Origin of the sequence: Pseudoalteromonas sp. SG45-2 (assembly GCF_014164115.1) — a bacterium.
GTDB lineage: Bacteria > Pseudomonadota > Gammaproteobacteria > Enterobacterales > Alteromonadaceae > Pseudoalteromonas > Pseudoalteromonas distincta.
The window spans coordinates 173,015-227,758 of record NZ_JACJEO010000003.1 but is presented as its reverse complement, the minus strand read 5'-3'; the positions used below and the strand labels follow the sequence as shown (position 1 = coordinate 227,758).

At 38.2% G+C, this 54,744-nt stretch carries 46 protein-coding genes and 2 tRNA genes (1 of these 48 running past the window's edge); 28 read left to right on the top strand and 20 right to left on the bottom strand.

The features are described from left to right. Positions 1 to 359 precede the first annotated feature (359 nt). Entirely contained in the window at positions 360 to 1,550 is a 1,191-nt protein-coding gene (locus H5116_RS03315; protein WP_182715556.1) for a PQQ-dependent sugar dehydrogenase, read from the bottom strand. Between H5116_RS03315 and H5116_RS03310 the strand changes: the two genes are divergently transcribed. Continuing rightward, complete coding sequence (locus H5116_RS03310; protein ID WP_182715555.1) at positions 1,535 to 1,987, top strand: hypothetical protein; 453 nt, start codon at positions 1,535 to 1,537, stop codon at positions 1,985 to 1,987. The two genes, H5116_RS03315 and H5116_RS03310, sit on opposite strands and share 16 nt — an antisense overlap. Positions 1,988 to 2,090: 103 nt before the next feature. Here H5116_RS03310 and H5116_RS03305 read toward each other — a convergent pair whose 3' ends face one another. From H5116_RS03305 to H5116_RS03290, 4 genes are all read right to left on the bottom strand, one after another. Further along, a complete protein-coding gene (locus H5116_RS03305; protein ID WP_182715554.1) occupies positions 2,091 to 3,290 on the bottom strand; it encodes an Nramp family divalent metal transporter in 1,200 nt (399 codons plus the stop codon). Between the two features lie 612 nt (positions 3,291 to 3,902). Beyond that, positions 3,903 to 5,165 carry a valine--pyruvate transaminase gene (locus tag H5116_RS03300; RefSeq protein WP_182715553.1) on the bottom strand — a complete coding sequence of 421 codons (1,263 nt, stop codon included), beginning with the start codon at positions 5,163 to 5,165 and terminating at the stop codon, positions 3,903 to 3,905. Between the two features lie 135 nt (positions 5,166 to 5,300). After that, positions 5,301 to 5,960 (bottom strand): glutathione S-transferase, encoded by a 660-nt coding sequence (locus H5116_RS03295; protein WP_182715552.1) that lies wholly within the window; start codon positions 5,958 to 5,960, stop codon positions 5,301 to 5,303. Between the two features lie 10 nt (positions 5,961 to 5,970). Further along, positions 5,971 to 8,262: a peptidase U32 family protein gene (locus tag H5116_RS03290; RefSeq protein ID WP_182715551.1), complete on the bottom strand. Its 2,292-nt coding sequence runs from the start codon at positions 8,260 to 8,262 to the stop codon at positions 5,971 to 5,973. Between the two features lie 506 nt (positions 8,263 to 8,768). On the opposite strand from H5116_RS03290, the gene H5116_RS03285 reads away from it, so the two are divergent. The 3 genes from H5116_RS03285 to H5116_RS03275 all read left to right on the top strand — a co-directional run bounded on the left by H5116_RS03285 (position 8,769) and on the right by H5116_RS03275 (position 13,046). Beyond that, entirely contained in the window at positions 8,769 to 9,872 is a 1,104-nt protein-coding gene (locus H5116_RS03285) for an endonuclease/exonuclease/phosphatase family protein (RefSeq protein WP_182715560.1), read from the top strand. Between the two features lie 177 nt (positions 9,873 to 10,049). Further along, on the top strand, positions 10,050 to 12,437 hold the full coding sequence (locus H5116_RS03280; RefSeq protein WP_182715550.1) for a diguanylate cyclase: 2,388 nt from the start codon (positions 10,050 to 10,052) through the stop codon (positions 12,435 to 12,437). A 189-nt stretch (positions 12,438 to 12,626) separates the two neighbouring features. Then, the gene (locus H5116_RS03275; RefSeq protein ID WP_002963227.1) at positions 12,627 to 13,046 is read left to right on the top strand and encodes an MAPEG family protein; all 420 of its coding nucleotides are present in this window, start codon (positions 12,627 to 12,629) and stop codon (positions 13,044 to 13,046) included. A 127-nt stretch (positions 13,047 to 13,173) separates the two neighbouring features. Here H5116_RS03275 and H5116_RS03270 read toward each other — a convergent pair whose 3' ends face one another. Beyond that, positions 13,174 to 15,021 (bottom strand): ABC transporter ATP-binding protein, encoded by a 1,848-nt coding sequence (locus H5116_RS03270; RefSeq protein ID WP_154903025.1) that lies wholly within the window; start codon positions 15,019 to 15,021, stop codon positions 13,174 to 13,176. Between the two features lie 97 nt (positions 15,022 to 15,118). Then, a complete protein-coding gene (locus H5116_RS03265; RefSeq protein WP_024594956.1) occupies positions 15,119 to 15,955 on the bottom strand; it encodes a hypothetical protein in 837 nt (278 codons plus the stop codon). A gap of 428 nt (positions 15,956 to 16,383) precedes the next feature. Here H5116_RS03265 and H5116_RS03260 point away from each other — a divergent pair, with 428 nt between their 5' ends. Continuing rightward, positions 16,384 to 16,851 carry a GFA family protein gene (locus H5116_RS03260; protein ID WP_259398769.1) on the top strand — a complete coding sequence of 156 codons (468 nt, stop codon included), beginning with the start codon at positions 16,384 to 16,386 and terminating at the stop codon, positions 16,849 to 16,851. 6 nt (positions 16,852 to 16,857) lie between these two features. Here the strand turns inward: H5116_RS03260 and H5116_RS03255 are convergent, their stop codons facing one another. Continuing rightward, the gene (locus H5116_RS03255) at positions 16,858 to 17,655 is read right to left on the bottom strand and encodes a hypothetical protein (RefSeq protein WP_182696478.1); all 798 of its coding nucleotides are present in this window, start codon (positions 17,653 to 17,655) and stop codon (positions 16,858 to 16,860) included. Between the two features lie 149 nt (positions 17,656 to 17,804). Here H5116_RS03255 and H5116_RS03250 point away from each other — a divergent pair, with 149 nt between their 5' ends. From H5116_RS03250 to H5116_RS03240, 3 genes are all read left to right on the top strand, one after another. Continuing rightward, a complete protein-coding gene (locus H5116_RS03250; RefSeq protein ID WP_002962719.1) occupies positions 17,805 to 18,218 on the top strand; it encodes a hypothetical protein in 414 nt (137 codons plus the stop codon). A 174-nt stretch (positions 18,219 to 18,392) separates the two neighbouring features. Then, the gene (locus tag H5116_RS03245) at positions 18,393 to 19,796 is read left to right on the top strand and encodes a M28 family peptidase (protein ID WP_002962717.1); all 1,404 of its coding nucleotides are present in this window, start codon (positions 18,393 to 18,395) and stop codon (positions 19,794 to 19,796) included. A 117-nt stretch (positions 19,797 to 19,913) separates the two neighbouring features. Beyond that, positions 19,914 to 20,360 (top strand): DUF4826 family protein, encoded by a 447-nt coding sequence (locus tag H5116_RS03240; RefSeq protein WP_024594685.1) that lies wholly within the window; start codon positions 19,914 to 19,916, stop codon positions 20,358 to 20,360. A 61-nt stretch (positions 20,361 to 20,421) separates the two neighbouring features. Here the strand turns inward: H5116_RS03240 and H5116_RS03235 are convergent, their stop codons facing one another. From H5116_RS03235 to mnmA, 5 genes are all read right to left on the bottom strand, one after another. Continuing rightward, entirely contained in the window at positions 20,422 to 20,880 is a 459-nt protein-coding gene (locus H5116_RS03235) for a GNAT family N-acetyltransferase (RefSeq protein ID WP_024594684.1), read from the bottom strand. A gap of 154 nt (positions 20,881 to 21,034) precedes the next feature. Further along, entirely contained in the window at positions 21,035 to 22,192 is a 1,158-nt protein-coding gene (locus H5116_RS03230; protein ID WP_182715549.1) for a cupin domain-containing protein, read from the bottom strand. A gap of 88 nt (positions 22,193 to 22,280) precedes the next feature. Beyond that, entirely contained in the window at positions 22,281 to 23,651 is a 1,371-nt protein-coding gene (gene purB, locus H5116_RS03225; protein ID WP_149602566.1) for an adenylosuccinate lyase, read from the bottom strand. Positions 23,652 to 23,682: 31 nt separating this feature from the next. Beyond that, entirely contained in the window at positions 23,683 to 24,285 is a 603-nt protein-coding gene (hflD, locus tag H5116_RS03220; RefSeq protein WP_182715548.1) for a high frequency lysogenization protein HflD, read from the bottom strand. Continuing rightward, positions 24,285 to 25,385 carry a tRNA 2-thiouridine(34) synthase MnmA gene (gene mnmA, locus H5116_RS03215; protein ID WP_182715547.1) on the bottom strand — a complete coding sequence of 367 codons (1,101 nt, stop codon included), beginning with the start codon at positions 25,383 to 25,385 and terminating at the stop codon, positions 24,285 to 24,287. The genes hflD and mnmA overlap by 1 nt, the downstream gene beginning before the upstream one ends. Before the next feature lie 361 nt (positions 25,386 to 25,746). Between mnmA and H5116_RS03210 the strand changes: the two genes are divergently transcribed. Beyond that, entirely contained in the window at positions 25,747 to 27,018 is a 1,272-nt protein-coding gene (locus H5116_RS03210; protein ID WP_182692963.1) for a sensor domain-containing diguanylate cyclase, read from the top strand. 1 nt (position 27,019) lies between these two features. On the opposite strand, the gene H5116_RS03205 is transcribed toward H5116_RS03210, so the two are convergent. The 7 genes from H5116_RS03205 to H5116_RS03175 are packed head-to-tail and all read right to left on the bottom strand — an operon-like array spanning position 27,020 to position 30,153. Continuing rightward, positions 27,020 to 27,457, bottom strand: coding sequence for an NUDIX hydrolase (locus H5116_RS03205; RefSeq protein ID WP_182715546.1), 438 nt, complete (start codon positions 27,455 to 27,457; stop codon positions 27,020 to 27,022). Continuing rightward, positions 27,450 to 28,136, bottom strand: coding sequence for a pseudouridine synthase (locus H5116_RS03200; RefSeq protein ID WP_182715545.1), 687 nt, complete (start codon positions 28,134 to 28,136; stop codon positions 27,450 to 27,452). Before H5116_RS03200 ends, H5116_RS03205 begins: the two co-directional genes overlap by 8 nt. Further along, the gene (locus tag H5116_RS03195; RefSeq protein WP_182715544.1) at positions 28,136 to 28,465 is read right to left on the bottom strand and encodes a TusE/DsrC/DsvC family sulfur relay protein; all 330 of its coding nucleotides are present in this window, start codon (positions 28,463 to 28,465) and stop codon (positions 28,136 to 28,138) included. Before H5116_RS03195 ends, H5116_RS03200 begins: the two co-directional genes overlap by 1 nt. 3 nt (positions 28,466 to 28,468) lie before the next feature. Next, complete coding sequence (locus H5116_RS03190; protein ID WP_182715543.1) at positions 28,469 to 28,735, bottom strand: DsrH/TusB family sulfur metabolism protein; 267 nt, start codon at positions 28,733 to 28,735, stop codon at positions 28,469 to 28,471. Further along, positions 28,732 to 29,088: a sulfurtransferase complex subunit TusC gene (tusC, locus tag H5116_RS03185; RefSeq protein WP_182692961.1), complete on the bottom strand. Its 357-nt coding sequence runs from the start codon at positions 29,086 to 29,088 to the stop codon at positions 28,732 to 28,734. The genes H5116_RS03190 and tusC overlap by 4 nt, the downstream gene beginning before the upstream one ends. Next, on the bottom strand, positions 29,085 to 29,432 hold the full coding sequence (tusD, locus tag H5116_RS03180) for a sulfurtransferase complex subunit TusD (protein ID WP_182692960.1): 348 nt from the start codon (positions 29,430 to 29,432) through the stop codon (positions 29,085 to 29,087). Before tusD ends, tusC begins: the two co-directional genes overlap by 4 nt. A 55-nt stretch (positions 29,433 to 29,487) precedes the next feature. Continuing rightward, positions 29,488 to 30,153: a Bax inhibitor-1/YccA family protein gene (locus H5116_RS03175; RefSeq protein WP_008133668.1), complete on the bottom strand. Its 666-nt coding sequence runs from the start codon at positions 30,151 to 30,153 to the stop codon at positions 29,488 to 29,490. Between the two features lie 251 nt (positions 30,154 to 30,404). Between H5116_RS03175 and H5116_RS03170 the strand changes: the two genes are divergently transcribed. The 19 genes from H5116_RS03170 to pyrD all read left to right on the top strand — a co-directional run. Beyond that, a tRNA-Ser gene (locus H5116_RS03170) sits at positions 30,405 to 30,495 on the top strand. 83 nt (positions 30,496 to 30,578) lie between these two features. Beyond that, positions 30,579 to 30,669, top strand: a tRNA-Ser gene (locus H5116_RS03165). A gap of 378 nt (positions 30,670 to 31,047) precedes the next feature. After that, positions 31,048 to 31,944, top strand: coding sequence for a LytTR family DNA-binding domain-containing protein (locus tag H5116_RS03160; protein WP_259395140.1), 897 nt, complete (start codon positions 31,048 to 31,050; stop codon positions 31,942 to 31,944). A gap of 118 nt (positions 31,945 to 32,062) precedes the next feature. After that, entirely contained in the window at positions 32,063 to 32,875 is an 813-nt protein-coding gene (locus tag H5116_RS03155; protein WP_182715542.1) for a CPBP family intramembrane glutamic endopeptidase, read from the top strand. Between the two features lie 13 nt (positions 32,876 to 32,888). After that, entirely contained in the window at positions 32,889 to 33,134 is a 246-nt protein-coding gene (locus H5116_RS03150) for a hypothetical protein (protein ID WP_182715541.1), read from the top strand. A gap of 173 nt (positions 33,135 to 33,307) precedes the next feature. Further along, positions 33,308 to 33,688: a hypothetical protein gene (locus tag H5116_RS03145; protein ID WP_002961912.1), complete on the top strand. Its 381-nt coding sequence runs from the start codon at positions 33,308 to 33,310 to the stop codon at positions 33,686 to 33,688. A 128-nt stretch (positions 33,689 to 33,816) separates the two neighbouring features. Beyond that, positions 33,817 to 34,275 carry a GAF domain-containing protein gene (locus tag H5116_RS03140; protein ID WP_002961911.1) on the top strand — a complete coding sequence of 153 codons (459 nt, stop codon included), beginning with the start codon at positions 33,817 to 33,819 and terminating at the stop codon, positions 34,273 to 34,275. Then, complete coding sequence (locus H5116_RS03135; protein WP_002961910.1) at positions 34,275 to 34,553, top strand: hypothetical protein; 279 nt, start codon at positions 34,275 to 34,277, stop codon at positions 34,551 to 34,553. The genes H5116_RS03140 and H5116_RS03135 overlap by 1 nt, the downstream gene beginning before the upstream one ends. Positions 34,554 to 34,568: 15 nt before the next feature. Next, positions 34,569 to 35,219 (top strand): RNA chaperone ProQ, encoded by a 651-nt coding sequence (gene proQ, locus H5116_RS03130; RefSeq protein ID WP_002961909.1) that lies wholly within the window; start codon positions 34,569 to 34,571, stop codon positions 35,217 to 35,219. 26 nt (positions 35,220 to 35,245) lie between these two features. Continuing rightward, a complete protein-coding gene (prc, locus tag H5116_RS03125) occupies positions 35,246 to 37,270 on the top strand; it encodes a carboxy terminal-processing peptidase (protein WP_182715540.1) in 2,025 nt (674 codons plus the stop codon). 181 nt (positions 37,271 to 37,451) lie between these two features. After that, the gene (nhaC, locus tag H5116_RS03120) at positions 37,452 to 38,915 is read left to right on the top strand and encodes a Na+/H+ antiporter NhaC (protein WP_182715539.1); all 1,464 of its coding nucleotides are present in this window, start codon (positions 37,452 to 37,454) and stop codon (positions 38,913 to 38,915) included. Positions 38,916 to 38,962: 47 nt separating this feature from the next. Further along, a complete protein-coding gene (pepN, locus tag H5116_RS03115) occupies positions 38,963 to 41,557 on the top strand; it encodes an aminopeptidase N (RefSeq protein ID WP_182715538.1) in 2,595 nt (864 codons plus the stop codon). Next, on the top strand, positions 41,558 to 41,779 hold the full coding sequence (locus H5116_RS03110) for a DUF2835 family protein (RefSeq protein ID WP_010552655.1): 222 nt from the start codon (positions 41,558 to 41,560) through the stop codon (positions 41,777 to 41,779). A 252-nt stretch (positions 41,780 to 42,031) separates the two neighbouring features. Continuing rightward, positions 42,032 to 44,131 (top strand): DUF1302 domain-containing protein, encoded by a 2,100-nt coding sequence (locus H5116_RS03105; RefSeq protein ID WP_154903039.1) that lies wholly within the window; start codon positions 42,032 to 42,034, stop codon positions 44,129 to 44,131. A gap of 13 nt (positions 44,132 to 44,144) precedes the next feature. Beyond that, entirely contained in the window at positions 44,145 to 45,509 is a 1,365-nt protein-coding gene (locus H5116_RS03100) for a DUF1329 domain-containing protein (protein ID WP_182695648.1), read from the top strand. Between the two features lie 126 nt (positions 45,510 to 45,635). Further along, a complete protein-coding gene (locus H5116_RS03095) occupies positions 45,636 to 46,631 on the top strand; it encodes a YCF48-related protein (protein ID WP_182715537.1) in 996 nt (331 codons plus the stop codon). Further along, positions 46,631 to 48,952, top strand: coding sequence for an RND family transporter (locus H5116_RS03090; protein WP_182711197.1), 2,322 nt, complete (start codon positions 46,631 to 46,633; stop codon positions 48,950 to 48,952). The genes H5116_RS03095 and H5116_RS03090 overlap by 1 nt, the downstream gene beginning before the upstream one ends. A 208-nt stretch (positions 48,953 to 49,160) precedes the next feature. After that, positions 49,161 to 54,002, top strand: coding sequence for an NAD-glutamate dehydrogenase (locus H5116_RS03085; RefSeq protein WP_182715536.1), 4,842 nt, complete (start codon positions 49,161 to 49,163; stop codon positions 54,000 to 54,002). A gap of 120 nt (positions 54,003 to 54,122) precedes the next feature. Beyond that, positions 54,123 to 54,744, top strand: partial view of a quinone-dependent dihydroorotate dehydrogenase gene (gene pyrD / locus H5116_RS03080; RefSeq protein WP_165743190.1) — the 5' portion only. The gene runs 389 nt beyond the window's last position; 622 of the gene's 1,011 nt are visible here — the first part of the coding sequence; it begins with the start codon at positions 54,123 to 54,125; its stop codon lies off the right edge, out of view.

Genomic DNA, 54,744 nt, shown 5'->3' with positions numbered 1-54,744 from the left:
CAAACGATTTTAGGATCCCGCATGACACTATCTCGCACCATTGAATTTATGATCACTACCAGCTTTCGTTGGACTTCCTAGCTTTCACTAGACGTTTTAAAATTTGAATTGGCATGCCAGTTGTATGAAAGTACACAGTTTTTATCACTAAACCGAGACCATGTACAGGCTGCTGGTGGTGGCAATACAATATATGGATTATTAGGCTCTCCATTTTTTAGAAAATACCAAGCTATATTAAATTTTGGTACTCATACACTCACAATTAGTGAGCCATTGTCTGATTGTGAGTGATTAAAGCGGTTCCCTAAAGCCGCTATTATCCTCTAAAAGCGAAGCGCCTTAACTCTCTTTGTGAACTAATTTGGCTTCACTAACATCAGCTCTGCATTTTTTCCATCCATTAATACCGCGACGTTACCCTTATCAGTTATAAACACATCTCTTAACCTGCCTGCGGCATTAGGAAATACGTGAGACTGTGTAAATTCACCACTTAGCAGATTAACGCTGTAGAGCTTTTTATCAACAAGGGTAGTGATAAGCACATGTTGCTGTAACGAAGGAAAAGCTGCATGTTTAGAGCCGTAATACGCCATGCCTGATGGCGCTATTGATGGAGTCCAATTAACACTTGGTTTTTGCATGCCTTTATATTCGGTAAAGGGTGAAATACGCGCTTGCGAGTAATCTTTGCCATAGGTGATTACCGGCCAGCCGTAATTAGTGCTAGCGGTTAAGTAGTTTAGCTCGTCACCGCCTGCAGGGCCGTGCTCGTGGCTAACAATTTGCTGCGTATCGTAATCATAAACTAAGCCTTGAGGGTTACGATGACCAAGTGAGTAGACAGCATGTGCATTTAGGTTTTTATGATAAATAAATGGGTTATCTGTTGGAATGGTGCCATCTAGGTTTATACGTAATATTTTACCAAGTTGGCTGGTGATAACTTGTGCTTGCTCTCTAAAGTCATACCCATCGCCCGTTGAAACTAATAATGTATTGTCGGGTAAGACAAGGGCGCGTCCTGCGTAATGTTGCGGTGTGTTTTTATCAGTCGCTACTTTATAAATAACGTTGGGCTTTGAAAAGTCAGTGCCATTAAACGTGGCTTTGGCAACAACCAGCCTGTTTGCGCTTGCATCACCTTGGGCATAAGTAAAAATAACTTCTTTTGAGTCGTTATAATCTGGTGATAAAACAATGTCGAGTAAACCACCTTGGCCCGCAACGTATAAGCCCTCAAGGTTTAATTTTACTCTTGATTGCACGTTGTTCTTAACTATAACTACATGACCATCACGCTCTGTAATTAACCATGTGCCGTTTGGTAGTTCAACCATGCTCCACGGAGACTGTAATTGCGTAGCCAGTGTTTGTGTACTGTATTGCTCCTTTGGTAGCGCAGCGCTTGCATTAACAGAAAACGCACAAAGCGAAAGCAGAGTAAAAAAAGAGATACATTGTTTACCGGGCAAGCCTTTGCTAGCATGGCCAGTATAAGAAAAAAGCTTTATTTTAAGTTGAGATAACCATGTCGTTTTTAACACGTGTATTGCCTTCATTTTTAGTTTCTTGGTTACTTACATTCACACTAGCTAGCTTGTTTCATAGCCAATACGTTGTCAATCAATTAGTTAATGTAGGTGTAGTGGTGCTCTTGAGTGATCGGGCTAGTTTAACGCTTGATGATTGGTTAGGCCTATTACCTACCTACGGCGCTATTATTGCCCTAGCACTTGCCATCGCTTTTTTTGTTACCGCAAAGCTTAATAAAAAGGTTCAAAAATACACTACTCAGTTATTTGTTATTGCTGGCATTGTGGCATTTGCTATTGTGTTAATTGCCATTGAATCAATTATGAATATTCATATTATAGCGGGCGCAAGAGGCTGGGGTTTTTATGCTCAACTGCTTGCAGGCGCGGTAGGTGGTTTTACATTTTCGCAATTATTTAAAGTAACTAAAAACCAAAAAGCGTGTTAGATGTGTGAATATAAGTACGGTTTATACGTTATATAGTGATTAATAAATAAAGCCCGCTGTTTATTATAAACAGCGGGCTTTAAATATGGCCTTTAGAAATTAATTAAAAAATTAAACTAATCAGTTTGTAGCTACTTAACCCAAAAATTAGGATTAAAACGGGTAGGGTTACCAGGTTTAACAGCAAAGAATTTGTGTAGTTTCCCATAACCCCTTTTTGATTAACCAGCCATACAAGGTAGGTGCTAACAATAGGGAGTAATAACCCGTTAGCCGCTTGTGCGAATATAATCACCGCTACTGGGTCTAAACCTAATGAGGCCACCGCAGTACCAAACAATAAAATAATAATAGCAACGCCTTTAAAGCGTAAGTTACCCATATCGTTTGACCAACCTAACATGCCACATACGGCGTAAGCACCGGCAAGTGGCGCTGTAATAGCGCTTGTTAAACCTGCTGCAAACAAGCCAATAGCAAAAAAGTAATGAGCGGCGTCGCCAAGTAATGGCTCTAGTTGCACGGCCATGTTAGCCGCACTAATTTGCCCCGCATCGGTACCATAAAATGCAACGGAAGCAGTAGATAAAATAGCTAACGTGATGACACCGCCTAAAGTGATTGATAGGCCTGTATCAACATTTGTTTCTTTAATCATTTTTTGCATATCGCTGCTACTGTCGTGTCTGGCAGCGAGTACGCCGGAGTGTAAAAATAAGTTGTACGGCACAATGGTCGTACCGACTAATGCCAATATAGTTGTAATAGAACCTTCAGGCATACTAGGGATAAAACCAGCAAATACATCAGCGAGCGAAGGGGCAGCCATTACAAGTGTTGAGATAAACACTAAACTCATTAAAATAACGAGTAAAATTAGCGCGTTTTCAACCACTTTATGTTTGCCGCTATACAGTAAAGCAGCACTTAACAAAGCAATAAGTGGTGTCCATAGTTGGGAGTTAATTTGAGGGAATATTTCAATTAACCCCATGCTAGCGCCACTTAAGTTACCCGCTTCATAAGCTGCACTGCCTACGCCAATGGCGCTAATAACTAAAAATATAGCTAAAGATTTAAATAAAGGCGTTTGAATATTAGCTCTAAGAGCTTGTGCTAAATCTTGCCCGGTAGTAACGCCAAGGCGCGCCGCCATGGATTGTAATAATATAGTGGCAATTACTGAAAACAGTAACGTCCATATAAGTGCAAAACCAAAGTTTGCACCTGCCACGCTGGCGGTAGTAATGGTCCCTGGTCCAATGAAGGCAGCGGTGACGAGTAGTCCTGGTCCTAATCGCATAATTGACCTTAATAGTGCTATTGCATGTTGCTATTTAAAGTTACATCTAACGCTTAAAACCGATATTTATACGCGATGCCTGTTGTGTTATTGCTGCCACTTAGAGTAAGTGCCCTGCAGCGATGTCGCCTCTTGGCTGGTTCTTTTTTACCAGTATATGTTATACCATTCCGCAATAATACTTAATCAATTTGAGGGATTAAATCTGACGCTAACTGCGTTAAAAATTTCTGATATACGACTGCATGGATGCAGGAGGTAGAGCAATGCAGGAGCAATTGCCGAGAACAACTAAATAACGAAATTTTTGCCTGGTTATCGACACGATTTTCTCACCTCAGAATAGATCACTCAATTAAGCGAATTGCTATTAAAAAAGGTCGCGTAGGATACCAACTTGTATATAAATTTAAAGGGGATACAATGCGTTTGCATAAACTTTAAACGAATAAGTGGTGCGAGTAGAGGTTACACGCGAAGTCTCAAAATTTAGTTAATGTTTACCGCATAAAAAAGCACAATATTTTATGCAGTAAATTACAAGAGAATGTATAAGCGACGCAAGTTAAATGACGAATGCCGATATTGCTATTAATAACAATATCAATGCATTTACTTTATTAGTGCTTTGATTGCTTCTAAGCCTTTTTTTAGTGTACTTGCATCGGTAGCATAGTTAATACGGATACACTCGTGCTTGTGCGCCCAATCATCGTCAATGCCGATAAAAAAGTTATGACCTGGGATCACATACACGTCTTGCTCTTTAAGTTGTTGATACAACACCTCGCTTGTTATTTTTGCATCTTTAAACCACAGCCACATAAAAAATGCACCTTCAACTTTGTGCAAATAAACAGGCAGTTCGGCAAATACTTCGTCAAACAACTCAATTGCTATGTGTGCTTTATTACGATAAAAAGGCAGTACAACATTACGGCACAGTGGCAGTAGTTCGTCGTCGTTAATTAAGCGTGTCACTAAGCTTGGGCCAATACTGTTTGGCGATAAAACCATGCTGCCGTTTACGCGGCCAATTGCTTTAATAATCTCATTATTGGCAACCACAATACCGCTGCGTAAACCCGGTAGGCCCAGTTTTGAAAGTGACATACATAAAATAATATTTGAGTTCCACGTTAGGTTTGCATCGGTGTAAATACAACCTGGGAACGGATCGCCATATGCGTTATCAATAATGAGTGGAATACCATATTGCTTAGCAAGCAAATCAAGGTGTTTTACTTCATCGTCAGTAATTACATTACCTGTTGGGTTAGTAGGGCGTGATACGCACAGCGCGCTTATACTGCGGTCGTTTGCTAGTGTTTTTTCAACTGCTTTAAAATCAATGACGTATTTAAACTGTTTTGATGTGCTGCCTGTATTCAAAATTTCGATATCAGGCTTTATGGCAACAAACATATCAGCCGATAAACCTTGATCGGCATAACCTATATACTCTGGCGCGAGGGGGAATAAAATCTTTTTATGGCTGCCATCCGGCATTTCGCCTGCCAACATATTAAACAGCACAAAAAAGTTAGCTTGACTGCCATTACCGAGTGCTACGTTATCGGCACTAATATCCCATGCGTACTCTTTACTTAGCTGGCCAGCTAATGCTGCTCTAAACTCGTCGTTACCGGTTGGGCCATCGTAAAGCCCAAATACTTGCGATACTTTATTGCTGGCAACAAGTTTTTGTAATTCACTTAAAAAAACCTCATTTACTTGTGGTACTAATGCGGGGTTACCGCCACCCAGCATAACAATATTAGGATTGTTACTGTTTTTAGCCCCGCCTAAGTCTTCCATTAATTGGGTAATGCCGTTGGGTTGTGTAAATTTAGTGCCAAAGTTTGAGTAGTTCATAATGCATAGCGTTTGTTAATAATGGGGAGGCAGTATAGCGTAAATATAGGGCTTAAATCCGATGATGAGAATAATTCAATGCTAAGATTTACAGCTAGTTATAGTAATGTAATTCCTTATAAAACAAAGGCTAAGTTAAGGCTTTTTAACGCCGTACAAAAACTCTTCGCCGCAGTCCATATACAAATCAAATTTGGCCATGACTTTGGTGAACATAGGGGCGTGTAAAAACTCGTTTAACCATGCGCGTACATGCGTGTATTCACTTTGTAAGTACCAGTGTTTATCTACACGGGCAAACTGTCTAATAAATGGCAGCAGGGCATAATCGGCTAGACTTTTTTCATTGCCCATTAAGTATTTATGCGTGGTTAGTTTTGCTTCGAATTGCTTAATAAACTCTTCGCAGGCTTTTTGGTAGTAAATTTGTGCCATGTCTTTTGTGCGAGCGTAAAACTTGTACTTTTCGAGCACTGGTTTAAATTGTGTGTCGTTTAACTTAATTAATTCAAGCATGCGCTCAAGTGCTAATGGGTTTTGAGTATGCAGTAAATTATGCGGGTCATTTTGCTCTAATGCCCATAGCATAATATCAAGGCTTTCATCTATTACTTGGCCATTAGGTAATAATAAAACTGGCACCGTGCCTTTTGGTGATATTTGTAAAAGATGCGGCGGTTTATTTTTAGTTTTTATAGCGCGTAGTAACACGTGTTGCTCTGCCATTAAAATACCCATTCGTGCACGCATTGCGTATGGGCAGTGTTGTAATGAATATAATAATGGCAATGTCATGTTAGTTACCTTAGCTGTTTAGGCCTTCAACATACTGCTGGCGGGTTTGTACTTTAACCAAGCTATTTAAGTGTTCAACCGCTTGTGTTTTCCCGTTAATTAAATCTTGAAAATGCGCAAGTAACACAGCTTTATCCAGCTTTTCTTTATCGCCTGAACCAATGTCGGTTAAATCAATCATAAACTCGTCAAATTTGTCGGCAAAGTCACTCACAATATTCATGTTTAAAAATTGCTCATGGTTGTAAATACTTGGGTAGCCGCCTTTTTGTTTATCAATAGCAAAACTAATACCTTTAACATTGGTAACGGTGGTTTCTTTTTTACAGCTCAGCATACAGCTTGCGTCAATGCGTGGTTTTTTACATCCTACTGTTTGCTGGAAAAAACATTGTCGGCTAGTCATCATTAGTATTGGATGATAAATGCTGTACATCATTTTAAAATTGTTAGGGCGTTTAATATTACGCATTTGTGGTTTGTTTATTTCGTTTGAAATAAACGCGCCTTTTGCGTTTAAATCTTCTTGTAGTGTTAGTAACGCATAAGAGTTTGTGGTGTTTAACAACGGGCCTGCAATCCAGTCAATACCCATTTGTACTGCTTTAAATGCAACGCCTGTGTTGTTACTAATAATAAGCTTAGGTTTTACAACCTCGAGTAAACGTACCGCTTCTTCAAAATCTTTACCAATTAACACCGCCGGAAACCACGGAATTAACTGTGGGTGCTCTAAAAATACATTAATGTATTTATCGTTATCGGTTCTAAAGCTCTCTGGTAATTTAAAGTAAACATCGCCACCTGTTAAATCACATAGATGAACATCTTTTATGTCCGATATTAAAATAGAGAGTGTTGTTTTGTTATCGGCTTTAGGGTGGTTTACTAGTTTTGGCAGTTCAACAGGGGCGAGTACGTCTTTTCCTTCGTTTAATAAAAACGCGACTTGCTTCTTAATACGGGCAAGCTCTTTAAAGGGAATGCTTAAGTTGTTGCCTAAGTTTGAGTAATCCATATTTTTAATTTCAAAATTGGCATTGCTAAAGGTTTTAAAGCGTTTATCAATAGCTGCAATATCAACAACCGATTTATCGGCGGTTTGCATAGGCATTTGCGATTGAACTTCAAAGCGTAGAGGTTGAAGGGCGCTTTGCTCTGCTAGGGTGTTGTCGTGTTTATCGTTTATTGTCAGTGTTACTGTAAATGGCTGGTTTAATTGGCCGCTAAACTCAAAGCGTAGTTCTCGTTTTGAAATATCTAAAAACTCAATCTTCTTTTTAACTAACGTATCAATGTCATTTTTTTCTGCGGCGAGTTCTTGTTGTGCATCGTAAATTTGCACAACCGAAATCGCGTTACTCTTTTCGTTAGCGTGATCAAAGCTATGGTCGCGCGGGTTGTCGGTAAACATGTTTTTTGTCATGTCACCTTGCAAAAACTTATTAGTAAAATTACGGTTAAATACTTTGTATAAGCTTGAATCATCTTCAATTAAATTACCTGTTTGTACAAAGGTATCTATTTGTTTGCGCCAGCTATCAATAACGGTATGTACGTAGTTAGCACCTTTAATGCGGCCTTCTACTTTTAACGAGTCAACACCAGCGGCTACCAACTCCGGTAAATCAAAATAGGCTGAATTATCTTTTAAGTTTAACGGATGTTTGTTACCCATGGCGGTTGGCTCGTATTCATCACGACATGCTTGTGAGCAACGACCACGGTTACCTGAGTTACCCACACTTACTGAGCTTGAATAACATTGCCCCGAAAACGCAATACACAATGCACCATGTACAAACACCTCGGTTAATACATCGCATTTGTGCGCTACGTCGGTCAATATTTTAATTTCAGTTAAGTTAAGCTCGCGCGATAAATTTACACGTGTAGCGCCAATGCGCGCTAAAAACTCAACCTGTGATTCGTTATGGGTGGTTAACTGAGTTGATGCGTGAATATGCAAAGTAGGAAAGTGCTTTTTAACTATATTGAACAACCCTAAATCTTGCACAATAATGCCATCGAGCGTGGTATTTACGAGTTGGTTAAGTAGCTTAAATAGCGCGCCCATTTCGTGCTCTAATATAACTACATTTAGCGTTAAAAATATTTCACAGCCGTATTCATGGGCTAGGCGAAGTGCGCCGTTAAGCTCATCAAACGAAAGATTAGACGCTCGGTTACGTGCATTAAAGGTATCTAACCCACAATAAACCGCATTAGCACCGGCTACAATGGCGGCTTTTACCGCGTTAACATCACCGCCTGGGGCTAATAGTTCAATCTTTCTACTCATTACAATGTCGCTTCGCTCATATTTAATTGCCGCGAATTTTATATGGTTAAGCACGTTAATGCTATTTATTGAGGGATATAATAAAGACTAATACCAATTCGCTTAATTAAGTGATCTATTTTGAGGCTGGAAAAACGTGTTGATAGCTAGGCAAAAAATTCGCTATTTAGTTGTTCTCGGCAATTGCTCCTGCATTGCTCTACCTTCTGCATCCATGCAGTCGTAAATTAGAATTTTTTAACACAGGTAGCGACACGTTTAGCCCCGCAAAATGATTAAGTATTATTGCGGATTGGTATAAAGTAAAAGAGTGTATAAAATTACAATTAAGCTGGCTGATTTATTACGTAAACATGTAATAAAATGATAGTTTATAAGCCAGCAACACTTTCAACTTTACTTAGGCGAACCCCATCAGCAATCAAGATCTTAAACAGTTAGATACAGATTTAAAAAGTGATGAATCTGGAATTATTAACACCCAACTAAAAATAGCCACATTTAACCTGTTTAACTATCTTGAGCCGCCCAATGCATACTATGAGTTTGAGAAAATTTATACTGTGCAGCAGTGGGCTAAAAAGCAGCGTTGGATTGTTGATTACTTAACAGAACATGCCCCTGATGTGATTGGTTTTCAGGAAGTGTTTAGCATTGACTCATTAAAAGAGCTAGTAGGCGAGCAAGGTTATAATTACTTTGCTGTAGTTGATACGCCAGAGGTGATTGATGACTTTATTTATAAACGCCCTGTAGTGGCAATCGCCTCTAAATACCCCATAGTTGAAGTAGCAGCGGTTGAGCACGATAGTGAGCTTGCAAATGCGCTTGGCCTTAATAGTGAGTTTACTTTTAGTCGTAAAGTACTAAGAGCAACTATAACGCTGCCGCATATAGGCAATACTGATTGTTACGTGGTGCATTTTAAATCTAAGCGCCCAATGATTAATGTCGATGAGCATAATAAAGAGCTTACACCCGAGCAAAACATAATTGAAATTTTAAAAGCGAATGTAGCGGGTGGGTGGGGCTCAACTATTCAGCGTGGCAGTGAAGCTACATTACTAATGATACAAATGATTGCCCGTCGCGAAGCTACGCAACAACCCATGCTATTAATGGGGGACTTTAATAATGAACTAGCGGATGGCGTATTAAGCCATTTACTGACAAGTACGCTACGCTTTGCGCCTGCATTTGATGCTAAAACCTACCTCGCTAAATATTGTTTAAATGATTCATGGGATTTGTTTGTTAAGTCGCAGCTAAGCGAAGATGAACTGTCTAATGGTGAGGCAATGACTAGCGATGAAATAAGCGATAGTGAAAGCAATAGCATTTTTGATTTAGCTGATGAAAACGAAGCAAAAAATGTTAATGCAACTAAGCTTATGCCCTTAAGAGCACCAACACATTATTATGGCGCGAGCAGCTCCGTGCTTGATTATATTTTATTATCTTGTGAGTTTGATGCCAGCTACCTTGGCAGTTTTTTTGAGGTGATTGAGTATAATACTTATGATCGTCACTTAATTAACCCCGAATTTGAGCGTGATGATTTAAGTACCGATCATGGTATTGTGTTAGTTACACTAAAACTAAGAAGCTAGGCTTGCTCTATGCATAATTATGCTAAAGTTATAAATTAAAAGTATTCATATAGCAGCAATACTTGATGTATTGCGCCGGTTTGTATATTTTATCATCAGCCTTTTGAATTGTATTAATAATAAATTACTAAAATGGTAAATATGGAATTTTATACCTACTTGAATCATAAGCGAAATATGGATTTACCTTCGCAAATACATAGTTTCATTGTAAAGCGAATTTATAATTTTACATTTTTAGTGAAAGCTTTGCTTTTTGCTTTGTTTGTTAGCTTAAACAGCGCTTACGCACAAGAAACCACCTCATACAGTTTAACTAATGAATCTAATGCAGGGCTGCTTAAAAGAGCTGAATTACTTATAGATACTGACGTTATAACAAGTATTGAACTAAGTAAGTCGTTGTTGTCACAAGCGCAAAGTGCTGATGACATGTTACTCAGCGCAAAGCTACATAACTTGCTAGGTAGGGCGAATAAAAAAAATAACAATATTAATGCATCGCTCGAGCACTTTTTACAATCCTCTGTTTACTACAGCAAATTAAATGATTCACGAAACCAAATAAAGGCGTCTATTAATTATATAAATATATTATTAGAAGAAAAACGTTATGACGAACTTACTACCCGCATTGAAACTTTATTACCAACAACCCTTGTGTATGGCGATGACTTTTTTATAGCGCAAGTGCTCCTTACTAAGGGGGATTCGTTTTATGAACAAAAAAAGTACGATAACGCGAACGCGCAATACACATCTGCTTTAAAATACCTTGTTGACGAAGACGAATTAATACAAAGACAGTTAGGTGAAACGTATAAAAAATTAGCTCAGTCATATAAACGCCTCAAAAATAGAGAGCAAACGGCTCACTTTTATACAAAAACTTTAGAAATATACACAAGTTTAGGTGATTTAAAGCTAATGGCGCGTACTTTAAATACACTAGCAGAAGCACACCGTTATTTAGATAACTTAGTTTTAGCCCTTGATTACTCCACTCGCGCATTAGAAATATATAAAGACATTGATGATCCTGTTGGCTTTGCTAAAGCATTACTAGGGGCGGGTATTATTTATCGTCATATTAATCTTTATGAAAAATCACTTGAACATATAAATGAGGCATATTTATATTATAAGAAAGTAAATAACATGCTTGGGATTGCTAAAACATCAAATCAAATGGGACTGGTGTATACACGATTAAGGCAGTTTGATCAGGCCGAATTTTTCTATCAAATAACTATCGATTTGCCAAAAGGTATGGTCGAGGAAAAAACGCTCGCTTCAGCTTTAAGAGAAATGGCTGTTATTAACCTCGAATCTGGCGATTTAGTATCAGCGATGCAATATGCTAAAAAAGCTTATATCACTTATAAAAACAAAAACCTTACATCGTACATTTCTACAACAGCACGTATTATTGGTAATATTTATCGTGCCGAAGGAAATAACAACAAGGCTATAGAGTATTACAAAGAGTCATTGTCGTTTGCCAGAGAAACAGGTGGTAAACTTTATGAGGTAAAATCGCTTACTGCGCTTGCGGGCATTTTAATTGGTATTGATACAAATGAGGCGATTTCTTTACTGAAAAGGTCACTCGCTTTATCAACCGAAATAGATGATAAATTACATATGCTATATGCCTATCGTGAAATTCGAATAGCAGAAAAATTGCGTGGTCGTATAGAAGAGTCACTTCGTTATGCAGAAGAAGAAATAGCCCTAACCGATATTATTCAAAATGAAAGAAGTGAAGATAAGTTGGCGCTTGAAAAAGCACATTTGCATTCGTACAAAATGGAAATAGAGCTTGAGACGTTAAGAGAAAAAGAAAAACGCCATCAGCTTGAGCTTGAAAAGAAAAATAATCAAATTGAAATCGCCGCCCAAGCTAGAGTTATATCAGAGCTAGAGCTTTCAAAGAATAAATACGCCAGTATTGCGCTAGCATTTTTATTAGCCGCTTGTTTAGCTATTGTATTACTGGTTTATAGAAGTTTTATTGCCTCTAAAAAACGTAATGAAGAGTTAGACTATTTGGCAGCAAGAGACCCTTTAACCAATTGTTATAACCGTCGTATTTTATTTGAGGTTATGAATCGCGACTTTTTGGATTTACCTCAGATTGGAGAGTACTGTATTTTAATGGTCGATATTGATCATTTTAAAAGCGTTAACGACACCTATGGGCATAGCATTGGCGACACAGTACTTTGTGGCGTAGCCGAACTTTTACAAGCTAATATACGTAAAAGTGATAGCGTGGCCCGTTTTGGTGGCGAAGAATTTTGTATTATTTTGCCCAACACAACTCAAGAGCAAGCAATACGTATAGCTGAGGCTATTCGTATTAAAGTTGAAAAAGCGACATTTGATGATATTCCTGTTACGTGTAGCTTTGGGGTTACGTCTATTAAATTTAAAGCCAGAACACCTTCTGAGTTGATTGAACAGGCTGATTTAGCTCTTTATGAGGCTAAGTCCTTGGGGCGTAATCAGGTAGCGTTATGGGATGCTTCGCTTGAAGAGTTTAAACTTTATAGATCGGAGTAAATCCAGCAGTATACAGTTTAGTTTTGATGTTATTTTTTAAAATTATAACAAGTAAATTTTATACAATGCTGTGTGTTACTTACATATGTAATTAGGCTTATTAGATTAACCCTTTTAATATCAGTGTATTAACTTAGGCTTTAAAATTGCAATCAATACTAAGTTAAAAACAAAACAAGGGATTTAATAATGACTGAAGTTGCACTTTCGGCCTATTTGGCATTTTACCTCTATTTAATTATGTTGCTTGTACAGTGGGCTGTGGCTACGTTTAGCAAAGCTAAAGAACCAAATGCTGTACCAGGTAAAATTGACGAGGATTTATCGCACGACAGCTTTATATTTAGAGCACATCGTACGTTTCATAATACGCTTGAAAACAGTGCATTATTTATAGGTACGGTGTTATTTGCGTTTGTAATTAATTATCAAAGCCCGATTTTTGCAATGTGTATTTGGGTGTATTTAATTGCGCGTTTAATTCACATGGCGCTGTACTACGCTATAGCAACGGAGAAAAACCCAAGCCCACGTAGTTACTTTTTTTTAATCGGCGTACTTGCTAATGTGGTTATGCTGATAATGATAGGGTTAAGGCTAATCTCTTAATTTATAAAAAAGTTATAAAATTTATTTATAACGATAAAAAAAGCGAAGAGCCTTTAAGGCATCTTCGCTTTTTTGTTTAAAGTAGAAGCAGAATAAAACTACCTCTACCGTAATGTAATATTAATGGCTAATCGACGCCTATAAACCCGCCTGTTTGGTGTGTCCATAGGGCTGCGTATATTCCACCCTTAGCGATTAATTGTTCATGAGTGCCTTGCTCAACTACGCCGCCGTCATCAAGTACAATTAATCTATCCATTTGTGCAATGGTTGATAGCCTGTGCGCTATGGCAATAACTGTTTTACCTGTCATTAAATCATCAAGACTTGCCTGAATTGCGGCTTCTACTTCTGAGTCGAGTGCGCTGGTGGCTTCGTCGAGTATAAGTATGGGGGCATTTTTAAGTAGTACACGTGCAATAGCAATACGTTGGCGTTGACCGCCTGAAAGTGTAACCCCGCGTTCGCCCACTTGTGCATCAAAGCCTTTATTGCCTTTGCTGTCGACCAAGTCGTTTATAAACTCAAGCGCCTTAGCTTGTTTGGTCGCGTTGATCATCTCATCGTGGGTTGCATCGGGGCGACCGTACAAAATATTGTCTTTTACTGAGCGATGAAGCAAGGAGGTATCTTGCGTTACCATTGCTATGTAGCGGCGTAGGCTTTCTTGGCTAACGTCTGTGATGTTTTGCCCATCAATTTTTATTGTTCCAGAGTCGGTATCGTAAAAGCGCAGTAATAAGTTAACAAGTGTTGATTTACCCGCGCCAGAGCGACCGACTAAACCAATTTTTTCGCCAGGTTTAATATTTAAGTTTAAACCGTTCATTACAGGGCTGCGATTAGTCTCTTTTGCAGCTTTGCCGTAGTTAAAGTGTACGTTGTTAAACTCAATAGCACCTTGGCTTACGTTAAGCGTATCAGCATTTGGTTTATCGGCAACTTCGATAGGGTTCGACAGTGTTTTCATACCATCGGCTACGGTGCCAATGTTTTCGAACAAGCTGCTTATTTCCCACATGATCCACTGCGCCATACCGTTTAATCTAAGCGCTAAGCTAACAGCAACAGCAATAGCTCCGGCGCTAATTACGCTAAGCGACCATAAATAAAGTGATACAGCGGCAACCGAAAATACTAATAGGTAATTTAAGCTTTGAATAACAAAGTTTAAACTGGTTACTAAGCGCATTTGCTTGTACACAGGCTGTAAAAATACATCCATGCTTTGTTTTGCGTATTGCTCTTCACGCTGGGTATACGAAAACAATTTAATAGTTGAAATGTTAGTGTAACTATCAACAATACGACCAGTCATTTCTGAGCGCGCATCGGCTTGTGAGCTGGCAATTTTTTTAAGGCGCGGTACAAAGTAAAGTTGCACGCAAATGTATAAAACCAACCAAACTAATAAAGGGATCATTAAGCGCCAATCAGCTTCGGCAACTAAAAATACCATTGAGCCAAAATAAACCACGATATACATTAATACATCGAGTAGTTTGGTCACTGTTTCGCGAACGGCTAAAGAAGTTTGCAGTACTTTAGTGGCTATTCTTCCTGCAAATTCATTTTGATAAAAGCTAACACTTTGGCGCAGTAAATAACGATGTGCTAACCAACGAATTGACATAGGATAATTGCCAAGCAATGCTTGGTGCAAAATAGCAGAATGAAAAAAGACAACAATGGGCAATACTAATAACAGCATGACAGCCATTTTAATAAGTTCAGACTTTTGCTCTATAAACAAAGTTTCGGGCGTGTAGGCGGTTAACCAATCAACAAGTTGGCCCATGTAGCTAAATAAAGAAACCTCTAAAATAGCGAGCATGGCGGCACTGATTGACATAAGCAGCAACGACAGTTCCATTCCTTTGGTGTAGTGGCGACAAAAAGCAAATAAAGTAGAAGGCGGCTGAGTGGGTTGGTCCTCAGGAAATGCTTTTGTCATTTTTTCAAATAATCGATACATTTTAAAAACTTAAATGGCAAATAATGACGAGTATCATACCATTTAAGTATTTTTAAATGCAGGTTTGTAGGGCACTAATTATGAGTATTATTCTTATTTATTGCGTTGGGTTACTTAGGTTTATTCCTTCGCTCATGTATAAATCGTCATATCTGAGACCACCATTTCCGTAAGGCTTTTTAATTGGGCCTGTATTACAGTTTGCTAAAAAGTATATAAGAGGTTGTTCGCGCTTCATTCTAAATTGTGCATTTTTATATACCAGCGTTTGACTGTTAAACTCACCACCTTTTACGTAAACATCATATTGCTGACCTTGCTCTGAGGCTGCTGCGTTATTAACAACGTACCATACGTCGTACCAAGTATTTGTTTGCAGAGGTTTAGCTGACTGTTTTGTAGTGTAGTTTTGAATGTTGCTATATCCGCTGTCGGTTTTAACCATTAAAGCGCCATCGTTTACAAACCCGTTTGATTCTGTTTTATCGGTTACGCGAAGTGTTGGCTCAAACGCATCGTACGCATGTTTATTTATTAGCGCTGGAGAAAGGTTACTCAATCCAAAAGCATGGTTATTAGGAAACGCAGCCACGTTTATACGCATATAAAATGTGTAGGTGGCGCCAACTTCAACCGCTTGTGGAAGTTTTGTATAAGAAAGCGCTTTACGATTTCCAACAATGCCATCGCGTGCAGGCTTTTTTAGTAAATAATGATTTATTGATGAGTTTGTTTGTTCTGGTTGTATAACCGTGATTTGAGGGTTTTTGACCTGTGGCTTAGTTTCATTTTGGGTATCGACACTTTGCCAGTCGCTAAGAGAGTTTTCAAAATTATCAATAAGTAGCCAATCGCTCGATGTATTTTTTTGAATGGTTGAACACGACGCTAACGCGCTTAACAAACATAAAAGTGACATGTGTTTAAAATGCATAATTGGGTCTCAGTAAGTTTAGATGTTTTTGGTTAACCAATTATTGTTTTGGTTATAACTTTAAAGTAAAGGTTATGTAACCAATTTAATGTTTTTATGTCAATCACTAAAACAAAAGTTATGGTTTAATAGAGCTTGAGAAATATAATGTTGTTATTGTATTTATAAAATCAACTCAGCAAATTTTAACTGAGTTTAAAAATAATTTAATAGTTAGGATGTTATATGTATTCGGGTTCGTGTTTGTGTGGTGAAGTAAACGTTGAAGTGTCGGGCAGTATAACTAGGGCGTGTTGATCTTTATGGATTGAAATTTGTTCAATCTAGGGGCGATTTAATCGCGGCGCAAGGTTTGTAACCTAGTGGGCTAAGTAAAAACCGAGCAAAAAAGAGTCAATCGTCCCTAGAAAGAACCCAAAGGGCAGCGCATGTTTGGCATCTATGCTGCGTTATCGCCTATGTATGGGGAACAACCACATATCATAGGCTCTGCCTTGCCTAAATACCAAACACACTGCTGCAAATTCAACCACCAAAGAACAACACGCCCTACTATTATTCATTGTCATTGTTCACTGTGCAGAAAAAACAGCGGGACTGCATTTGCAACCAATGGCTTTGTAAATACAAGTGACTTTACAATAACAAAAGGTCAAGAACGACTCAGTGAATATAGTTTTAAAGCAGGGCGCACACGTTATTTTTGTAGATGTTGTGGCTCGCCTGTTTACAGTAGCAACAGTGATGACAAAAGCAGAATACGAATTCGTTTAGGAATATTTGATAGCGATATTACTGAGCAGGTTTTATCGCATAATTTTGTTACGTCTAAAGCTAACTGGGAGAAGTTAGAAACAAGCTTACCGTGCTATGAAAAACATGAACCTGGGCGGTAAAGCGTTTCATTCAATGTGGTAAATGCTGTTAATACTTTTATAAAGGTCTGGCGCAAAGTTTATAAACACCGGTGAGTTTTGTATTTCATCAACGTTTATATGCATTAATGTTTGCTGGCTTAGTATGATCACTATATTTTTGTATTCGTTAAACTCTATTATCGCTAAGCACTTAAAATGTTGCCTTAAAAGTACTAAAAGCATTTGCAGCTCTTGGCCAGTTTGTGGGTTTAAATTAATGATTACTTGCGTATTTTGCTCACTGCAGCGATTTATATTTTGCCAAAAGCTATCGCTGGTTAAAAAAGGCTGATGATATTCACCACTAAAAATATCGATAGTGATTACGTTAAAGTGATCAGGGCATTGGGTGATATATTGTTCGGCGCATTGTAAATAGCTGCTGTGCTTAATTGGTAACTTAAAGTGCTGTGCAGCAATTAAGGCAATGTTTGGGTTTATTTCTACCGTGTTAAATGTATTGATGGTGTTTATGTAAGGCGTACTACTTTGCAAGTGATACATAATTCGCTCAAACCCTGCAGTGCCTAAACCTAAATTTAATATATTTAGTGTATCTACCGGTTTAAGTAAAAATAACATCATACATTGGTTTACAGGTACTATTACTTGCTCTGGGTGCGTAAGGTTCATAACGCCTTGAATTGTTATGTCTTCATTGGTTTTTTGTGCAAGCGTTAACCACCGATATTCTTTATTTTGATACACGCATACGGGGCCGTACGCGCTTTGCTGCGACTCAATAAGGTTACTTTTAATTGTATCTTCTTTTAGTTGACGCATAACTTAAACTATTAATGTATACACAATTACAGTGTGCCACGAAAATCGCATTTTTTTATAGATTATTGTGTAACAAGGTTTGTAGTTTAACCTCTAAATATAATATTGTATTAGCAATTAATTACTTAGACGTTATTCAAGGATTGGAAATGGGATTGATTCTAGGGCCTGCTGTTTTAGCGTGGTTTGCGGTATTTATCTATTCTTTACGATTAGGGTATGTGCTTATTTATAAAAATATGAGCGTATTAACCACAGTGTCTACTTTTGCAATTAGTATTGTTGGTATGTTGGCTTTTATGACGTATGGATATAGGCAGTTTGTAAACAATACCTCAGTTTGGGCATTTGAGATCCCAAGTTACTTTTTATTTAGCAAAATAGCTTTTATAGGTGTATTGAGTGGTTTTTTACTTAACTACTATATTAAGCCTGAAAATAGTTCGGAGTTTTTGAGCTGTTTAGCATTTGTATTAATATTTATGTTTTCTGCTGGTGTGCTTGCAAGCTTAGGAGGACATGAGGCCTTTTTGAAAGAATTTGATATTAAAACCACTCATTAAAAGTATGCATAATAAATTTTGGCCCAGTACCTACTAAAGGTAGTGGGCTTTTTACTTTCCTAGTAACCTCTTGTAAATGCGCTTTAGCGTGCTCCTTTCTGCATCTACCTCAAATGTATTGCCATAAAATCTTAGTTAAGTAATGGTTACACTATAATAATTAGGAGCTAATAGATGCTTAAAACACCTTTGAAAATCACAACAACGTTACTTAAATTTACTGCAATTGCAGGCGCCTGCACACTTGCATTATCAGCACATGGGAAAACACAACTTCAATACACAGAACAGCAAAAATTACATGATATAGCAGCTCAAGTATCAGCCGAACGTATTGGTAGTGACATTCAAACGCTGGTGGATTTCGGTACTCGCCATACGCTTTCAGAAACTAAATCGGATACTCGAGGCATTGGTGCGGCTAGGCGCTGGATAAAAAATGAATTTGAAAAAATATCCGCGCAGTGTGGAGGTTGTTTGGAAATCATTGAAGTAAAGGACACTATATCGGGCGAAAAACGCATTCCTAATCCTGTTGAAGTGGTTAACATTGTGGCTATTCAACGAGGGTCAAGCGAACCTAATCGCATGGTGATTATGTCGGGTGATATAGATTCTCGTGTAAGTGATGTTATGGACTTTACGAGTGATTCACCTGGGGCAAATGATAACGCATCAGGTGTAGCGGGAGTGATTGAAGCTGCTCGTGTTTTAAGTAAATACAAATTTAATGGTTCGGTAGTTTACGCGGCGCTTTCGGGCGAAGAGCAGGGTTTGTTTGGTGGAAAAATATTAACGGCTTATGCGCAAAAGCATGACTGGCAAGTTCATGGCGTTTTAAACAACGATATGATTGGCAATATTACCGGTATTAATGGGGTAACTGATAATACAACTGCGCGTATATTTTCAGAAGGTACCCGTGTTGTAGAAACAAAAGAGCAAGCTAATACTCGCCGCTTTACGGGTGGTGAAGTTGATTCGGCGAGTCGAAATTTAGCGCGCTACATAGATACTATTGCTGACAGATACATTCCTAACCTAGATACAATGCTTGTATATCGATTAGATAGATTTGGCCGTGGTGGGCATCATCGTCCATTTAATGATGCAGGTTTTGCAGCAGTGCGTATTATGGAAACTAACGAGCACTACGATCGTCAGCATCAAGATTTACGCACTGAAAATGGCGTTGAGTATGGCGATACTATTGAAGGCGTTGATTTTGATTATACAGCTAAGTTAACTTCACTTAATGCGGTAACGATGGCATCTATGGCGTGGGCGCCCGCACCACCAAAAGAAGTTAAAATAAAGGGAGCTGTTACAGCTGATACGTCGTTTTCATGGCAACAAAGCAGTGATGAAAATATTGCTGGCTATAAAATTTATTGGCGTTACACGAGCGAGCCGCAATGGCAGTTTAGTAAATACGTTGGTAAGGTTTCACAGTACACACTTAAAAACGTAGTGATTGATAATTATTACTTTGGTGTAGCCTCTGTCAGTAAAGACGGTGTTGAGTCGCCAGTAGTATTTCCGGGTGATGTGGGTTCGTTTGATCACAATATAAAATAATAGTTTGGCTAAAAACACAGCAAACAGAGCGCTTTAAGGTGCAAATGACCGTTTTATACTTGCACCTTATTTACTAAGCCCTTAGAGTGTTAAAAAAGAAGTAAAAGGTTAATAAAAATGCAGCAACAAGAAAAAAAGCCGTTAACAGCAAAAGAACAAGTTATAACTGATGAGCAAAGAATGCAGTGGCAACGCGAATGTTTTCAAACAGCGCAAAAGCATTTAGCCGAAAAGGGCATTATGCCAAAATCAGTAGTTGATAAAGACAGTCGATTTTTAGCACCACTTTGTGCAATGTGGAAATTTAAAGCACAGAACGGTAAAACATATTGGGTAGTAACAGGGCGGTTACCTACAGATCATGCTGAAGTAAGTGCAGCTACAGATGCTCGTGATGCAATGCGTTACTTTTCTTTGCAGTGGCAATTAAAAGCGGATCAGATTATGAGTACAGGCGCGCGTGATAAAACACAGGTAGACTTTGCTAACTTACTTATCAATAGAGCACATGGCTTGTACGAAATGTATGATAATGAGCCGCTGTGGGCAAATGAGGCAAAGTAACGACGGTTTGGGTTAAGTAAAAAAGAGAGGGTGATAGCTTATTTATCGCCCTTTTCTTTATCTAATGGACAAGTGTGAAGGGAGTAGTATTAAACGCCGAAACAGGGCATTGCATACGTTGCCTAGGAATTCCCGCCTCCATAAATACATTCCCTTGCTGAATAAAGCCATTGCGCTTAAAACGCTCTACTTCATTTAAAATACAATTAATGCTTACTTCTTCAATACCTTGGTTTGACGCTAATTCTACAATAAAGTTGAGAAGCGATTTATATACTTTGCGATTACGGTGCTCAGGTAATACAGCTATTCTGCCGATTAAGCCATCTTTACATAATCTACCTGTTGCTATTGGGCAGTTTGCATCGTCTGTAACAAGTACATGTAATGCAATTTTATCTAGGCTATCAAATTCGATATGCTTGGGGATATGTAACTCGTAAACAAAAACCCGCTCTCGAATTTTTTGTAGCATATCTTTTTTTATATCCCATTCAACCTTATCAACCAGATAGCCCATTGCAAACTCCTATTGATACCAAATTAGAATGAGTAAGCAATCACAGCAAAATTATTTAAGCCAATATTAGATGAAAATTAAAAATTTTAACTGACCTGTATACATAATATCTTACGCTGTAAAATGCTCATCATTATTAATATAATTGGTATTATTACTCGTGGTCTATATTAAACCAGATCCCCTCATTAACAAGTGTAGTAAAAGTTTGAGTAAAAACTAAACTTGGCTTTGTTAAATTTAATGCTGAACTTTCAAACTCAGTATTATCGGTAAGTAGTTTAACCGCCGCTAAGTCGGTTAGCGGCATAGCGTAATTTTCGCCATTTACACTTAGTAAAACTTCTGTATCGAGTTGCTGATAAATAGCGCGTGTGCCACCTAAGCGTTCAAACACTGCTTCTTCATTACTTAAATCATCGCTTATTTGCTCTGACGTAAATGGAGGCTCTACTGGCGCTAAATCCATTTCATGTTTGGGCTGACTAAGCGTTGAGCCTAGCCATTGTTTAAATAAATCGTCATTTTCTAAAAGTGCCGCCATCAATGTTTTAACTTTATCAACTTCAAGGTTTGTAAGTTCACCCTTTGATTTTCTTAATGTGATGTTGTGATCGGTATAACGTTTTTGTCCGCTTTCGGTATCAATAATATGATCGGCAAAGCTCGACAATAAATCTTGTTGGTTTGGCGCTCTAAAACCAACTGAATAATTTAGTGCATTTTCTACAGCGTAACCTTCGTGAGGGCACCCTGGTGGAATATATAAAATATCGCCAGGCTCTAATATGCAATCGATTACGGCTTCAAATGCTTCTACTTGCAGTAATTTTTTGTTTTGAGCAAACTGCTTAAGTGTTGGATCGGGCAGGCCTACGCGCCAATGACGTTTACCTTCGCCTTGAATAATAAATACGTCATATTGGTCTAAATGTGGGCCAACACCACCATTAGGCGTTGAATAGCTAATCATTAAATCATCTATGCGCCAGTTTGGAATAAACCTAAATGGCTCTAGTAGTTGTGCAGCTTCAGGATGCCAATGATCAACAGCTTGCACTAATAAGGTGGCATTTTCGTCTGTTAACTTTTCAAAGTCTTCAAATGGACCTTGGTGCGTTTGCCAATCATTTTTATGATTGGTGATAATACGTGACTCTATGCTTTCTTCCATTGCGAGACCGGCAAGTTCATTAGCATCAAGTGGGTCTTGAAAATCAGCAAAACCTTGTTTGATTAAAAGCGGCTTTTTTTGCCAAAAATGGCTTAAAAACTCTTGCTCAGACAAATTATTTATTTTTAATTGATACATACATTATGCCTACTAGTTAGTGCAATGGGGTTAAAACAAAAAAAGCGAAAGGATGATCCTTTCGCTTTTTAAAAGAGCAATTTAGTTTTTAAACTAAATCATCAATAAACTCAACAGCACGACCAATGTAATTAGCAGGTGTTAGTTTTTTCATTTCTACTTTAGCGTGCTCTGGAAGGTCAAGACCATCGATAAAGTCAGCCATTATTTCTTGATTTACACGTTTGCCGCGTGTTAAATCTTTAAGTTTTTCGTATGGCTTTTCAATACCATATTTACGCATAACTGTTTGAATCGGCTCGGCTAGCAATTCCCAGTTTTGATCAAGCTCGTCAGCTAAACGTTGCTCGTTTACTTCAAGCTTGCTTACACCTTTAAGTGTTGATTGGTATGCAATGATCGCATAACCCATACCTACACCTAAGTTACGTAATACCGTTGAATCGGTAAGGTCACGCTGCCAGCGAGAAACTGGTAATTTTTGTGCAAGATGAGCAAAAATAGCGTTTGCTAAACCTAAGTTACCTTCTGAGTTTTCAAAATCAATTGGGTTAACTTTATGCGGCATTGTAGATGAGCCAATTTCGCCCGCAATTGTTTTTTGCTTAAAGTGATTAAGTGCGATGTAACCCCACATGTCACGGTCAAAATCGAGCAAAATAGTATTAAAACGTGCAATTGCGTCAAACAACTCTGCAATATAGTCATGCGGTTCAATTTGTGTAGTAAATGGGTTAAGTGTTAAACCTAAGCTTGATACAAATTTATCTGCGTGAGTATGCCAGTCGTAATCTGGGTATGCACTAAGGTGAGCGTTGTAGTTACCAACAGCACCGTTAACTTTACCTAGCATTTCTACTTGAGCAATTTGGTCTCGTTGACGCTTTAAACGCATGTATACGTTAGCAAACTCTTTACCCATCGTTGATGGTGTAGCTGGTTGCCCGTGCGTACGAGTCATCATTGGGATTGCTTTGTACTCAATCGCTTTTTCTTTAATTGCGCTTAAAAGCTCATCGCAATAAGGAAGCAAAACCTTGTTACGTGCTTCGCTAAGCATTAAACCATGAGATAGATTGTTAATATCTTCTGAAGTACAAGCGAAGTGAATAAATTCATTGATTGCATGAAGCTCACTGTTATCGGCTACTTTTTCTTTTAATAAGTATTCAACCGCTTTAACATCGTGGTTTGTAGTGCGTTCAATATCTTTAACGCGCTGTGCATCAGCTTCGCTGAAGTTATCTACAATGGCGTTTAGAAGTGCATTAGCTTCTTCGCTAAATGCAGGTACTTCTTTTATATCGCTTGCTGCAGCTAACGCTTGCAACCAACGCACTTCAACAATTACGCGGTATTTAATTAAGCCAAATTCGCTGAAAATACTGCGTAGTTCAGTGGTTTTGCTGCCGTAGCGACCATCCACTGGAGAGATAGCCGTTAACGCTGAAAGCTCCATAATAACTCCTAAATTTTAGTTTGAACGATAGTTAAATTTTTGTTTTAGCAATGGCGAGTATTTTTCTTTTTGCAAAGAAAAAGTGACGGCGTTTACCGCCCATTTGTCGCCATAATACTGCACTTCTAATGCCGGCTAATAATAACGCACGGATTTTGTTTTGAGTGAGCTGCTGTTTTAATAACTCGGGTTTACCATAAACCTGTATTCGGTGCCCAAGGGGGCTCAGCACCGACGAGTATATATCTGCTAAACCGGCAACAACGCTCTCGTCGGTAATAGCAAAATGATCTAAACGACGATGAATATCATCAATTCGTTTGCCTAATTCGTTTAAGTTTTTGTCGTTTGCACTTAGTGCTCGCTCAAGCTGCATCAAACCACCTACGTATTTTACTATTTCAACATCTTTTTGAGCGCCAGCAGTTAGCTGCGCCATTAATGTTTTATAGCCATCACGTAAGTTGTCAGTACCTTGGTAAACATCTTCTGGCGATGCCGGTGATGTTTGAATAATGCTTGAAAGTAATACTTCTAAGTCGTGCTCATTATTACTGCCGTACTGGGCAATTTTTTGAACTTGCTTAGCAACCTGGCACATGGCGGCAAGCGCCATGACTTGGTGTTCATTCATTACTTAATCACCGAGTCAATAATACCGCCACCTAAACACACATCTTCTGCATAAAATACAGCAGATTGACCTGGCGTAACTGCTTTTTGTGGTTCATCAAATAATACACGAGCCATGCCGTCTTCACCTACAAGTAGGGTACAGCTTAAGTCTTCTTGGCGGTAACGTGTTTTAACTGTGCAGCGAGTGGTACTTTTAGGGCCAACGCGGTCTACCCAATGTAATTGGTTTGCATTAAGACCATTACTGTATAGGCGAGGGTGATCTTTGCCTTGGCCAACAACAAGTACGTTACGTTCTAAATCTTTATCAACTACGTACCATGGTTCGCCAGAACCTTCTTTCATACCACCAATTAACAAGCCTTTGCGTTGTCCAAGTGTGTGGTACATTAAGCCTTCGTGCTCGCCTACGTTATTACCGTCAGTGTCTTCGATAACGCCAGGTTGCGCTGGTAAGAACTTTTGTAAAAAGTCTTTAAATTTACGCTCACCGATAAAGCAAATTCCGGTGCTGTCTTTTTTATCGTGAGTGATTAGGTCTTGTTCTTCTGCTATGCGGCGCACTTCTGGTTTTTCGATATCGCCTACAGGGAATAACGTTTGGCCAATATGTTCATGGCTTAGGGTATATAAGAAGTAGCTTTGATCTTTATTGTTATCAAGTCCGCGACACATTACGTATTTGTCATCGCGAAGTTCACGGCGAACGTAGTGTCCGGTTGCAATAAAGTCAGCACCGAGTGCTTGAGCCGCAAATTCTAAAAAGGCTTTAAATTTAATTTCTTTATTACACATTATATCTGGGTTTGGCGTACGACCCGCTTTGTACTCTGCTAAAAAGTACTCAAATACATTATCCCAGTATTCAGCAGCAAAGTTTACTGTGTGAAGCTCAATGCCTAATTTGTCGCACACGGCTTGTGCATCTTTTAAGTCATCAGCGGCGGCACAGTATTCATCATTGTCGTCTTCTTCCCAGTTCTTCATAAACAGGCCTTCTACTTGGTAGCCCTGTTGTTGTAATAAATATGCAGATACAGAAGAATCAACACCGCCGGACATGCCAACAATGACTTTAATGTGACTATTTTCGCTCATGAATAATTTCGCTTATACAGATTGCTGTTAACTTGGAAAGGCCGCGATTATAGCATGTATTTTGTTTGTGCTTAAAGAGCGTAGGGCGGCAAAGGACATAATTTGTCACTATTTTATTTGTATAACAAATAGCAAACTAGACTTAAACGCATTATCAGGCTGTAACTTTAGTAATATTAAAGTGATCTTTACTAATAAATTAAGACTATAGAATAATTCATGTAGTTATTGAGTTTTATCAATAGTATTTTCTTTTAAAACTACTAGAGTAAATATACACTTAATAAAAATAAAATAGTGGTGAGTATATGAATGTAAACCACTTTAAAGCCGCTTGAAATATAGTCAATGGAATGAATATATGAATTATGCCTATCAAATAAACAAGATAAATTCTTTAGTTGAGCATTACACACGAAAACCTGATTTTGTGGATAGCGAATTACTTTCTAGCAAAACGACAGAGTTTAAAAAATCAGCCTATCATCTTTTTTATGAGTTAATAAAACTCAAAAACCCTCATATTTACCAAGAGCCAAACCATGTACATGAGTTATTTAGCTTAATAAAAGGTTCAACAGTTAAAAAAAACGTTGAGTTAAAGGTGCTTGATCATGTAGAGCACTGGTGGCTTGAATGGTATTTCGCTTTAGAAATGGACGAAAAGCTTAGTATAGAAAAAAATGATATGCCAATGAGTTACTTACCTCAAAGTACACTCAACCCTATGCGCAAACATGAGATAAGTCACTACGCTAGGTTATTTACCGTTTTGCCAATGCCAGTATGTAATGTATGTGCCAAGACGGGTGATATTTTGAAAGTTAATCAACGTTTTGTAGATGTTTTTGGTTATACAGTAGAAGATGTGCCAAATCTTAAATCATGGTGGGAAAAAGCGTATCCAGATCCCCAATACAGAGCACTTGCAAAAGAGCTGTGGCAAGACTCACTTGAAAAGGCACTAAGTAACAATAACGACATACCCGCAAATAACTATCGAGTTTCTTGTCGTGATGGCTCACAAGTGATGATGGAAATTTCAGGGATTGATATAGGTGAAGAGTTTTTAGCTGTTTTTAATGATGCAACAGAGCGCTTAGAAGCAGAAGATATACTCAGGGATATGGCCTTTTTGGATGCATTAACCAAAATTGCGAATAGGCGTCGGTTTGATGAAAAGCTAACGCATGAGTTTGAACGAGCAAAAGAATGCGAAGGCATGCTATCGATGATTATTATTGATATTGACCATTTTAAGCAATTTAATGACCGGTATGGGCATGTAGCGGGCGATACGTGCTTATATGACGTGGCTCAAAAAATTGCTTCAACGGTTAGTCGCCCAGAAGATTTTGTGGCTCGCTATGGTGGAGAAGAATTTGTTGTTTTACTTCCACAAACGGATAGGCAAGGAGCGTTGTTTATAGCTGAGCAAATACAAAAAGCTGTAGAAAGCTTAGCTATTGCTCACCAGGATAGCTTTACCGGATTTTTATCTATAAGTATGGGTATTAATACCATCAGCAACTATACAAATAGTAATGAAGTCAGCTTTGTTAAAGCCGCTGATAACGCCCTGTATTATGCTAAAAAACAAGGGCGTAATTGTATAGCGCTAAGCTCTGAGTAAATCAATTGTAAATGGTTTTTAAGCTTAACGCTGGTCGATTCAGGCTGTCGTTAATACACTTGAGCACTAAAGGGCTCCTAAGCGGTAATGATTTTATTTGCTCTAATGTATGCCAATTAGCACTGATAATGTCAGAATCTATTGGTGTTGGTGCTTTTATATTATTAGGCGCTTCAAATAAAAAGCAGAATCGCAAATAGTGCACTCCATTTTCGGCATGCAAATTATACACACCTAAAAAGCCGACTGGCTCAAGCGCTAAGCCTGTTTCTTCTAGTAGCTCTCTGCTTGCAGCTTGTGCAAGTGTCTCATTTTGCTCTAAATGACCCGCAGGTTGATTGTAACAAATTTGCTTTGTAAATTTATCGCGCTCTTTTACAAGTAAAAACTCATTTTGCTTTTTTACTATTGCTGCAACCGTGACATGCGGTTTATGCATCAACTACGCCCTTAATTACTTTGTATTCACCACAATTAATATCATCCAACGTATAGTTGCCAATGCTATAGCGGATGAGGCGAAGTGTAGGGTGTCCAATATGCGCGGTCATTCGACGAACTTGTCTGTTTCTACCTTCATTAATGGTAATACTTAGCCAAGTGGTAGGGATTGCTTTTCGCTCGCGTACAGGGGGATTACGCGCCCAAATTGTTGGCTCATCAATTATTTTAACGTTAGCGGGGAGTGTAAGCCCGTCTTTAAGTTCTACGCCATTACATAAATCATTAATTGATTCACTCGTTGGTTCACCCTCAACTTGTGCCCAGTAGGTTTTATTCGTTTTTTTATCAGGAGCAGTTAAGGTGTTTTGTAGTTTCCCACAGTTTGTTAAAAGCAATAAACCCTCACTGTCTCTGTCTAACCTTCCTGCTGCGTAAACTTCTTTAATATGTATAAACTCTGCAAGCGTTTTTCTGTCTGCTTCATCCGTAAATTGACATAGCACATCAAACGGCTTGTTGAATAACACAATTTTTCTGTCTTTAGATGCTATTTGCGGCTTTACTTCTCTTTTACCAGATGGCGTTTTGTTAAGTGCACTGCGTGAATAAGTACGCCCAGTACTTCTTTTTGGCTTGGCTTGTGTTGCTTGATTATTGCCTGATTTGGCTCTCATTATATGCACCTAGCTGGTTTTGGTAATCCGGCAATTTTTGTTGCTTGCTTGGCTGGGCCTTTAGGAAATAATTTATATAAATAAAGGCTATTTCCTTTATCTTCACCGAGTGCTTTAGCCATTGCTTTTACAAGCATTCTAATTGCTGGGCTGGTGTTATATTCAATGTAAAAATCACGAACAAAGTTAATAACTTCCCAGTGCTGCTCACTAAGTGTGATGTTTTCTTGAGTAGCAATTACAGTTGCCAGCTCCTTTGACCATAAAGTATGGTCGAGCAAGTAGCCTTGTTTGTCGGTTTCAATCTGTTGGTTGTTAAATTCAAGCATGAGTTACCACGTAATGGATTGGTTAGTTGATAAAGTGAGTGCCACAAAGTCTTCATAGCTAATTGCTTTATCGTTATCTGCTAATTTTATTGCACGTACTTGCGCGTCTTGTTCAAGTATTAGCAGTATATCTGCAAATTGTCTAAATTGTTTTTTTGCAAAGCAGGCATCACCAACAAGTAGTACCTTATCGCCTGATAAAATTAAGTTCTCTAGCTGATTTGCCGAGTAATAGTTAAGCGGCTTAGAAAAAATATGTAACGTACTCATAGGTTCACCACATGCTGCTGCGCTTTAATTAGTGTTTGTTGTTGACTAAAGTTAAGAGCTTTTGCCTCTACGAGTAAATCATGTTTATTTAAACCATAATCAAGCAATGATTTTTCACACACGAAAATGTTTTCAACATCATATATTTCGAGTGTTTTAATATTTTTAAAAAAGTCTTTTAAGCCAATATTGTTTGGTTGCTGATGCTTTTTTAAAGCTAAAACGGCGGGGCCGCTAAACAACCAACTTACATTTTGATCAACAGCAGCAAATATCAATGTCATATCTAGTGCATCACGAATATTTAAATCGTCAAATGGGCTGCACTGACTCATTACTAATACGTTTATCATTTAAATTGCACCCATTTATCTGCGTCGCTTGCAAGCATTGCAAATTCAGCTAACCCTGCGACTTTAAATACACCTGTGTTTTTAATATCTAACCCGCGCTTTTGCGCGGCGGTAACACACAGCATTAAATTTTGATCAGCGAGTTGCTGCCAAAGTGCTGAAATTTGAAGTTCGTCTGAGGATAAATCAAAGTGGGTAGATGCATGATAAATACCTTGCTGGTATAAAAAAATAGCATCAATGGTGTGCCCTTGGGCTAAACATGCATTCGCAAATTTAACTATGCGTTGCGTGGTATCGTGATCGGATGGTGGTGTATGTAATGAAAGAACAAAGCGTGCCAAAACAATTCCAATAAAAAAGCCCCAATAAAGGGGCTATTTTAACAGAACTATTTAATTAGTCATCACTTGCGCCAAGTAGAGCAAGCAAAGAAGTAAATAAGTTATATACGCTTAGGTATAAAGACACAGTTGCACGAATGTAGTTAGTTTCACCACCGTTTATGATTCGACTTGTATCAAATAAAATCAAACCAGACATAATCAGTACAACTGCTGCATTAAGCACCATAAACATCAATGAACTGCCAATAAAAATATTAACGATGCTTGCTACAATCACAACGATTAAGCCAACAGTTAAAAAGCCACCCATGAATGAGAAGTCTTTTTTAGTATTTAGTGCATAAGCAGATAAACCAAAAAAGATAAGCGCTGTAGAACCTAAGGCTTGCATAATAAGCATTGGGCCATTAGGTAATGCAGCATAATGGTTAAGCAATGGACCTAAGCCTGCCCCCATTAAACCTGTGAAAGCAAACACCCAAAATACACCAGATGCTGTATCTGCTTTTTTATTTACAACAAATAATAAACCGAACGAAACGAGTGTAAACACAATTCCCATAAAGTAAGGTAATTGTAGTGCCATTGAAATACCGGCTGTAACTGCACTAAATGCAAGTGTCATAGCTAGTAAAAAGTAGGTGTTTTTAAGTACCTTGTTTGTTTCAATGGTAGACATTACCGGTTTCGCGGTATTGTACGATTGATTAAACGCCATTGTAGAGCTCCTTTAAGTGAAACGTGTATGTTTCGATAATTTAACTAAAATTAGATTACCAACTCTTATATGTTTGGGCAAACCTTTGTAGATCAATAGAGTTAAATATTTAAATAAAAGTATATTGACGGCTAAATTAAAAACATTTTGTTTTAACTTTAAACAAATTAATTGTTTTTTAGGCACTTAAACAATTAATTTAAAAAAAAGCTTCACAAAAGGGATGGGTTTCCCTATTATGCAGGCCGTGCGGAGAGATGGCAGAGTGGTCGAATGCACCGGTCTTGAAAACCGGCATGGGTTTATAGCCCATCTAGGGTTCAAATCCCTATCTCTCCACCACTTATTTAATAAGTGTGTGGTAATTAAAATATCATTCATTTAAATAGTTATTAGTACACTCTTACTTTTAACTTAGCAGTATCGGAGAGATGGCAGAGTGGTCGAATGCACCGGTCTTGAAAACCGGCATGGGTTTATAGCCCATCTAGGGTTCAAATCCCTATCTCTCCACCATATAACAGAATAGCCCGCTAATTTAGCGGGCTTTTTTGTGTTTGGAACAAAATCAGTACACTTATGCCAATCCGCAATAATACTTAATCATTTTGCGGGGCTAAACGTGTCGCTCCCTGCGTTAAAAAATTCTCATTTTGAACAACTAAATAGTGAATTTATTGCCTAGCTGTAAACACGTTTTTCCGCCCTCTAAATAGATCACTTAATTAAGCGAATTGGTATTACATCTCTTATCTCTTATCTCTTATTAGTAAAACCTTAAAAGCAGATAGAATTGCTCACACATCATCTTCTGATGTTAAAAAACGTTGATGTTCTCTTCCTATTTTTGTTTTTAATAAAACGACCATCACAAAAAACTTTAAATGAGTTGGAATGCACATATTAATGTGTGTTATTTTTAAATATTGGTGGATTAAAGGTATGCAAAATAGGATGTTGTGGCTCAAAGATGATCTAGATTCGAGAAAGTTAGTTGTATATCGTGCCGTCATGTTTTCGTTTATAACGCTTTTTGTACTTTTTGTATTTCAACCTTTTGGCACTTCAAGCGATACCGAGTCTTACAAGTTTCTGCGACTTTTTGGCTATGGGTTAGTAACCTTTTGTGCTTTGCTATTGTCAGGTTTCATAGAAATAGTGTTACTTAAGTTTAAGCTAAGTAAATTAAACCGTTTAATTATTATTCCTATCACATATATTTTAATTACTGCGATATTCAATCATGGGTATTTTGTGGTTGCTGTACTTGGATCTTGGCATTGGCAGAATCAATTACTTTTTGTAGGGTATATTTTTTGTATTGGTGTATTTCCTCTTATTTTTTTACTTGTGGTAAATAGGCATGTAATAGATTTAACTAAGCCAAGTACAGTTAGCGTTGCTCAAGAGCAGTTGAGAGAAGTTGAGTTAAAGACAATTACTCTCAAAGGCGATAACAAAAACGACGAAATTAATACGGCTCCTCACCATATTTTATTTATTAAATCTTCAGACAACTATTGTGAAATAACAATACAAGAAGGAGCTTCAACTTCACGTAAACTATTACGTGTATCTCTTAGCGGTTTATTAAAGCAGCTTCCAGAAAAAACAATTATATTACGATGCCACCGTTCTTATGCGGTCAACCTGCAAAACATTCAACACTACAGTGGTAATGCTGGAGGGTTGCAATTATCGCTACATACAATTGATATTAAAATTCCTGTGTCTCGTTCTTATGTAAAAGTAATAAAAGATGCTTTGTCATTAATCCCAAAAACATGTTAATCCCCCCTAAAACATGGGCTTTATACCTCGTCTTGTAATTGAGACCTAATAGGTCGCTTTGTATTTTTACTATTGCCAAGATTAAGTTGAAATTTACAACTTAACGAGAAAAGTAGATATGAAATACGCTATCAAGGCATTTGTAATAATTTCTACATTTGTATTTTGCCACTATGTAATGAGGCAGTTTTGGGGAGAAGGTTGGTCTAGCTGGTTGTCTGAACTTGATAATCTAACTGGCATTTTATTTACCCCCGCTAAATATATTTTTTTATATGGACCGTTAGTTATTGCGGCTATTATTTTGTTTAAACAAAGTAAGCCTTTTGAATCTATAGGGCTTAATTCCTCTGGTTTTATTAACTATGCACTCGCAGCAATTATTTGTTGTACTCCAATGGCAATAGGTTATGGATTTTTGAGTGATGAACTTAACCTATCAATACCAGCAATAATAACTGGCTCAGTTTATGCGGGGTTTTTTGAAGAGCTAATTTTTAGGGCTGCATTGTTTGGTGTTTTATTTAAATATTGTAGATGGGGCTTTGTGCCTGCGGCATTAATTAGTTCAGTAATATTTGGTCTGGGCCATATTTATCAAGGCAATGATGCGATTTCTGCATTGATGGCGGTTGCAATCACTACTGTAGCAGGTACATGGTTTGCGTGGCTATATTGTGAATGTGGTTATCGTATTTGGTTTCCTATGTGGATGCATATTTTTATGAATGCAGCTTACGGAATATTTGGTATGTCGGGTGGCGCAGTAGGTGATCTACAAGGTAACTTATTTAAAGCAACAGCCATTGTGTTAAGTATTGTGTATGTTGAGATGCTAATTCGACGAGGAAAGCAGCGCGAAGTTACATTATCAAAATTATTTCAATGCACTAAAAATGGCCTTTACACGCAACAAGCTAACTTAAACTGAGTGGGAAACGACCATGCTAGAATTATTTATTGTAATAATTATATTTAGCTCACCCTTTTTGATTCTTACTATTACTAAACGTTATTTCACCTATAAAACTACAATAATGGCAGCGCACGCAAAATTTAAAGGACTAAATAATAACAAGATAACAAAATTAGAGGAACAAACAGCGATGTTGAGCAAAAGGGTAGCAGTGCTTGAGGAAATAGTAACATCTCGCCACTTTGAGTTATCAAATAAAATAGCTAAGTTATAAGCATTTTGATAAGTGTGACCCAAACTTATGAGCCTATTAATAAAGTAATAGGCTCATACTGCAATAAGGTTTATTTTTAATCATAAATTACGACCATAGTCTCTGTTTCTAACCTTTAGATCTTGGTGCATGCTTTATACATAGAATTTAGATTTGTGTATTAAGGATTTTAAATGAAACATCAGCTAGCAAAAAGCGTAGGGCTTTCGTTATTATCGCCTGTTATTGTAGGCAGTTTACTTGGTGTTTATTACTCACTTACGCTTGAAGGCGAGTTTGTATCAATATTTCTTACCTTATTAATGACTGCTATATCAAATGCACACATAGTAGGCTTAACAATGGCTGCTTTTGTTGTGCCTGGGTATTTACTCATGTTTAAGTATTCTAAAGTTAATTATTCAGGGGTATTAACTCTTGGACTACTAGGCGGAGCGATATTTAGTTACTTATTAAGTGCCACAACAGGGGAGATATTTTTGATCAATAGTGTAATGTCAGCATTCGCTGCTGGGCTGTTTTTGTTTGGTCTTCGTAAAACGGCAAAAAAATAATCGCAGCATTATTAACCAAGCGCACTGATAAACGGTGTGATTTCCTTTTTTTTACCTCCAAAAGGTTCCAATTTTTCACGACAAAGAGTACCTTTAGCTACTGTATGTTTAATAAGAAGTAGTTTGGTATGCAAAAGCACGATTTTTACCAGTCATTAGTTAAGCAAACTGAATCGCTGATAGCTGGTGAATCCAATGTAATTGCCAATATGGCAAACATAAGCGCGCTGTTATTTACCTCTTTAGAGGATGTAAATTGGGCGGGCTTTTACTTTATGGATTCTCCTACTGAATTAGTACTTGGTCCGTTTCAAGGTAACCCTGCATGCATTCGTATTCCAGTAGGAAAGGGTGTATGCGGAACTGCTGCGGCAACCGTAGAAACACAATTAATTGAAGATGTTCACGCTTTTGACGGCCACATAGCCTGTGATGCAGCGTCTAATTCTGAAGTAGTTGTACCTATCATGAAACATGGTAAAGTATTTGCTGTACTAGACATTGATAGTCCGAGTATTGGTCGATTTGATGCTGACGATAAAGCCGGTCTAGAAGCATTAGTAAAATGCTTAGAGGCGAGCTTGTAATGAAAGATTTGCTAAATGTTCAAGACTACTTATTTGCTGTACAAGATGTCGGCGATTGGGAAGGCGAAGAAGAACATGTAGCGGAAACGCTCAATGATTTGATTCATATTGCATGGGATCGTCTTCCAGATGATTCAGAATGTGAATTTATTGATGAAACAATTAATGGTATTTGGGAACACCTTCGAGGTGATATGGCTGTTATAGAAGCCGATTTCGAAGAGTTGGTCGACTGGGTAACACACTACGTCGATTCGTCCCTTGATGAAAAGATGTGAAAAATAGGTTCTAAAATGGAAACCACAAACAAGCTAAAAGATATTAATGAAGTGTTGGAATTTTTATATCAAGAATTCCCACAATGTTTTAAACAAAAAGATGGCATCAAGCCGCTTAAAGTAGGTATTTTTAAAGATATTGCTGAGCGTATTGAAGGGTCTGAAAAAGTAAGTAAGACTCAAGTTCGTCAAGCGCTTAGAAAATACACGTCTAACTGGCGTTATTTAGAAGCTGTGACCAAGTCAGAGTTTCGTATTGATCTTGATGGTAATCAAGGTGAAAAAGTTGAGCAAGAGCATATCGACCATGCACAAAAAGCATTGGAAGAAAGCCGCGCTAAAATGGCTAAACGCAAAAAACAACAGCGTCCTCGCCAAGATTCAGATTCTAAATCTTTCAAGAAAAAACCAGCTCATGCTAGCAAACCAGGCGATAAAAACGCTCCTGCAGCTAACAAACCTGCTAAAGCAGCGCCGGCTAAGCGTTCAGGAAAAATTGAACCTTTGCCAGCAACTGAGGTCAAGGTAAATAATAAGGTTAAGGTTAAACTTGGCCAAGCACTTGTAAATGCAGTAATAACTGAAGTGAACAAAGATGATGTTCATGTTGAGTTAGTAACAGGTATGCAAGTTAAAACCAAAGCTGACAGCTTATACATTGTTTAAGTTGTAAATAAATTAAGGAGTTGTGTATGAGTAAAAAGTTTACGCTCATTCCGTTAGTTGCTGCCCTGTTTTCAGGTTCATTATTTGCTGCTGTAGAAGCCGTCACTATTGACGATTTACCCCAGCTCAAGCAAGAGAGTCAACATGGTACTGCTAGCAAACGAGTGGCTAGCTTATTTGCTCGTTCACACTATACACCGGTTCGATTTAACGATGAGCTTTCTAGTAAAGTGTACGATCGTTATATCGAATCCCTTGATTTTAATAAAAGCGTTTTCTTAGCCAGCGATATCGCCTCATTTGAGCAATATCGTGATGACTTTGATAACGCTATTACTACCGGTAAATTAGACTTTACGTTTGATATTTTTAACTTAAGTCTTAAACGCCGTTTTGAACGTTACGAGTATTCACTTGCTCTGCTTGAAAAAGAGATGACGTTTGATAAAGAAGATGAATACTTTTTTGACCGCGAAGATTCAGCATGGCCTTCGTCACAAGCTGAGCTTGATGAAATTTGGCGTGAGCGTGTAAAGTACGACGCACTGCGTTTAAAAATGACGGGTAAAGATTGGGAAGGCATTAAAGAGGTGCTGACCAAACGCTACAAAAATGCAGAAAAACGTTTAGTACAATCAAATTCAGAAGATGCTTTTCAAATCGTTATGAATTCGCTAGCACGCAGTATTGAGGCGCATACGTCTTATTTATCGCCACGTCGTGCAGAGCAATTCAAAATGGATATGGACTTAGAGCTTGAGGGCATTGGTGCCGTATTAAGCCCTGATGAAGATTACACTGTTATTCGCAGCTTAGTGCCGGGAGGCCCTGCAGATAAAACAGATCAAATTAAAGCTGATGATCGCATTATTGGTGTTGCTCAAGATGGCGAAGAGTTTGTAGATGTAATTGGCTGGCGTTTAGATGACGTAGTTGATTTAATTAAAGGTCCTAAAGGGACTAAAGTACGTCTACAGTATTTAAAAGGTGTTGATGCTCACGGCGCTCCGAAAGTTGTAGAAATTACTCGCGATAAAATCAGACTTGAAGATAGAGCGGCTAAATCAGAAGTATTTGAAGCAAAATATTCTGATTTAACAAGTAAAATTGGGGTGATTGAAATTCCTGGCTTTTACAATAATCTTTCGAAAGATGTAAAAGTAGAACTTGCTAAGCTTAAAGAAGAAAAGGTTGATGGTATTATTATCGACTTGCGCCAAAATGGTGGTGGTTCATTATATGAAGCAACACAATTGTCAGGTTTATTTTTTGACCAGGGCCCAGTTGTTCAAATTCATACCTTAAATAACCGTATTGAAGAGCAAAAAGATCGTGATGGTATAACTTATTATGACGGCCCTTTAACTGTGTTAGTTGATCGTTACAGTGCTTCTGCTTCTGAAATATTCGCAGCAGCAATGCAAGATTATGGTCGCGCTGTAATTATTGGTGAGCAAACATTTGGTAAGGGTACTGTACAGCAGCACAAAGGCTTAGGCCGTGCTTATGACCTATACGATAATGCGCTAGGCAGTGTACAGTATACTATTGCTAAGTTTTATCGTATTAACGGTGGTAGCACGCAACATAAAGGTGTTATCCCTGATATTTCGTTTCCATCAGCAATCGATCCTGCACAGTGGGGCGAAAGTAAGCAAGATAATGCACTTCCTTGGGACAGCATTGTTAAAGCGAAATATAAAAAACTAGGTAATTTAACACCTATTATTACGTACCTTGAAAAACAACACGAAGTACGAATTAAATCAGAGCCAGAATTTGGTTATGTATTTAATGACATTACCTTATACAACGAAGAGAAAGACCGTAAAACTATCTCTTTAGTTGAAGCAGACCGTATTAAAGAAAAAGATGAAGGTGAAGCACGTGCACTTGTACGTACTAACGAACGTCTTAAGCGTTTAGGTAAAGATCCGGTAGAAAACTTAGACGATATACCAGAAGTAATCGAAGAGCTTGACCCATTTTTGGAAGAGGCTGCATTAATTACTCAAGATTATATTAATTATGGTCGCATAGCTAAGAAGTAATAACTGGTTTTACCTCTGTAAAAAAGGCGCATTGGCGCCTTTTTTACTACCTAAAATTTACTAAATTGTTATAATCTTCGATTACATAAAGTTGAGCTGGATTAATGACGCTCAATTAATGCGCTTTACGTGCTAAAAATAATAATTAAACACACAGCAAGTGTGTGTAGGAGTCTCTATTTTGAAGCCATTGGAAGATAAACCAATCAAACCCGCCTCGTTTTTTGATGCATTAATTCCTATCTCTGTATTAATCTGTTTACTTGGCGCGGCTGTATACTTATTCGGTGACAACTCTTCATCCGGTCCTAACCAAATAGCACTTTTATTTGCCACTTTTGCAGCGGCTTTAATTGGTCTTAAAAACGGTTACACATGGAAAAAATTAGAACAAGCTATGATCGAAGGCATAACGCTTTCACTTGGTGCTATTTTAATTTTACTTATGGTAGGTGCATTAATTGGTACTTGGCTACTTTCTGGGACTGTACCAACTCTAATTTATTATGGCTTACAAGTTATAAATCCAAGTTGGTTTTATGCAGCGAGTTGTTTAATTTGTGGCATTGTAGCAATGAGTATTGGTAGTTCTTGGACCACGGCTGCTACGATAGGTGTTGCTTTATTAGGTGTTGCTACGGGTCTTGGACTTGAGCAAACAGTAACCGCAGGTGCAGTTATATCTGGCGCGTACTTTGGTGATAAGCTAAGTCCGCTGTCAGAAACAACCAATCTGGCACCAGCAGTTGTTGGCGCTGATTTGTTTGAGCATATTCAACATATGCTGTGGACGACAGTACCGAGTTTTGTAATTGCACTGATTATATTTATATTCATGGGCTTTAATGCAACAGCTTCAAGCGAAGCTGGGCGTATTGATGAAATAACGGCTATTTTACAGCAAAACTTTAATATTGGTTTTGAAATGCTGATCCCGTTAATCGTACTTTTAGTTTTAGCTATTAAAAAAATGCCAGCATTTCCTGCTATCTCAATTGGTGCTGTTGTGGGCGCTGTTTGGGCTATGTTGTTTCAGTCTGATCTAATTTCTAGCCAAATTGATGTTTCTCAAGGACAGCTAGTTGGCTACTTTAAACTTGTTTGGACTACTTTCTTTGATGGTTTTAGCATAAGTACCGGCGATGATAAGATGGATTCGTTACTCAGTGGTGGCGGTATGGCTGGTATGCTTACAACTACATGGCTGATTATGACTGCACTGATGTTTGGTGCCATTATGGAAAAAACAGGTCTTTTGGATATTTTCGTAAAAAGTATACTTAAAATAGCTAAAAGCACGGGGTCGTTAATTGCGGCGACAATAGCTACGTGTATAGGAACTAACGTAATAGCGGCCGATCAATATATAGCGATTGTTGTACCGGGACGTATGTTTAAAGATGAATACGAAAAACGTGGTTTGAAGCCTGTTAACTTATCTCGTACATTGGAAGATGGCGGTACAATTACTAGCCCACTAATTCCATGGAATACGTGTGGCGCATACATGCAAAGCGTTTTACTTATAAACCCTTTTGATTATGCACTCTACGCTTTCTTTAACTTAATTAACCCTGTTTTAGCGGTTGTTTATGCCTACTTAGGCATTAAAATTTTACGTATTAAGCCAAAACAATCTGCCTAATTTTAAGCAGCTCCTTTTAACTTAAAAGGAGCTGCTTTGGAGTATCTATGACTGAATCAAGTAAACCTCAAGCACAATATCTTAAAGACTATAAAGCTCCTGACTTTCTAATTGACCACACAGAGCTAACATTTGACTTACAGCCTTTATCAACCAAAGTAAGCTCTTTACTAACACTTACCCGAGTTGGTGATAAAAAAGCACCTTTAGTGCTTGATGGTATTGATTTGCGTTTACTGTCTTTATCTGTTGATACAGTTGATATAACGGATTATGAAATTGTTGGTGAGCAGCTAATAATTAATAACCTACCGGATAGTTGCCAATTAAGTATTGTGACCGAGATATCACCTGAGACGAATACTTCTTTAGAAGGTTTATATTTATCGGGCGGTGCGTATTGCACACAGTGCGAAGCGCAGGGATTTAGAAAAATCACCTATTACATGGATCGCCCTGACGTACTTGCCACGTTTGATGTAACTATTATTGCGGATAAAAAGTATCTACAACTTCTTTCTAATGGTAATCAAGTAGATAGCGGTGAAACATCAGATGGTCGTCATTTTGTGAAATGGCAAGACCCATTTAAAAAGCCGAGCTATTTATTTGCACTTGTGGCGGGCGATTTTGATGTTTTGAAAGATACGTACACGACTAAAAGCGGCAAAGACGTAGAGTTAGCATTATTTGTTGATAAGGGTAATTTATCTAAAACACCTCATGCTATTGCTTCACTTAAAAAAGCAATGCAATGGGATGAAGAACGCTTTAATTTAGAGTATGACCTTGATATTTATATGATTGTAGCCGTCGATTTTTTCAACATGGGCGCGATGGAAAATAAAGGGCTAAATGTTTTTAATAGTAAATGTGTATTGGCCAATCAAGAAACAGCGACAGACAAAGACTACCATACGATTGAATCCATTGTAGGGCATGAGTACTTTCATAACTGGACAGGTAACCGAGTTACTTGTAGAGATTGGTTTCAGTTATCGCTAAAAGAAGGGTTAACCGTATTTAGAGACCAAGAGTTTAGTAGTGATTTAGGCTCTCGTGCACTTAACCGAATTGACGCAGTTAAAGTAATGCGTACGCATCAGTTTAGCGAAGATGCAGGCCCTATGGCGCATCCAATTCGTCCTGAAAAAGTTATTGAAATGAATAACTTTTATACTGTAACAGTATACGATAAAGGTGCTGAAGTTATCCGTATGATGCACACGTTACTAGGTGAAACTAATTTTCAAAAAGGGATGGCACTTTACTTTGAGCGCCACGATGGACAAGCAGTAACATGTGATGACTTTGTCAGTGCAATGAGCGATGCATCAGGTGTAAATTTAGAGCAATTTAAGCTGTGGTATAGTCAATCGGGTACCCCGCGCTTAAATGCAATACAACATTTTGATAGCAGTTCAAATACGTATACATTAACAATAGAACAAGCAGCACCGGACAATCAGCCAGACAATAAACCACTTCATATACCTTTTGCTATTGAACTACTTGATGCGAATGGGGAAAGTATTGCTCTGCAATGTAAAGGTAAAAAACTAGATCATGTGCTTGATGTAACAAGTACGACTCAAACATTTAGCTTTGATAATATCTTAGAAAAGCCTGTTGCGGTTTTACTCGAAGATTTTTCTGCACCTTGTATTTTAAATCAGCAAACAACAGAGCCCGAACTATTGCATATTATGCGTTTTGCACGCAGTGATTTTTCACGTTGGAATGCACAACAGCAGCTATTTATTAAAGCGATTAAGTCTCAGATTACCAATACAACTAATAGCATGTTAAGCAGCGAAACTATAAATGCGCTACGTGTACTTATAAATACCAAAGAGGGCGATTTAGCCTTAATTGCAGAGCTGTTTAAACTGCCAAGTTTTGATACATTAGCCGCTGAATTTGAAGTAATACCTGTTGATGAGATTATTGAAATAACAGAAAAGTTTGAGCAACAAATTGCTGACGAACTTGCTGATGAACTGCTTGCTTGTTACGAATCTCTTGAAGATGATGGCAGTATAAGTGCAAGCTCCGTTGCTAAACGCGCTTTAAAACAAATATGCTTGCATTATTTGGCTAAAACTCAAAAGCCAGAGGCTGTAAGCTTTATTAAAGAAGCCGCAAGTTCGACTAATATGACCAATGTACTTGGTGCACTAAGCGCAGTGGTAAAAGCATCCCACCCTATACAAGAAGAGCTTTTGAATCATTTTGATAGTCAATGGCGCCATGATGTTTTAGTGATGGATAAGTGGTTTGCACTGCAAGCTATGCAGTCAGGCAATAAAGCTATAGATAATATTAAGGCACTTTACGAACATCCGTGTTTTGATTTTTCAAACCCGAACCGTGTACGTGCACTTGTAGGAAGCTTTAGTCACTTTAATACAGCACAATTTCATCGCTCAGATGCCCAAGGCTATACGTTATTAGGTGACTTGTTAATAAAACTTAATGCAATTAATCCACAAAATGCGTCTCGTATGCTAACACCGTTCATGTCATGGAAGCGTTACGATGATGTTCGCTCTCAAGCAATGAAACTGCAATTACAACGCTTAGCTAATCTAGATGGGCTAAGTGCTGATTTGTATGAAAAGGTTGAAAAAGCGCTCGCATAAATGATTGAGTATTATTTTACCTTAAGATTGAGCTATAACGAGTGCATGGATTACTACCATGGCCGTTTTAGCTCTTTACAAGTTGTAGAAGATGGCGGTAAAACGATTCGTTTTGCTGCTACACATTTGAGGCCCTTCATTTCAAGTTTAGGTGTACGTGGCCGTTTTAGACTCTTATTAACCCCCGAAAACAAGTTTATCCGCCTAGAGCGAGTGGCCTGACACTCGGTTTTTATGTTATATATACATAAAAATATTGTATTTTTGTTAATTTCAATTTGTCCTATTGTTAAATTACGTGTATAAATTATCTGGTACGACGTCTTACCAATACGTAAGCGTCAACCAAAATATAAAGTATACGGAAGATTAGAGCGAGTATTTGTAATTTCACTGATTCGCTTCTATCGTTATGATTACACTAAAAACAATAACTTGATCACACAAAATGACCCGCGACAGGGGGGAACCAAAATGATAAGAAGATCGCTTTTTGTTAAAAATAGAATCGCTATAGGTATAGCAGCCGCTAGCTTAGGTTTATCTGCAGCAAGTACACAAGCTGTAACATTTGAAGCTGGAGGTTTTGACATTACCTTCGATTCAACCTTTTCATATGGGCAAAGTGTTCGCGTAGAAGACAGAGACTTTAGCCTAATTGGTAAAAGTAACAATCCGGCATTTGATTGGACAGGTTACAACCCTGCGCTAAACAACACTATTTACTCATCTCAAGATGTATGGGCTCAACCTGGCTCTTATTCAAATAATGGTGATGCTGGTAATTTAAATTTTGACAGTGGTGACTCATTTTCAAAACTTTTGAAGGGAACACACGACCTTTCAATAAATAAAGATAACTACGGTTTGTTCACTCGCTTCATGTATTTTTATGACTTTGCGTTGATGGATGGCTATCATGCATATTCAAATCCTACATCAGGGCAGGGGGTTGATCCGTGTGATGATAAAGACACTAAAGCGCAAAGCTGTGCAGATATTCGTTTATTAGATGCGTTTGTGTGGGCTGATTTTGATTTAAATGATGGTAATAACCCTTTATCTGTCCGTTTAGGTCAACAAGTAGTTAACTGGGGTGAGAGTACACTTATATCTCATGGTATTAACGTAAACCCAGTTGATATTGACCGATTGAAAGCGCCAGGTGCTGAGCTTAAAGAAGCATTCATACCTGTAGGCATGCTTTGGGCATCGCTTGGCATTACTGACAACATTACCCTTGAAGGTTTCTACCAATACCAATGGCAAGAAACGCGTTTACCAGCAGCTGGTACGTATTTTTCGACTAATGACTTTGCAGCAGAAAATGGTTATCAGCAGAATGTTCAATTAGGTTTTACGTCTAATCCTGATATTGATGTCGCTTTTTTAACAGATAGCTTGAATAACTTAACATCTGATTTTGCATTGGCCGCAGCAGCACAAGGTATTGATCCTTCAAGTGCAGAAGGAAGTGCTTTATTAGCTCAAATGTATCTTGCATACCCAACTAAAGTTGCTTTAAAAGGTAAAGGAGATAATGGTAAAACAGAGCCTGAAGATGGCGGTCAGTATGGTTTACGTTTAGGTGTATTTTTACCTGAATTTAATGATACTGAAATTGCACTCTATCACGTGAATTATCATAGCCGTCGTCCGCTTATATCTGGTCGCGTATCAAACTTTTCACAAGCTGCAATTGCCCAAGATTTAGCGATGATCATGACAACAGAAATCACGTCAGATAATGTTGCTGATTTAACTGCTTTTTCTAAAGCTGAAAACGAGTACCCTGAAGATATTAAGTTATATGGTTTAAGTTTTAATACGACTATTGGCGAAACAGCCTTCGCGGGTGAATTTGCTTTTCGCCAAGATGAACCGCTACAAATTGATGACGTAGAGTTACTTTACACAGCTATGCCTGAGCAATTGGCGGTTGCTGGTATTCGTCCTGATTTTGCGGGTATTTCGCAAATGAGTATAGGCGATGCGGTAAGCTCAGTTGGTGCAGGTGAAGTTGCCAAAGGCTACATTGAACGCGACACATCACAAATTCAATTTACAGCAACACATTTATTTGGCCCTTCATTAGGTGCTGATAGTTGGGCTGTAGTTGGTGAAGTGGGTGTAGTTAAAATTCACGATATGCCTGGCTATGACGAAATGCGTTTAAATGTATCAGGCACTGGCCGTAGTGGCACAATAACAGGCCCAGGTACTACTGATTATTCAACATTGCAACTTGGTCTATCAAATGGCGCTGAAGAGAAATCATTCGCTACAGCATCGTCTTGGGGTTACCGCCTAATTGCGAAAGGCGATTACTTCAACTTTTACAAAGGTATTAACTTTTCACCACGTTTTGTATTTTCTCATGACGTAAACGGTAATACACCAGATCCTATGTTCTTATTTATCGAAGATCGTAAATCTTTAGGTGCTACGATGAACTTTAACTACCAAAATGCGTGGTCACTTGATGTGAGCTATAACTCGTTTTGGGGCGGTGGCGGTGTTAATACATTCTCAGACCGCGATTACGTTTCTTTTAACTTAAAATATTCTATTTAGGGGTAACATTACTATGATTAAAAAACCTACCCTCATTGCTACAGCATTTTGTAGTTTGTTTGCAAGCAGCGCAGCCTTGGCTAAATTAAGCGCTGATGAAGTTGCTCAATTAGGCCAAAACTTAACGCCAATGGGTGCAGAAAAAGCTGCGAATGCTGATGGTTCTATTCCAGCGTGGAATAATGGAATTACAACAGCGCCTGCAGGTTATAAAGCTGGTATGCATCATCTTGACCCATTTACAGCTGATAAAGTGCTTTTCACTATCGATAAAAGTAATATTGAAAAGTACAAAGCCAATTTAAGTCCGGGTCAAATTGCTTTATTTGAAGCATACCCAGACACATTTAAAATGCCAGTGTATGAAACACGCCGCTCAGCTTCGTACCCTCAGTTTGTTTATGACGCGACTAAAAAGTTTGCACCGACTGCTGAATTAATCGAAGGCGGTAACGGTATTAAAAATACCGCGATAGGTATTCCTTTCCCTATTCCTAAAACAGGTTTAGAGGCAATTTGGAATCACTTATTACGTTACCGTGGCCAGTCTATTGAGCGCTTTGGTGGTCAAGCTGCACCGACTGCATCTGGCTCTTACAACTATGTTGGTTTTGATGAGCAGCTATTAGTTAAATACTCAGACCCAAGCGCTACACCAGCAGAGCTACAAGACTCAAACATTTTGTTTAAGTTTAAACAAAGCGTTACAGAGCCTGCACGTTTAGCGGGTACTGCATTATTAGTTCATGAAACAATGGACCAAATATTAACGCCGCGCCAAGCATGGACTTATAACTCGGGGCAACGTCGTGTTCGTCGTGCACCTAATGTTGCATATGATGCACCAGGCACAGCTGCAGATAGCCTGCGCACTACCGATGATTTTGATATGTTTAATGGCTCACCAAATCGTTACAACTGGACGCTAAAGGGTAAGCAAGAGTTATACATACCTTACAACAGCTATAAACTTCATAGCGACAAGCTAGAGTACAATGATATTTTAATGCCTGGCCATATTAACCCAGAACATACACGTTACGAAAAACATCGTGTTTGGGTTGTTGAAGCTAACTTAAAAGATGATACACGCCATATCTATAAAAAGCGTGTGTTTTACATTGATGAAGATAGCTGGCAAGTACAGGTTACTGATATTTATGATAACCGCGACCAACTTTACCGTGTAGCCATGGCTTATGGCCTTAACTATTACGAAGTTCCTACACAGTGGAGTACTCTTGAGGTTTATCATGATTTGAATTCTCGTCGTTATTTAGCAATTGGTTTAGATAACCAAGAAAAAATGTACGATTTTTCAAAGTCGTTTAACGATAACGAATTTACTTCAAGCGCTTTACGTCGCGCAGGTAGATAGTATTAAACTAGGCACTTAACAATATGTTAAGTGCCTTTTCCTTTCTCATCGCGTTTGTCTTACAGCGCGCAACGCACTCCCTAGTAAAAAGACAAACAACTCTCTCGTACAAGGCGATTAAAATTTATGAAGTATTTGGTATATGCCAGCCTGATAATAAGCGGTGCGAGTGTTGCACAAGAAGCCCCTAACTATGCAATCAGTGCAACAAATGCAGCTAAAACCTTACTCACTGATATAACTAACACGGGTAATGGCTTAATTGCTGTTGGTAAACACGGTACTGTTATTAAAAGTACATCGGGTGATTCATGGCAACAAGCTGAGCTAGTTCCAACTCAAGTGCTCTTAACTGCCGTTGATTTTAGTAACGAAAATAATGGATGGGCGTGTGGCCACGATGCAACAATCATAAATACTACTGACGGTGGCGTTAATTGGCAGCTACAACAAGCATTACCTGAATTAGACAAACCATGTTTAGATATTTTATTTGAAGATGACTTAAAAGGTTTTGCAGTGGGCGCATATGGCATGTTTTATCAAACTACAGACGGTGGTCAACATTGGCAAAAGCGCTTTTTAGATTCGCTACTTTTTAGTGATGATCGTGATTACTTAAACGATTTAAAAGAAAATGACCCACAAGGATACGAAGCGGAAACTGCTTCTATCTTACCGCACTTTAATCGTATAGAAAAAACAGACAATGGATTAATGCTCGTTGGTGAAATGGGTTTAATGGCCAGAAGCGTTGACGATGGTCAAACTTGGCAAAGAATAGAAGAAGTTTATCCCGGTTCATTCTTTGCAGTTGCCTCTGATAGCACTCAAGAAATTGTGGCGGGGCTACGAGGTAATGTTTTTGCAAAGCAAAGTGGCGAAAAGCAGTGGCAGCATTTTGAAAATGTTAAAACAGCGACGATTAACAACATCATTAATTATAATAACAAACAATGGCTCATGCTCGCTAATAGTGGCGTTATTTTTCATCTTCAAGATGGGTTACTCACCCATGAGCAGCTTGCTGACGGTAAAGCGATTCTTGATGGTTTAATTTTAGATAACAGATTGATCATGGCTACAGAAGATGGCATTAAAGTGAAGGAGTTAACCCCTTAATGCATAAGTTACTCGATTTTATTGAAAAGGCGATTTTTAGACATCGCTTAATTATGCTTATAAGTTTTGCACTTATAACCTGTTTACTTGTATTTAAAGCGACTCAAATTCAACTTGATGCATCGTTTAATAAAAATATCCCGTTAAATCACGATTACATGAAGGTATACACTAAACATGAAAAACAGTTTGGTGGTGCAAACAGTATTTTAATTTCAGTATGTGACGACAGCGGAGATATATTTAATCCAGAATTTTTTACTCAATTAAAAGCGGTTCACGATCAGCTTTATTTTATTCCTGGTGTAAATCGTCCTTTAGTGAATTCTATATTTTCACCTAGTGCTCGCTTTGTAGAAGTAGTAGAGGATGGCTTTGCCGGTGGTCCAATTATTCCTGCAAACTTTAAAGCAGATACGCGTGGATTAGGTGTAGTAAAGGAAAACATTGAAAAAGCAAAAGTTGTAGGGCGTATGATTGCCAGCGATTATTCTTGTGCAATGGTAACGGCTCAACTTTTAGAAACAGATCCTCAAACACAACAAAAATTAGACACATTAGCTTTTGCACAAAAGCTAGAAAGTGATTTAAGAGAGCCTTTAAGTACAGACAAAGTAAGTATTCATATTATTGGCTTTGCAAAAATGGCTGGTGATATAGCTGAAGGCGCAAAAGGGGTAGTCGTATTTTTTGCCATTGCTATCGCCTTTACCTTTATTATGGTTTGGCTATTTTGTGGCAGTTTAAAGCTAACTATTTTGCCAATCGCGTGTTCTATTATTGCTGTTATTTGGCAATTAGGCCTGCTTTCAAGTTTAGGGTTTGGACTAGACCCTATGTCCATTTTGGTGCCGTTTTTAGTGTTTGCTATTGGTGTAAGCCATGGTGTGCAGATGATCAATGCGATTGGCAAAAAAGTAGGTGAAGGAAAAAGTACGCGAATTTGTTGTCAGTCAAGTTTCAGGGCTTTATTAATACCTGGTGGTATTGCACTGCTTTCAGATACCGTAGGCTTTTTAACATTACTTACTATTGATATTGGTATTATCCGCGAACTTGCTATTACAGCGAGTTTAGGTGTGGCAGTAATTATATTTACAAATTTAATTTTGCTGCCAGTTTGGGCGTCGTATATGAACTTTGAAAACAGTGTACATATTCAATCTGGTGATGCTGAGAAGCCTAATATACTTGATAAGATCAGAGACATTTTAGTAAAAGCAACCGATCCTAAAATCGCTAAAATGATTATCGGTTTTACCCTTGTTTTATTTGCTCTAGGCTACTGGCAAGCAGATAAAATGCGTATAGGTGACTTACACGCAGGCGCGCCATCTCTGCATCAAGATGCCCGTTATAACCAAGACACGTTTTTAATTTCGGATAAGTACACTATCTCGTCTGATATTTTAAAAGTAATTGTAGAGGCGTATCCTGCAGCATGTACTGAGCATGATGTGATGGAGCGTATAAGCCGTTTTCAATACAAAGTTGAGAATGTGGCCGGTGTGCAGTCTGCTGTAAGTTTGAGCTCTGTAGCTCAATCGGTTAACGCGGGCTACAACGAAGGCAATTTAAAATGGCAGAGTTTGCCACGAAATTCAGCAAGCTTAGTACAGTCAACGTCTCGAGTTGAAACTAGTACAGGCTTACTTAACGGTGATTGTTCAGTTATGCCAGTGATTATATTCTTAGATGATCATAAAGCACAAACTATCGATACCGTAATTAAGAGTGTTAAGCAATTTGCACAAGAAGAGGGCACTGAAAAACTAGCATTTAAATTAGCGTCAGGACCTGTGGGCGTAATGGCAGCTACTAATGAGTCTGTATCAGAAGCACAAATACCCATGATGCTTTACGTTTATGGTGCCGTTATTATTTTATGTTTAATGAGCTTTAGAAGCGTAAAAGCAACAGTAGCCGTGGTATTACCGCTTTATATTGTATCAACCCTTGCCCAAGCACTTATGGTACAGCTGGAAATAGGCTTAACAGTTTCTACTTTACCTGTAATTGCATTAGGTGTAGGTATTGGTGTTGATTACGGTATTTATATACTGTCGTCGATGATGGGGCAGCTTAAGCAAAACGTACCGCTTAGTGTTGCTTATCGAAATGCGCTTGTTGAGCGTGGCAGCGCGGTTCTATTTACTGGTATTACATTAGCTATTGGTGTGAGCACTTGGATATTCTCAGATCTTAAATTCCAAGTTGATATGGGTATACTATTAACCTTCATGTTTTTAGTGAATATGTTAGGTGCAGTGTTGTTATTACCCGCAATTGGTAGCCTTCTCTGGACTGACCAGAAAAAATAATGTGAATACTTTTGCTCCTAAATGGCCAGTAATGGCCATTTATATCTATATTTTGTGAATAGATGACCAAATAGCTGAAATGCTTAAAATGTTTTCATCGAAAAGGCTGTTTATTAGCTGTAAAAGGGTTAGAATTTAACTGACTCCACGCTAATAATACGCTGTACAAATATTCTGCTTTTAGCAGTAATAGATTAAGGAACATACAATGACACGAAATGAAGGCCAAGCCTCGGTTATCCTAGATAATGTCTGTAAGCTAATCCAGAAAAAAGTTCGCGCTGATAATGTGTTACTCGTTGAGAAATTCGCCAAAGCCTTGTACAGCAATATGTCTAAAGAGGATTTGGCAAACCGCAACGATAGTGACCTATATGGCGCAGCATTAAGCCTTTGGAACTCGCTAGAAAAAAATACTACTGACGACGCTGTTATCCGCGTTTTCAATCCAGAAGTGGCAAAAGATGGCTGGCAGTCATCACATACAATCGTTGAAATTATCACTAAAGATATGCCGTTCTTAGTTGATTCTGTTCGTATGGCCATGACTCGTGAAAATATCGCCTCTCACTTATTACTTCACTGCCCATTAAAAATTAAGCGTGATGAAAACGCTAAAATTTCTGGATTATCAAATTTAAAAGCAGAGCAAGAATCTTCATCTACTAAAACAGTATTTTTTATTGAAATTGACCGTCAAACAGATTCTTCTGTGATTGAGTCTTTCAAAAAAGAATTAGAGTCTGTGCTTGTTGATGTATCAGTTGCTGTTGATGATTGGCAACCAATCCGTAAAAAATTGATTGCAGTGACTAAAGAGTTACCTAAACGTCATCATAATAAAAGTAAAGATGAAGTTTCAGAAACAACTGAGTTTTTAGATTGGTTAGCTAAAGATAATTTTACCCTAATGGGTTACCGTGAATATGAGTTAAGCCCAGTTCAAGGTGATTACCAACTAAAAGGTAAAATGGATACAAGCCTAGGCTTGATGAAAAACTCGACTGAAGAACACACTCGCTTATTATCAGAATTACCTGAAGTTGCACGTCAAGAAGCTCGTAGCAGCAACCTACTGATTTTAACAAAAACTAACTCTGTTTCTCGTGTTCATCGTCCAGCTTACATCGATTATGTAGGCATTAAGCGTTTTGACGATGAAGGCAATGTAATTGGTGAAGACCGCTTTATCGGTTTATTTTCATCAAGCTTTTACAATAACAGTGCTACTGATGTACCTGTGTTAAAAAGTAAAATTAATCGCATTATGGAAATGTGTGATTTTGCTAAAGGTACTCACGCTTACAAAGCTGTTTTAAATATTTTAGAAACCTACCCACGTGATGAGCTAGTTCAAGCGCGCGAAGGTGAGCTACTTGAAGTTGCTATGGGTGTGTTACAAGTACAAGAGCGCGATATGTGTCGCTTGTTTGTACGTAAAGATGCGTATGGTCGTTTTTTATCTTGTATGGTTTATGTACCTCGCGAGCGTTATAACACGGCTCTTCGTCGTGAAACGCAAGATATATTAGCTAATGCATTTAATTCTGACGATAAAGTCGAATTTACTACTTATTTCTCTGAGTCAACACTGGCGCGTACTCATTACACCGTTCGTGTGACCGACAACAAGATCGAATATAACGTGAAAGACATCGAAAACAATTTAGTAGAAGCTGCACGTACGTGGGAAGATAAACTTCAATCTGCACTTTTAGAGTCTGCGGGTGAAGCTCGTGGTAACGACTTAAATCGTAAATACTGTAATGCGTTTGCACGCTCATACAAAGATGAAGTGCTTCCAAGTGCTGCGGTTGTTGATATTGAAAAGTTAGAACTACTTAGCGATGAAAACAAACTAGAAATGTTGTTTTACCGTCCTCAAGAAGAAGCAAACAGCAATATTGTACGATTAAGCTTATTCCATAAAGATGAGCCGATTCACTTATCTGATGTTATGCCAATGCTTGAAAACTTTGGCCTTCGCGTTGTTGGTGAAACACCATACTCAGTTAAAACTAGCGATGGTCGTATCAACTGGATCATGGACTTCTCGATGCTTATTGACAGCAAAGGGATGGCGGATTTTGATAAAATTTCAGCACGTTTTCGTGCTGCATTAACAAATGTTTGGGGCAACCGCCTTGAAAACGATGGTTTTAACCGTTTAGTGTTAATGGGTGGTCTAACAGGCCGCGAAGCCTCTATTTTACGTGCGTATGCTAAATACATGCGTCAAATTGGTGTAACGTTCTCACAAAGTTACATAGAAAGTACATTTGCAAATTATCCAAATATCGCAGCGCAAATTGTTAACTTGTTTGCTAAAAAGTTCTCAGTTAAAAGCCCTGCAAGTGCTAAAACACTTGAAAAGCTAAGCACGCAAATTTATTTAGAGCTTGAAAATGTAGCAAACCTTGATGATGACCGTATTATACGTTTATACGTTGATATGATTGTTGCGACGCTGCGTACTAACTATTTCCAAAAAGACGATGCCGGACAGTTTAAGTCTTATGTGTCGTTTAAAATACAACCTAGCTTAATTCCTGATGTACCACTTCCTTTACCTGCGTTTGAAATTTTTGTTTATTCTCCGCGCGTAGAAGGCGTGCATTTACGTTACGGCAAAGTAGCACGTGGTGGTCTGCGTTGGTCCGACCGTCGTGAAGACTTCCGTACTGAAGTACTTGGCTTAGTTAAAGCACAACAAGTTAAAAATACTGTAATCGTACCTGTAGGTTCTAAAGGTGGCTTTGTATGTAAACAACTACCGACTGAGCGTGAAGCGTTTATTAAAGAAGGCCAAGAGTGTTATAAAATCTTTATCCGTGGTCTTTTAGATATTACTGATAATATTGAGCGTGGTGAAATAGTACCAGCGCGCGATGTTGTTCGTCACGATGAAGATGATGCTTACCTAGTAGTTGCAGCGGATAAAGGAACTGCTACTTTCTCTGATATCGCAAATGGCATTGCTAACGAATACAATTTCTGGCTAGGTGATGCATTTGCATCTGGTGGCTCGGTTGGTTATGACCATAAGAAAATGGGTATCACAGCAAAAGGCGCATGGGAGTCAGTTAAACGACATTTCCGTGAAATGGATATTGATTGTCAATCTACCGATTTTACAGTAGTAGCAATTGGCGATATGGCAGGCGATGTATTTGGTAATGGTATGCTGTTATCTAAGCATATTCGTCTACAAGTTGCCTTTAACCATATGCACATTTTTGTTGACCCTAATCCAGATGCTGCTACATCTTATCCAGAGCGCGAACGTTTATTTAATATGCCGCGTTCTTCTTGGGAAGATTACAATAAAGAGCTAATTTCTGCCGGTGGCGGTGTGTTCTCTCGTGCAGCTAAATCAATTACGCTTAGCCCAGAAATGAAAAAAATGTTGGGCACTAAAAAAGCTAGTATGACACCAAATGAGTTAATGAAAGCCTCATTAATGATGGAGTTTGATTTACTGTGGAATGGCGGTATTGGTACATACATTAAACACTCTAAAGAAACTGATGCCGATGTAGGGGATCGTGCAAACGATGCACTACGTATCAATGGTAGAGATTTAGGCGCTAAAATAATAGGTGAGGGCGGTAACTTAGGTGCAACGCAATTAGGTCGTGTTGAATTTGCAGCTAAAGGTGGTCGTGTTAATACTGACTTTATTGATAACGTAGGGGGTGTTGCCTGTTCAGATAACGAAGTTAACATTAAGATTTTACTTAATGGCTTAGTCGCTGAAGGTGACCTAACACGTAAACAACGTGATGAGCTACTTTACTCAATGACAGATGAAGTTTCTGAATTAGTATTAAAAGACTGTTACCGTCAAACACATACTATTTCAATTACGCAGTCTAAAGGAACTTCAACGCTCAAAGAAAAGATTCGCTTTATTCATGCGCTTGAAAAAGAAGGCAAGTTAAACCGTGCTATCGAATTTATTCCAAGTGATGAAGAATTGGCAGAACGCGCCGCTGCAGGTAAAGACTTAACTCGTCCTGAGCTTTCAGTGCTAGTGTCTTACGCAAAAATGGTATTAAAAGAGTCTTTAGTAAGTGATGAAATTACTGAAAACCCTTACTATCGCCAATTGCTTGTTAAGTCATTCCCACGTCCATTGCGTGAGAAGTTTAACGATGCGATGAACAACCACCCACTTCGTAAAGAAATTATTGCAACTAAACTTGCTAACAGTATCGTTAACGATATGGGTTTAAACTTCATGGTACGTATGCATGAAGAAACTGGTGCTAATGAAGCTGAGATAGCAATGTGTTACTCAATTGCTAGCGAAATATTTGAAATGCGTGAAACATGGTCTTCTATTAGTGCACTTGATAATAAAATACCAGCAGCAGTTCAAACTGAAATGCTTTACCAACTTCGTCGTACTGTGCGCCGAGCAACGCGTTGGTTCTTACGTCATCGTAATAAGTCACAAACGATTGAACAAGGAATTGAATTCTTTGCGCCAACATTCAAAGATTTAAGCGATAACTTAAATACGTATATGATTGAAAAAGAAAATGATCGTATTGTAATTGAGGCCAATAAGTTAATTGACGCGGGCGTTCCAACAGATATAGCTAATCGTATTGTTTCTTTATCAAGCTTATTCTCTGTGATGGATTTAGCAGAAGTTGCGAATAGTTCAGGTAAGAGTATTTCGATGGTGTCCAATACTTACTTTAAACTAGGTGCAAGAATGGGTCTGCATTGGTTCTTAGAGCAAATAACTAAGCAACCAGTAGCAAATCATTGGCAAGCACTTGCTCGCTCGTCTTATCGAGAAGAGCTTGATTGGCAGCAACGTACGTTATCTGAAGTTGTATTAAATAGCTTTGAAGGTGATGAGAGCGATGTTGATAGTCAAATAGACGAGTGGATGGATAGCCAAGATTTATTACTTCAACGCTGGAAACAAATGCTGGCTGAGTTTAAAACATCACAAAGCCACGACTTTGCTAAGTTCTCGGTTGCACTTCGTGAACTTATGTTGTTAAGCCACAATTGTGATACGTCAGGAAAATAATTTAGCTTTAATCAGTTAATTGTTTAGTAAATAAATAACTGATTGTTAAAATTGTTATACAATACCTCAGCCTTGTCTGAGGTATTTTTTTGTCTAAAATTTAAAAAGAGGATTATATTGATGTTTTATGATTTAGCTCGCCGTTTTATGTTTACCCGTGATGCGGAGTGGGCGCATGAGTTTGCACTTAATAATCTTCGTCGTTTTACCAATACACCTTTAAATTTAGCTTGGTCGCAAAATATTTCTGATAAGCCAGTCGACTTTTTGGGTCTGAAATTTAAAAACCCTGTAGGGCTAGCAGCTGGCCTTGATAAAAATGCGGAATGTATTGATGCATTCAGCCAAATGGGCTTTGGTTTTATTGAAGTTGGCACTATTACGCCGCGTGCTCAAGCTGGTAATGATAAACCTCGTATTTTTAGGTTGCCAGAATCAAACGCTATTATTAACCGTATGGGTTTTAATAATAAAGGCGTTGATAACTTAGTTGCAAATGTAAAAGCAGCAAAATACAGCGGCATACTCGGTATTAATATTGGTAAAAATAAAGATACGCCAAATGAACAAGGTAAAGATGACTATATTCATTGTATGCGTAAAGTATTTGAACATGCCTCATATATTACGGTAAATATTTCATCACCAAATACACCTGGCTTGCGTGATTTGCAATATGGCGCTGCACTTGATGATTTACTGCAAAGTCTTAAAAACGAACAGCTAGATTTAGTTGCAAAGC

Excerpts from the sequence above, each read along its gene's own strand:
- H5116_RS03140 (WP_002961911.1), top strand. The coding sequence starts at position 33,817 with ATGCAAAAGCACGATTTTTACCAGTCATTAGTTAAGCAAACTGAATCG.
- H5116_RS03200 (WP_182715545.1), bottom strand. The coding sequence starts at position 28,136 with ATGAGAGCCAAATCAGGCAATAATCAAGCAACACAAGCCAAGCCAAAA.
- H5116_RS03205 (WP_182715546.1), bottom strand. The coding sequence starts at position 27,457 with ATGCATAAACCGCATGTCACGGTTGCAGCAATAGTAAAAAAGCAAAAT.
- H5116_RS03190 (WP_182715543.1), bottom strand. The coding sequence starts at position 28,735 with ATGAGTACGTTACATATTTTTTCTAAGCCGCTTAACTATTACTCGGCA.
- H5116_RS03265 (WP_024594956.1), bottom strand. The coding sequence starts at position 15,955 with ATGCATTTTAAACACATGTCACTTTTATGTTTGTTAAGCGCGTTAGCG.
- H5116_RS03300 (WP_182715553.1), bottom strand. The coding sequence starts at position 5,165 with ATGAACTACTCAAACTTTGGCACTAAATTTACACAACCCAACGGCATT.
- H5116_RS03260 (WP_259398769.1), top strand. The coding sequence starts at position 16,384 with ATGTTTGGCATCTATGCTGCGTTATCGCCTATGTATGGGGAACAACCA.
- H5116_RS03135 (WP_002961910.1), top strand. The coding sequence starts at position 34,275 with ATGAAAGATTTGCTAAATGTTCAAGACTACTTATTTGCTGTACAAGAT.
- proQ (WP_002961909.1), top strand. The coding sequence starts at position 34,569 with ATGGAAACCACAAACAAGCTAAAAGATATTAATGAAGTGTTGGAATTT.
- H5116_RS03310 (WP_182715555.1), top strand. The coding sequence starts at position 1,535 with ATGTCGTTTTTAACACGTGTATTGCCTTCATTTTTAGTTTCTTGGTTA.
- H5116_RS03290 (WP_182715551.1), bottom strand. The coding sequence starts at position 8,262 with ATGAGTAGAAAGATTGAACTATTAGCCCCAGGCGGTGATGTTAACGCG.
- H5116_RS03095 (WP_182715537.1), top strand. The coding sequence starts at position 45,636 with ATGAAGTATTTGGTATATGCCAGCCTGATAATAAGCGGTGCGAGTGTT.
- H5116_RS03250 (WP_002962719.1), top strand. The coding sequence starts at position 17,805 with ATGGGATTGATTCTAGGGCCTGCTGTTTTAGCGTGGTTTGCGGTATTT.
- H5116_RS03195 (WP_182715544.1), bottom strand. The coding sequence starts at position 28,465 with ATGCTTGAATTTAACAACCAACAGATTGAAACCGACAAACAAGGCTAC.
- H5116_RS03145 (WP_002961912.1), top strand. The coding sequence starts at position 33,308 with ATGAAACATCAGCTAGCAAAAAGCGTAGGGCTTTCGTTATTATCGCCT.
- H5116_RS03105 (WP_154903039.1), top strand. The coding sequence starts at position 42,032 with ATGATAAGAAGATCGCTTTTTGTTAAAAATAGAATCGCTATAGGTATA.
- H5116_RS03150 (WP_182715541.1), top strand. The coding sequence starts at position 32,889 with ATGCTAGAATTATTTATTGTAATAATTATATTTAGCTCACCCTTTTTG.
- H5116_RS03245 (WP_002962717.1), top strand. The coding sequence starts at position 18,393 with ATGCTTAAAACACCTTTGAAAATCACAACAACGTTACTTAAATTTACT.
- H5116_RS03230 (WP_182715549.1), bottom strand. The coding sequence starts at position 22,192 with ATGTATCAATTAAAAATAAATAATTTGTCTGAGCAAGAGTTTTTAAGC.
- H5116_RS03235 (WP_024594684.1), bottom strand. The coding sequence starts at position 20,880 with ATGGGCTATCTGGTTGATAAGGTTGAATGGGATATAAAAAAAGATATG.
- H5116_RS03100 (WP_182695648.1), top strand. The coding sequence starts at position 44,145 with ATGATTAAAAAACCTACCCTCATTGCTACAGCATTTTGTAGTTTGTTT.
- mnmA (WP_182715547.1), bottom strand. The coding sequence starts at position 25,385 with ATGAGCGAAAATAGTCACATTAAAGTCATTGTTGGCATGTCCGGCGGT.
- tusC (WP_182692961.1), bottom strand. The coding sequence starts at position 29,088 with ATGATAAACGTATTAGTAATGAGTCAGTGCAGCCCATTTGACGATTTA.
- H5116_RS03160 (WP_259395140.1), top strand. The coding sequence starts at position 31,048 with ATGCACATATTAATGTGTGTTATTTTTAAATATTGGTGGATTAAAGGT.
- H5116_RS03240 (WP_024594685.1), top strand. The coding sequence starts at position 19,914 with ATGCAGCAACAAGAAAAAAAGCCGTTAACAGCAAAAGAACAAGTTATA.
- H5116_RS03295 (WP_182715552.1), bottom strand. The coding sequence starts at position 5,960 with ATGACATTGCCATTATTATATTCATTACAACACTGCCCATACGCAATG.
- H5116_RS03305 (WP_182715554.1), bottom strand. The coding sequence starts at position 3,290 with ATGCGATTAGGACCAGGACTACTCGTCACCGCTGCCTTCATTGGACCA.
- prc (WP_182715540.1), top strand. The coding sequence starts at position 35,246 with ATGAGTAAAAAGTTTACGCTCATTCCGTTAGTTGCTGCCCTGTTTTCA.
- H5116_RS03210 (WP_182692963.1), top strand. The coding sequence starts at position 25,747 with ATGAATTATGCCTATCAAATAAACAAGATAAATTCTTTAGTTGAGCAT.
- H5116_RS03155 (WP_182715542.1), top strand. The coding sequence starts at position 32,063 with ATGAAATACGCTATCAAGGCATTTGTAATAATTTCTACATTTGTATTT.
- H5116_RS03275 (WP_002963227.1), top strand. The coding sequence starts at position 12,627 with ATGACTGAAGTTGCACTTTCGGCCTATTTGGCATTTTACCTCTATTTA.
- H5116_RS03090 (WP_182711197.1), top strand. The coding sequence starts at position 46,631 with ATGCATAAGTTACTCGATTTTATTGAAAAGGCGATTTTTAGACATCGC.
- H5116_RS03280 (WP_182715550.1), top strand. The coding sequence starts at position 10,050 with ATGGATTTACCTTCGCAAATACATAGTTTCATTGTAAAGCGAATTTAT.
- H5116_RS03270 (WP_154903025.1), bottom strand. The coding sequence starts at position 15,021 with ATGTATCGATTATTTGAAAAAATGACAAAAGCATTTCCTGAGGACCAA.
- H5116_RS03110 (WP_010552655.1), top strand. The coding sequence starts at position 41,558 with ATGATTGAGTATTATTTTACCTTAAGATTGAGCTATAACGAGTGCATG.
- purB (WP_149602566.1), bottom strand. The coding sequence starts at position 23,651 with ATGGAGCTTTCAGCGTTAACGGCTATCTCTCCAGTGGATGGTCGCTAC.
- hflD (WP_182715548.1), bottom strand. The coding sequence starts at position 24,285 with ATGAATGAACACCAAGTCATGGCGCTTGCCGCCATGTGCCAGGTTGCT.
- H5116_RS03175 (WP_008133668.1), bottom strand. The coding sequence starts at position 30,153 with ATGGCGTTTAATCAATCGTACAATACCGCGAAACCGGTAATGTCTACC.
- pepN (WP_182715538.1), top strand. The coding sequence starts at position 38,963 with ATGACTGAATCAAGTAAACCTCAAGCACAATATCTTAAAGACTATAAA.
- H5116_RS03085 (WP_182715536.1), top strand. The coding sequence starts at position 49,161 with ATGACACGAAATGAAGGCCAAGCCTCGGTTATCCTAGATAATGTCTGT.
- H5116_RS03255 (WP_182696478.1), bottom strand. The coding sequence starts at position 17,655 with ATGCGTCAACTAAAAGAAGATACAATTAAAAGTAACCTTATTGAGTCG.